This window comes from Streptoverticillium olivoreticuli subsp. olivoreticuli (genome assembly GCF_003391135.1).
GTDB classification, from domain to species: Bacteria; Actinomycetota; Actinomycetes; order Streptomycetales; family Streptomycetaceae; genus Streptomyces; species Streptomyces blastmyceticus.
Genome location: NZ_CP031455.1, coordinates 3,229,591 through 3,285,523, shown reverse-complemented (window position 1 = coordinate 3,285,523; position 55,933 = coordinate 3,229,591). Strand labels below are relative to the sequence as shown.

At 72.0% G+C, this 55,933-nt stretch carries 56 protein-coding genes and 1 riboswitch (2 of these 57 running past the window's edge); of the genes, 35 read left to right on the top strand and 21 right to left on the bottom strand.

From position 1 onward, the window contains the following. Both DXZ73_RS13940 and DXZ73_RS13935 read right to left on the bottom strand, forming a co-directional pair. A protein-coding gene (locus DXZ73_RS13940) for a class I SAM-dependent methyltransferase (RefSeq protein ID WP_116211317.1) crosses the window boundary here: on the bottom strand, positions 1–30 show its beginning. The gene continues 678 nt to the left of window position 1, outside the view; only the first 30 of its 708 coding nucleotides appear in the window; it begins with the start codon at positions 28–30; its stop codon lies beyond the left edge, outside the window. A gap of 92 nt (positions 31–122) precedes the next feature. Beyond that, positions 123–725 (bottom strand): DUF3043 domain-containing protein, encoded by a 603-nt coding sequence (locus DXZ73_RS13935; protein WP_116215607.1) that lies wholly within the window; start codon positions 723–725, stop codon positions 123–125. Positions 726–1,006: 281 nt separating this feature from the next. Here DXZ73_RS13935 and DXZ73_RS13930 point away from each other — a divergent pair, with 281 nt between their 5' ends. The 4 genes from DXZ73_RS13930 (at position 1,007) to DXZ73_RS13915 (ending at position 4,300) form a co-directional block, all read left to right on the top strand. Further along, on the top strand, positions 1,007–1,804 hold the full coding sequence (locus DXZ73_RS13930) for a PspA/IM30 family protein (protein WP_116211316.1): 798 nt from the start codon (positions 1,007–1,009) through the stop codon (positions 1,802–1,804). A gap of 52 nt (positions 1,805–1,856) precedes the next feature. Further along, positions 1,857–2,135 (top strand): PspA-associated protein PspAA, encoded by a 279-nt coding sequence (pspAA, locus tag DXZ73_RS13925; protein WP_116211315.1) that lies wholly within the window; start codon positions 1,857–1,859, stop codon positions 2,133–2,135. A gap of 162 nt (positions 2,136–2,297) precedes the next feature. Next, complete coding sequence (locus DXZ73_RS13920; RefSeq protein ID WP_116211314.1) at positions 2,298–3,593, top strand: sensor histidine kinase; 1,296 nt, start codon at positions 2,298–2,300, stop codon at positions 3,591–3,593. Between the two features lie 5 nt (positions 3,594–3,598). Continuing rightward, positions 3,599–4,300, top strand: coding sequence for a response regulator (locus tag DXZ73_RS13915; protein ID WP_116211313.1), 702 nt, complete (start codon positions 3,599–3,601; stop codon positions 4,298–4,300). 153 nt (positions 4,301–4,453) lie between these two features. On the opposite strand, the gene nadA is transcribed toward DXZ73_RS13915, so the two are convergent. Next, positions 4,454–5,632, bottom strand: coding sequence for a quinolinate synthase NadA (gene nadA / locus DXZ73_RS13910; RefSeq protein WP_116211312.1), 1,179 nt, complete (start codon positions 5,630–5,632; stop codon positions 4,454–4,456). 245 nt (positions 5,633–5,877) lie between these two features. Between nadA and erpA the strand changes: the two genes are divergently transcribed. Beyond that, a complete protein-coding gene (erpA, locus tag DXZ73_RS13905) occupies positions 5,878–6,234 on the top strand; it encodes an iron-sulfur cluster insertion protein ErpA (RefSeq protein WP_116215606.1) in 357 nt (118 codons plus the stop codon). 91 nt (positions 6,235–6,325) lie between these two features. Here erpA and DXZ73_RS13900 read toward each other — a convergent pair whose 3' ends face one another. Then, positions 6,326–7,864 carry a hypothetical protein gene (locus DXZ73_RS13900; protein WP_116211311.1) on the bottom strand — a complete coding sequence of 513 codons (1,539 nt, stop codon included), beginning with the start codon at positions 7,862–7,864 and terminating at the stop codon, positions 6,326–6,328. A 100-nt stretch (positions 7,865–7,964) separates the two neighbouring features. Then, positions 7,965–8,183, bottom strand: a complete 219-nt coding sequence (locus DXZ73_RS13895; RefSeq protein WP_116211310.1) for a hypothetical protein — start codon at positions 8,181–8,183, stop codon at positions 7,965–7,967. Between the two features lie 185 nt (positions 8,184–8,368). Here DXZ73_RS13895 and DXZ73_RS13890 point away from each other — a divergent pair, with 185 nt between their 5' ends. After that, the gene (locus tag DXZ73_RS13890; protein ID WP_116211309.1) at positions 8,369–9,343 is read left to right on the top strand and encodes a carbohydrate kinase family protein; all 975 of its coding nucleotides are present in this window, start codon (positions 8,369–8,371) and stop codon (positions 9,341–9,343) included. A 108-nt stretch (positions 9,344–9,451) separates the two neighbouring features. Here DXZ73_RS13890 and DXZ73_RS13885 read toward each other — a convergent pair whose 3' ends face one another. Beyond that, positions 9,452–10,834 (bottom strand): cysteine desulfurase/sulfurtransferase TusA family protein, encoded by a 1,383-nt coding sequence (locus tag DXZ73_RS13885; RefSeq protein ID WP_116215605.1) that lies wholly within the window; start codon positions 10,832–10,834, stop codon positions 9,452–9,454. 348 nt (positions 10,835–11,182) lie between these two features. Between DXZ73_RS13885 and coxB the strand changes: the two genes are divergently transcribed. From coxB to DXZ73_RS13865, 4 genes are all read left to right on the top strand, one after another. Then, positions 11,183–12,154: a cytochrome c oxidase subunit II gene (coxB, locus tag DXZ73_RS13880; RefSeq protein ID WP_116211308.1), complete on the top strand. Its 972-nt coding sequence runs from the start codon at positions 11,183–11,185 to the stop codon at positions 12,152–12,154. Then, a complete protein-coding gene (ctaD, locus tag DXZ73_RS13875) occupies positions 12,151–13,878 on the top strand; it encodes a cytochrome c oxidase subunit I (protein WP_116211307.1) in 1,728 nt (575 codons plus the stop codon). The genes coxB and ctaD overlap by 4 nt, the downstream gene beginning before the upstream one ends. Beyond that, positions 13,875–14,273: a cytochrome c oxidase subunit 4 gene (locus DXZ73_RS13870; RefSeq protein WP_116211306.1), complete on the top strand. Its 399-nt coding sequence runs from the start codon at positions 13,875–13,877 to the stop codon at positions 14,271–14,273. Before ctaD ends, DXZ73_RS13870 begins: the two co-directional genes overlap by 4 nt. A gap of 180 nt (positions 14,274–14,453) precedes the next feature. Next, positions 14,454–15,701, top strand: coding sequence for a L,D-transpeptidase (locus DXZ73_RS13865; RefSeq protein WP_116211305.1), 1,248 nt, complete (start codon positions 14,454–14,456; stop codon positions 15,699–15,701). Between the two features lie 25 nt (positions 15,702–15,726). Here DXZ73_RS13865 and DXZ73_RS13860 read toward each other — a convergent pair whose 3' ends face one another. Further along, positions 15,727–16,155 (bottom strand): hypothetical protein, encoded by a 429-nt coding sequence (locus tag DXZ73_RS13860; protein WP_116211304.1) that lies wholly within the window; start codon positions 16,153–16,155, stop codon positions 15,727–15,729. A 295-nt stretch (positions 16,156–16,450) separates the two neighbouring features. On the opposite strand from DXZ73_RS13860, the gene DXZ73_RS13855 reads away from it, so the two are divergent. The 6 genes from DXZ73_RS13855 to DXZ73_RS13830 all read left to right on the top strand — a co-directional run bounded on the left by DXZ73_RS13855 (position 16,451) and on the right by DXZ73_RS13830 (position 23,722). Then, positions 16,451–17,071, top strand: coding sequence for a cytochrome c oxidase subunit 3 (locus DXZ73_RS13855; protein ID WP_116211303.1), 621 nt, complete (start codon positions 16,451–16,453; stop codon positions 17,069–17,071). A gap of 77 nt (positions 17,072–17,148) precedes the next feature. Then, a complete protein-coding gene (locus DXZ73_RS13850) occupies positions 17,149–17,961 on the top strand; it encodes a c-type cytochrome (protein WP_116211302.1) in 813 nt (270 codons plus the stop codon). Continuing rightward, positions 17,958–19,016, top strand: coding sequence for a ubiquinol-cytochrome c reductase iron-sulfur subunit (locus tag DXZ73_RS13845; protein WP_116211301.1), 1,059 nt, complete (start codon positions 17,958–17,960; stop codon positions 19,014–19,016). Before DXZ73_RS13850 ends, DXZ73_RS13845 begins: the two co-directional genes overlap by 4 nt. Continuing rightward, complete coding sequence (locus tag DXZ73_RS13840; protein WP_116211300.1) at positions 19,013–20,662, top strand: cytochrome b; 1,650 nt, start codon at positions 19,013–19,015, stop codon at positions 20,660–20,662. Before DXZ73_RS13845 ends, DXZ73_RS13840 begins: the two co-directional genes overlap by 4 nt. 165 nt (positions 20,663–20,827) lie before the next feature. Next, a complete protein-coding gene (gene trpD, locus DXZ73_RS13835) occupies positions 20,828–21,892 on the top strand; it encodes an anthranilate phosphoribosyltransferase (protein WP_116211299.1) in 1,065 nt (354 codons plus the stop codon). A gap of 159 nt (positions 21,893–22,051) precedes the next feature. Continuing rightward, positions 22,052–22,168: riboswitch (SAM riboswitch) on the top strand. 195 nt (positions 22,169–22,363) lie between these two features. Continuing rightward, positions 22,364–23,722, top strand: coding sequence for an aminotransferase class V-fold PLP-dependent enzyme (locus DXZ73_RS13830; protein WP_116211298.1), 1,359 nt, complete (start codon positions 22,364–22,366; stop codon positions 23,720–23,722). A gap of 31 nt (positions 23,723–23,753) precedes the next feature. On the opposite strand, the gene DXZ73_RS13825 is transcribed toward DXZ73_RS13830, so the two are convergent. Then, positions 23,754–24,035, bottom strand: a complete 282-nt coding sequence (locus tag DXZ73_RS13825) for an Lrp/AsnC family transcriptional regulator (RefSeq protein WP_116211297.1) — start codon at positions 24,033–24,035, stop codon at positions 23,754–23,756. A 10-nt stretch (positions 24,036–24,045) separates the two neighbouring features. Continuing rightward, entirely contained in the window at positions 24,046–24,810 is a 765-nt protein-coding gene (locus DXZ73_RS13820) for a rhomboid family intramembrane serine protease (RefSeq protein WP_116211296.1), read from the bottom strand. 200 nt (positions 24,811–25,010) lie between these two features. On the opposite strand from DXZ73_RS13820, the gene DXZ73_RS13815 reads away from it, so the two are divergent. From DXZ73_RS13815 to DXZ73_RS13795, 5 genes are all read left to right on the top strand, one after another. Beyond that, entirely contained in the window at positions 25,011–25,250 is a 240-nt protein-coding gene (locus tag DXZ73_RS13815) for a hypothetical protein (RefSeq protein ID WP_116215604.1), read from the top strand. 19 nt (positions 25,251–25,269) lie between these two features. Further along, on the top strand, positions 25,270–26,649 hold the full coding sequence (locus DXZ73_RS13810; RefSeq protein ID WP_116211295.1) for an NYN domain-containing protein: 1,380 nt from the start codon (positions 25,270–25,272) through the stop codon (positions 26,647–26,649). A 261-nt stretch (positions 26,650–26,910) separates the two neighbouring features. Beyond that, complete coding sequence (locus DXZ73_RS13805) at positions 26,911–27,984, top strand: NlpC/P60 family protein (RefSeq protein WP_116215603.1); 1,074 nt, start codon at positions 26,911–26,913, stop codon at positions 27,982–27,984. 249 nt (positions 27,985–28,233) lie between these two features. After that, positions 28,234–29,289, top strand: coding sequence for an NlpC/P60 family protein (locus DXZ73_RS13800; RefSeq protein WP_116211294.1), 1,056 nt, complete (start codon positions 28,234–28,236; stop codon positions 29,287–29,289). A gap of 134 nt (positions 29,290–29,423) precedes the next feature. Then, positions 29,424–30,746, top strand: coding sequence for a hypothetical protein (locus tag DXZ73_RS13795; RefSeq protein WP_116211293.1), 1,323 nt, complete (start codon positions 29,424–29,426; stop codon positions 30,744–30,746). Between the two features lie 12 nt (positions 30,747–30,758). Here DXZ73_RS13795 and DXZ73_RS13790 read toward each other — a convergent pair whose 3' ends face one another. After that, positions 30,759–31,997, bottom strand: a complete 1,239-nt coding sequence (locus tag DXZ73_RS13790; RefSeq protein ID WP_425315833.1) for a glycosyltransferase 87 family protein — start codon at positions 31,995–31,997, stop codon at positions 30,759–30,761. Between the two features lie 153 nt (positions 31,998–32,150). On the opposite strand from DXZ73_RS13790, the gene DXZ73_RS13785 reads away from it, so the two are divergent. Continuing rightward, a complete protein-coding gene (locus DXZ73_RS13785) occupies positions 32,151–33,293 on the top strand; it encodes a glycosyltransferase family 4 protein (RefSeq protein WP_116211291.1) in 1,143 nt (380 codons plus the stop codon). A 276-nt stretch (positions 33,294–33,569) separates the two neighbouring features. On the opposite strand, the gene DXZ73_RS13780 is transcribed toward DXZ73_RS13785, so the two are convergent. Next, entirely contained in the window at positions 33,570–35,366 is a 1,797-nt protein-coding gene (locus DXZ73_RS13780) for an AMP-dependent synthetase/ligase (RefSeq protein ID WP_116211290.1), read from the bottom strand. A 268-nt stretch (positions 35,367–35,634) separates the two neighbouring features. On the opposite strand from DXZ73_RS13780, the gene DXZ73_RS13775 reads away from it, so the two are divergent. From DXZ73_RS13775 to DXZ73_RS13750, 6 genes are all read left to right on the top strand, one after another. Further along, positions 35,635–36,408 carry a metallophosphoesterase family protein gene (locus DXZ73_RS13775; protein WP_116211289.1) on the top strand — a complete coding sequence of 258 codons (774 nt, stop codon included), beginning with the start codon at positions 35,635–35,637 and terminating at the stop codon, positions 36,406–36,408. 70 nt (positions 36,409–36,478) lie between these two features. Continuing rightward, complete coding sequence (locus DXZ73_RS13770; protein WP_116211288.1) at positions 36,479–36,931, top strand: SRPBCC family protein; 453 nt, start codon at positions 36,479–36,481, stop codon at positions 36,929–36,931. A 69-nt stretch (positions 36,932–37,000) separates the two neighbouring features. Further along, entirely contained in the window at positions 37,001–38,311 is a 1,311-nt protein-coding gene (locus DXZ73_RS13765) for an ArsA family ATPase (RefSeq protein ID WP_116211287.1), read from the top strand. A gap of 56 nt (positions 38,312–38,367) precedes the next feature. Then, the gene (locus tag DXZ73_RS13760) at positions 38,368–38,829 is read left to right on the top strand and encodes a DUF5304 domain-containing protein (RefSeq protein WP_116211286.1); all 462 of its coding nucleotides are present in this window, start codon (positions 38,368–38,370) and stop codon (positions 38,827–38,829) included. A 57-nt stretch (positions 38,830–38,886) separates the two neighbouring features. Next, positions 38,887–39,828 carry an ROK family glucokinase gene (locus tag DXZ73_RS13755; protein ID WP_116211285.1) on the top strand — a complete coding sequence of 314 codons (942 nt, stop codon included), beginning with the start codon at positions 38,887–38,889 and terminating at the stop codon, positions 39,826–39,828. A gap of 52 nt (positions 39,829–39,880) precedes the next feature. Next, positions 39,881–40,630, top strand: a complete 750-nt coding sequence (locus DXZ73_RS13750) for an endonuclease/exonuclease/phosphatase family protein (RefSeq protein ID WP_205519344.1) — start codon at positions 39,881–39,883, stop codon at positions 40,628–40,630. A 54-nt stretch (positions 40,631–40,684) separates the two neighbouring features. On the opposite strand, the gene DXZ73_RS13745 is transcribed toward DXZ73_RS13750, so the two are convergent. Together DXZ73_RS13745 and DXZ73_RS13740 are read right to left on the bottom strand one after the other, a co-directional pair. After that, positions 40,685–41,287, bottom strand: coding sequence for a hypothetical protein (locus DXZ73_RS13745; protein WP_116211283.1), 603 nt, complete (start codon positions 41,285–41,287; stop codon positions 40,685–40,687). Further along, positions 41,280–42,059 carry an alpha/beta hydrolase gene (locus tag DXZ73_RS13740; protein WP_116211282.1) on the bottom strand — a complete coding sequence of 260 codons (780 nt, stop codon included), beginning with the start codon at positions 42,057–42,059 and terminating at the stop codon, positions 41,280–41,282. Before DXZ73_RS13740 ends, DXZ73_RS13745 begins: the two co-directional genes overlap by 8 nt. A 127-nt stretch (positions 42,060–42,186) precedes the next feature. Between DXZ73_RS13740 and DXZ73_RS13735 the strand changes: the two genes are divergently transcribed. Genes DXZ73_RS13735 through DXZ73_RS13720 form a run of 4 tightly spaced genes read left to right on the top strand, consistent with a single transcriptional unit; the run spans position 42,187 to position 45,927 of the window. Beyond that, complete coding sequence (locus DXZ73_RS13735; RefSeq protein WP_205519343.1) at positions 42,187–42,933, top strand: lysophospholipid acyltransferase family protein; 747 nt, start codon at positions 42,187–42,189, stop codon at positions 42,931–42,933. Between the two features lie 27 nt (positions 42,934–42,960). Continuing rightward, entirely contained in the window at positions 42,961–44,184 is a 1,224-nt protein-coding gene (macS, locus tag DXZ73_RS13730; protein WP_240351331.1) for a MacS family sensor histidine kinase, read from the top strand. Continuing rightward, positions 44,181–44,852 (top strand): response regulator, encoded by a 672-nt coding sequence (locus DXZ73_RS13725; RefSeq protein ID WP_116211279.1) that lies wholly within the window; start codon positions 44,181–44,183, stop codon positions 44,850–44,852. The genes macS and DXZ73_RS13725 overlap by 4 nt, the downstream gene beginning before the upstream one ends. A 43-nt stretch (positions 44,853–44,895) precedes the next feature. Continuing rightward, entirely contained in the window at positions 44,896–45,927 is a 1,032-nt protein-coding gene (locus DXZ73_RS13720) for a 6-phosphofructokinase (protein WP_116211278.1), read from the top strand. A 55-nt stretch (positions 45,928–45,982) separates the two neighbouring features. On the opposite strand, the gene DXZ73_RS13715 is transcribed toward DXZ73_RS13720, so the two are convergent. Beyond that, entirely contained in the window at positions 45,983–47,908 is a 1,926-nt protein-coding gene (locus tag DXZ73_RS13715) for an anthranilate synthase family protein (RefSeq protein WP_116211277.1), read from the bottom strand. A 96-nt stretch (positions 47,909–48,004) separates the two neighbouring features. Continuing rightward, entirely contained in the window at positions 48,005–48,061 is a 57-nt protein-coding gene (locus DXZ73_RS40590; protein ID WP_205382378.1) for a trp operon leader peptide, read from the bottom strand. Positions 48,062–48,262: 201 nt separating this feature from the next. On the opposite strand from DXZ73_RS40590, the gene DXZ73_RS13705 reads away from it, so the two are divergent. Together DXZ73_RS13705 and DXZ73_RS13700 are read left to right on the top strand one after the other, a co-directional pair. Then, a complete protein-coding gene (locus DXZ73_RS13705; RefSeq protein WP_116211275.1) occupies positions 48,263–49,612 on the top strand; it encodes a class II 3-deoxy-7-phosphoheptulonate synthase in 1,350 nt (449 codons plus the stop codon). A 128-nt stretch (positions 49,613–49,740) separates the two neighbouring features. Continuing rightward, positions 49,741–50,004 (top strand): (2Fe-2S)-binding protein, encoded by a 264-nt coding sequence (locus tag DXZ73_RS13700; RefSeq protein WP_162890508.1) that lies wholly within the window; start codon positions 49,741–49,743, stop codon positions 50,002–50,004. Between the two features lie 14 nt (positions 50,005–50,018). Here DXZ73_RS13700 and bfr read toward each other — a convergent pair whose 3' ends face one another. Further along, positions 50,019–50,507 (bottom strand): bacterioferritin, encoded by a 489-nt coding sequence (gene bfr / locus DXZ73_RS13695; protein WP_116211273.1) that lies wholly within the window; start codon positions 50,505–50,507, stop codon positions 50,019–50,021. A gap of 153 nt (positions 50,508–50,660) precedes the next feature. Here bfr and DXZ73_RS13690 point away from each other — a divergent pair, with 153 nt between their 5' ends. Continuing rightward, a complete protein-coding gene (locus tag DXZ73_RS13690) occupies positions 50,661–51,284 on the top strand; it encodes a sulfite oxidase-like oxidoreductase (protein ID WP_116211272.1) in 624 nt (207 codons plus the stop codon). 46 nt (positions 51,285–51,330) lie between these two features. Here DXZ73_RS13690 and DXZ73_RS13685 read toward each other — a convergent pair whose 3' ends face one another. From DXZ73_RS13685 to thiO, 5 genes are all read right to left on the bottom strand, one after another. Then, positions 51,331–52,194 carry a deoxyribonuclease IV gene (locus DXZ73_RS13685; protein ID WP_116215602.1) on the bottom strand — a complete coding sequence of 288 codons (864 nt, stop codon included), beginning with the start codon at positions 52,192–52,194 and terminating at the stop codon, positions 51,331–51,333. Between the two features lie 43 nt (positions 52,195–52,237). Next, positions 52,238–54,193, bottom strand: coding sequence for a Stk1 family PASTA domain-containing Ser/Thr kinase (gene pknB / locus DXZ73_RS13680; RefSeq protein WP_116211271.1), 1,956 nt, complete (start codon positions 54,191–54,193; stop codon positions 52,238–52,240). 172 nt (positions 54,194–54,365) lie between these two features. Further along, positions 54,366–55,169 (bottom strand): thiazole synthase, encoded by an 804-nt coding sequence (locus DXZ73_RS13675; protein ID WP_116211270.1) that lies wholly within the window; start codon positions 55,167–55,169, stop codon positions 54,366–54,368. Between the two features lie 9 nt (positions 55,170–55,178). After that, complete coding sequence (thiS, locus tag DXZ73_RS13670; RefSeq protein WP_116211269.1) at positions 55,179–55,418, bottom strand: sulfur carrier protein ThiS; 240 nt, start codon at positions 55,416–55,418, stop codon at positions 55,179–55,181. Further along, on the bottom strand, positions 55,415–55,933 hold the 3' portion of the coding sequence (gene thiO / locus DXZ73_RS13665) for a glycine oxidase ThiO (protein WP_116211268.1). Its footprint extends 660 nt past the window's final position; only the last 519 of its 1,179 coding nucleotides appear in the window; its start codon lies beyond the right edge, outside the window — the gene reads right to left on this strand; it ends in the stop codon at positions 55,415–55,417. The genes thiS and thiO overlap by 4 nt, the downstream gene beginning before the upstream one ends.

Below are 55,933 nucleotides of genomic sequence, written 5' to 3'. Positions count from 1 at the left end.
CGCTATCTGCTCGTCGAGCTGGCGCGCCACCAGCTCCTGGCGGACGGTGTTCCGTACCCCCCCGAGCCCTCGTAGCCAGGCGTCGGCGCCACCGCCGAAACCGGCCGCGAGGGCGGCACCGGTCAGGGCTTTTCCCCGCGCTTGACCATGGGCTTGGGCAGTCGCAGCCGGCGGATCTGGAGCGTGCGCATCAGGCCGTAGGGCACCGCGCCGCGCAGGTTCTCGCTCGGGAAGCGCTGCTTGAGGGCGCGCTTGAGGGTGATGCCCGTGATCACGGAGTTGATGACGATCAGGGCGATGACGACCATCCACGCGAGCAGCACGTACGCCTGGAAGGAGCCGCGGTTGATCATGCTCAGGACGAGGATGACCACGGCGAGGGGGAGGAAGAACTCCGCCACCGAATACCGCGCGTCCACGAAGTCGCGCGCGAAGCGGCGGATCGGGCCCTTGTCGCGGGCCGGCAGGTATCGCTCGTCCCCGTTGGCGAGGGCCTCGCGCTGCTTGGCCAGGTCCACGCGACGGGCCTCGCGGGCGCGCTTGGAGGCGTCCTTGCGGTTGGTCGGCGTGCTGGCCAGACTGCGGCGCTGCGAGGAGGCCTCGCTGCGCTTGGGGGTCGGGCGGCCCTTCGGGGCCTGCGGGTCACGGGGCTGCTGAGACCGGTCCGCGGTCGCCTTGGCGGCTGCGGCCTGCTCATCCTTGGAAGTGGAACGGCTTCGGAACACGAAACCCAAGGGTACGGGGTGCGGGCGGCGGGCCCCCAGCCGCACGGGGGAACGATCCGGCAACGGCGGCGCGTTCACCGTACGGGAGCGGGGTGCGGCGCACCCCCCGGTTCCCCGGTGTCCCCGTACTCCTTGCGCCGGAGAAGGGTGATCTGCTGATCGTCCTGGAGGAGGAGCGCATCGGGGCCCGAACAGTGCGGTAATGGAAGCAGGCCCCGTACTGTGGGTTCTGAAAGATGTGCTGGAGTTCGTAGTCCGTCAGAAGGGGGCGCCCGAGGCCCATGAGCGGTGTCATGAAGCGTATGGGAATGATTTTCCGCGCGAAGGCCAACAAGGCCCTGGACCGGGCCGAGGACCCGCGCGAGACCCTCGACTACTCGTACCAGAAGCAGCTCGAGCTGCTGCAGAAGGTGCGCCGCGGAGTGGCCGACGTCGCCACCTCCCGCAAGCGCCTGGAGCTCCAGCTCAACCAGCTCCAGGGCCAGTCCACGAAGCTGGAGGACCAGGGCCGCAAGGCGCTCGCCCTCGGCCGCGAGGACCTGGCGCGTGAGGCGCTCTCCCGCCGTGCCGCGCTGCAGCAGCAGGTCAGCGACCTGGAGACGCAGCACACCACGCTCCAGGGCGAGGAGGAGAAGCTGACGCTCGCCGCGCAGCGACTCCAGGCCAAGGTCGACGCCTTCCGCACCAAGAAGGAGACCATCAAGGCCACCTACACCGCCGCCCAGGCCCAGACCCGCATCGGCGAGGCCTTCTCCGGCATCTCCGAGGAGATGGGCGACGTCGGCATGGCCATCCAGCGGGCCGAGGACAAGACGCAGCAGATGCAGGCCCGCGCCGGCGCCATCGACGAGCTGCTCGCCTCCGGAGCCCTCGACGACCCCACCGGCACCGCCAAGGACGACATCACCGCCGAGCTGGACCGCCTCTCCGGCGGCTCGGACGTGGAGCTGGAGCTCCAGCGGATGAAGGCCGAGCTCGCGGGTGGCACCAGCGGCACGCAGCAGGCCATCGAGGGCGGCACGGGCGGGCAGGCGCACCAGGCGCAGCCGCAGGACCGGCCGCGCTTCGACAAGCAGTGACCGGGTAGTGATCGGCAGTGAGCCAGCAGGCACCGGACCGAGGGAGACCGTCATGATCGTGCGGATCATGGGGGAAGGACAGGTGAAGCTGGCCGACAGCCACTTCACCGAGCTGAACAGGCTTGACGACGAGCTGCTCGCGGAGATGGAGAGCGGTGACGAGGAAGGCTTCCGCCGCACCCTCGGCTCGCTGCTCGACGCCGTGCGCAGCCTCGGCACCCCCCTGCCCGACGACGCGCTGGAGCCCTCCGAGCTCATCCTCCCCTCGCCCGACGCCTCTCTCGAGGAGGTCAGGGAGATGCTGAGCGACGACGGCCTCATCCCCGGCTGACACCGCGGACCGACCGCCGGCCGCGCCCCGGCCGGCCCCCGCACACTCCAGCACCCGCGGCGCCCCCGCCCCCTGTGGGGCGGGGGCGCGGCTGCCTCCGCCGCCTCCCCGGCGCGCCCCGGTGGCGCGGTGGTGCCGCGAGGCCCCTCCCGATGGGACCCGATGACCTCTCTCGCCGTCACCGGTCTGGCCCGCCCCCGCGGCTGGCTGCGGGCCCACCCGCTCGCCGCCGACTCGCTGCTGGCCGCCGCCACCTTCGCGACCGTCCTCATCGGCTCGGTCGTCAACCGCCGCTCCGGCACCCTGCCCCCGCCGGGTCTCGGCTTCGTCCTGCTGAGCGCCCTGGCCTGCGCCTGCCTCGTGGCGCGCCGTGTGGTCCCGCGGACGGTGCTCTGCGCCACCTCCGCGCTGACGCTCGTCGAGGTCGTCGCGGGCCGTGACGACCTCCCGCGCACCCAGATCGCGATGGCCGTCGTCGTGGCCCTCTACACCGTCGCGTCGCGCACCGAGCGCCCCGCCGCCTGGCGTATCGCCGCGCTCACCGTCGCCCTGCTCGCGGGCATCGTCATGCTCTCCGGGGTGCCGCCCTGGTATTCGCAGGAGAACCTCGGCCTCCTCGCCTGGACCGGCCTGGCCGCCGCCGCGGGCGACGCCGTCCGCAGCCGCCGCGCCTATATCGCGGCGATCGAGGAGCGGGCCGTACGGGCCGAGCGCACCCGCGAGGAGGAGGCCCGCCGCCGCGTCGCCGAGGAACGGCTGCGGATCGCCCGCGAGCTCCACGACGTCGTCGCCCACCACATCGCCCTCGTCAACGTCCAGGCGGGGGTGGCCTCGCACATCATGGACAGCCGCCCCGACCAGGCGAAGGAGGCCCTCGCGCACGTCCGCGAGGCCAGCCGCTCGGCCCTCGCGGAGCTGCGCGCCACGGTCGGCCTGCTGCGGCAGTACGGCGACCCCGAGGCCCCCACGGAACCGGCCCCCGGCCTCGCCTCGCTCGGCCACCTCGTCGACGGCTTCGCCCGCGCGGGCCTGCGCGTCGACGTCGGCACGGCCTCGGAGCTCCCCGGCGGCCCCGGCCCCGGGACGGACGCGGCGGGGGCGGCCGCCGTCGTCGGCAAGCTGCCCGCCGCCGTCGACCTGGCCGCGTACCGCGTGCTCCAGGAGGCCCTGACCAACGTCCAGAAGCACGCGGGACCCGCCGCCCACGCCGCGGTCACCCTCGTACGCGGCCCGGACGCCCTCCTCGTCACTGTCCTTGACGATGGCGGCGACCCGCCCCCGGAACCGGGCCGGCCCGACGGCGCCCCCGGCGGTCACGGTCTGATCGGCATGAACGAACGCGCCTGCGCCCTGGGCGGCACCTGCGAGGCGGGCCCCCGCGACGGCACCCCCGGATTCCGGGTCCGGGTCGTACTGCCGCTCGGCGGCGGTACGGCGGGGGAACCGCGCCTAGGCTGAGGGCCATGCCTGACGAGCCGCCCGCAGAACGCATACGAGTCCTCCTCGCCGACGACCAGGCGCTGTTGCGCAGCGCCTTCCGGGTGCTGGTGAACTCCGAGCCCGACATGACCGTGGTGGGGGAGGCCGCCGACGGCACGGAGGCCGTCGAGCTCGCCCGCCGCCACCTCCCGGACGTCGTCCTGATGGACATCCGGATGCCCGGCACGGACGGCCTCGCGGCCACGCGCGCGATCTGCTCCGATCCCGCCCTCTCGGAGGTGCGGGTGGTGATGCTGACGACCTTCGAGGTCGACGAGTACGTGGTGCAGTCGCTGCGCGCGGGCGCCTCCGGCTTCCTCGGCAAGGGCGCGGAGCCGGAGGAACTGCTGTCCGCGATCCGGATCACCAGGGCGGGGGAGTCGCTGCTGTCACCGGCCGCGACGAAGGGGCTCATCGCGAAGTTCCTGGCGCAGGGCGACCCCGCGCCGCACGACGAGGACCGGGCCGCGACCCGGCTGGGCGCTCTCACGGGGCGTGAGCGCGAGGTCCTGGTGCAGGTTGCCGGAGGCTTGTCGAACGACGAGATAGGCGAGCGGCTCGCTGTCAGCCCGCTGACGGTGAAGACGCATGTGAACCGGGCGATGGCGAAGTTGAGCGCGCGCGACCGGGCCCAACTGGTGGTCATCGCCTACGAGTCGGGCTTGGTGCGCCCGAGGGCGGAGTAGTTCCCAGACCTTCGGGGTACGCAAATTCAGCCCGTGGGGGCACCTCTGGGGGAGGTGGCTGGGGGAGTTTGAGGACAGCGCGCGAAGCGTGCTTCGGGGTCCGGGGCGGAGCCCCGTGCAACGGACCCGCATCCGGACCCCGAAAACCGCTCCCTACGGCAGCGCGAGCATCCGCTCGAGCGCCAGCTTCGAGAAGGCCGCGACCTCCGCGTCGACCTCGATGCGGTTCACGACCTTGCCGTCCGCCAGGGACTCCAGCGCCCAGACCAGATGCGGCAGGTCGATCCGGTTCATCGTGGAGCAGAAGCAGACCGTCTTGTCGAGGAAGACGATCTCCTTGCCCTCATCGGCGAAACGGTTCGCCAGGCGCCGTACGAGGTTGAGCTCCGTGCCGATGGCCCACTTGGAGCCGGCCGGGGCGGCCTCCAGCGTCTTGATGATGTACTCCGTCGAGCCGACGTAGTCCGCCGCCGCCACGACCTCGTGCTTGCACTCGGGGTGCACCAGCACATTGACGCCCGGTATGCGCTCGCGCACGTCGCGCACGGAGTCCAGCGAGAAGCGGCCGTGCACGGAGCAGTGCCCGCGCCACAGGATCATCTTCGCGGCCCGCAGCTGCTCGGCGGTCAGCCCGCCGTTCGGCCGGTGCGGGTTGTAGACGACGCAGTCGTCCAGGGACATGCCGAGGTCACGGACGGCCGTGTTGCGGCCGAGGTGCTGGTCGGGGAGGAAGAGGACCTTCTCGCCCTGCTCGAAGGCCCAGGTCAGGGCGCGTTCGGCGTTGGAGGAGGTGCAGATCGTGCCGCCGTGCTTGCCGGTGAAGGCCTTGATGTCGGCGGAGGAGTTCATATACGAGACGGGGACGGTGGCCTCGGCGACGCCCGCCTCGGTCAGCACGTCCCAGCACTCCGCGACCTGCTCGGCGGTGGCCATGTCGGCCATCGAGCAGCCGGCGGCCAGGTCCGGCAGGACGACCTGCTGGGCGTCGGTGGTGAGGATGTCCGCGGACTCGGCCATGAAGTGCACGCCGCAGAAGACGATGTACTCGGCGTCGGGCCGGGCGGCCGCGTCGCGCGCGAGCTTGAAGGAGTCCCCGGTGACGTCCGCGAACTCGATGACCTCGTCGCGCTGGTAGTGGTGCCCCAGCACGAAGACCTTGTCGCCGAGCCTGGCCTTGGCCGCACGGGCGCGCTCGACGAGGTCCGGGTCGGACGGCGCCGGCAGGTCGCCCGGGCACTCCACGCCGCGTTCGCTCTTGGGGTCGGCGTCGCGGCCGAGCAGCAGGAGCGCGAGGGGGGTGGGCTGGACATCCAAGGGTTGGGCGGTGGTCACGACACGCACCCTTTCTGTTCTGCGGACGGCCCTGACGGCCTTGTCGTCAATTTGACGCTATCTATCATAACCGCTTCACGTCAGTTTGACGATGCCCATTGTGTCGATGTGACGCATTCCCGATCCGGCGTGTGGTGTGCGAGCATGAAAGGCGAGAAGTGACATGGCAGACCCGGAATGAATCCGGGAGGCCGGCGGTTGCAGCCGAGGGCAAGCAGTCCGCACGAAACCCGGGAGTGAAGCAGATGTCCGTTCAGGACGAGAAGACCACTGTGAGCGACGGCATCCTCCTGTCCGACGCCGCGGCCGCCAAGGTCAAGACCCTGCTGGAGCAGGAAGGCCGTGAGGACCTCGCCCTGCGCGTGGCCGTCCAGCCCGGTGGCTGCTCCGGTCTGCGCTACCAGCTCTTCTTCGACGAGCGCTCGCTCGACGGCGATGTCGTCAAGGACTTCGACGGTGTCAAGGTCGTCACCGACCGCATGAGCGCCCCGTACCTGGGCGGCGCCTCCATCGACTTCGTCGACACCATCGAGAAGCAGGGCTTCACGATCGACAACCCCAACGCCACGGGCTCCTGCGCCTGCGGCGACTCCTTCAGCTAAGCGGACCGGCCGCTCGGCACGGCCCGGAACGACGCGCGAAGGCGGCGCCCCCTCCAAGGGGGCGCCGCCTTCGGCGTTCTCCCGCCCGCCACTACCCCTGGGCGGCCGGTACCGGGTCACCCGTGACCGCGTCCACGACCTTCCGGCCGTCCAGCGGCCGGTCCAGTGTCACGGTCTTGTCGAAGCGCTCCGCCATCATCACGCACATCCGGCCGGGCTGCTTCTCCGTGCCGACGACCTTCACCGTCACCGCCGCCGAGGACTGCTCGGCGGAGGCCGCATAGGTGTCGCACATCCCGCCCCAGAAGTGCAGCACGAGCTTCCTGCCGTCCTGGTCGTACGAGTACACCCGCGCGGGCGTCGACTTGGGGCTGCCCGTCGCCGGTGCGCCGGACGGCGCCGAGGGCGCGGCGGACGGCGCCGCGAGGAACTTCGGGTCCACCGCGGGCTGGACGACCGGCACCGTGGCCTCCTGATCCGTCGCCCCCGTCATCCGCACCTGGAAGACCCACGACGGCACCAGCGTCTCCCGCCCCCGCACATACAGCTGGGCGAGCGCGAACGACGCGCTGCGCACCACCGCCGGCTCCCCGCCCGCCTTGACGGACTCCGGGGGGCAGGGCGCGGACGCGTCCGGGGCGGCGGGCACGGCACTCGCGCAGCCGCCGATGGCGACCGGCTGCCCGGGGCCGCTGTGCCTGTTGAGCTCCTTCAGCGCGTCGGTCGCGTTGACCAGCGGATACTCGGCACCCTTCACCGGAGCCTGCAACTGACCGGCGCCCTTGACCAGTTGGGCGTCCGAGGCGACCTCCAGCGTCGTCTGCCGCCCGTACGTCGGCGTGCCGTCCACCACCGGGTCGGCACGGACGGCCCGCACCGCCCCGAAGGTCTGGTGCGCGTCGAGCTTCGCGTCGGACTGGCCGAGGGCCTTCAGCACGGGCGCGGCCGCGTTCTTCGCCTTCTCCTGCGTCACCGCCCGCGCGTCACCCGGCGCGATGCCCCGGTACTGCGGGCAGTTCATGGCGGGGGAGACGAGACCCTTGTCCAGGCCCTTGTCGGGGCCCTTCTCCGGGCCCGAGCCCGGCGGGTGCACACAGCCGCCGCCCGGCGCGCCGTACCGCGAGAACGACCAGTCGCCCGGCCCCTGTTGCTTCACCTGGAGCACCGGCTCGTCGGAACCCGGCGCGCCGCCCACCCGCCAGACGCCCTGCTCGAGCCGGGGCGCGCCCTGCACCGACAGGGCCTTGGCCAGCGACGCCACCTCGTCCGCGCCCACCTGGCCGCCGGGCGCGTAGACCGCCGCCTTCCGTGGCCCGTCCGGCAGTTGGCCCTCCGCCCGGTAGCGCACGCCGTGGGGATCCGGCTCACCCACCGCGATGCCCTGCGAGGAACCGCCGCCCGCGCGATAGCCGTCCAGCACCAGAGGCGGGGGAGGGCCGTCACCGCCCGGCCCGCCGGACGCCTTGGAGTCCCCGTCCGCCGCGGTCGAGGCCCAGTACGCGCCTCCGCCACCGGCCAGCAGCACCGCCGCCGCGACCGACGCCACCGCCAGCCGCGGATGCTTCCGCCGCCCCTTGGGGTCCGGGGTGCGATCGGCGTTGCTGTCCGGCGTGCCGCCCTCGGTGCTCACCACATCGCTCCTTCACTCCGCTCAAAGTCTGTACTGCCCCGTCCCCCGAGAAGGGGACGCCGCTTGGACGGAGCGGAGGAGCGAGCGGTTCCACCCGTGCTCAGTCGCCGTACTCCGACATCGCGTCGAGCAGCCGCGCCGACCGCACGGGCACCGACACCCCGTGGATGCGCGACGGCGGTACGGGGGTGACGGCGGCGACCGCGGGGGCGGCCGACCAGTGCGGCGCCATCCGGGCACAGAGCCCGCGCAGCTCCTCCAGCGACTCGGGGTCGCGTTCGACGACAGGGAGAGTGACGTGCTTCACAGGGTTCGCCATACCGGCACCGTACGCACCACGGAGCACACCGAGAAAGGGCTACTATTAGGTAATTTTGTCCCTTCGGTGGCTGGATCCGGACCCTGGCACAAGGCCCGGACCCGGTAGCGTGGTGTGGCTTTTCCCGTTCTCGTTCTTCCAGCCTTGCCGCCATGTTCACCTCGCCCCGCAGGAGCAGACCCGCCGTGCGTATCGCTGTCACCGGCTCCATCGCCACCGACCACCTGATGACCTTCCCCGGCCGTTTCGCCGATCAGCTCGTGGCGGACCAGCTGCACACCGTCTCGCTCTCCTTCCTCGTCGACGAACTCGACGTGCGTCGCGGCGGCGTCGGCCCCAACATCTGCTTCGGCATGGGCCTCCTCGGCCTGCACCCCGTCCTCGTCGGCGCCGCCGGCCAGGACTTCGGCGAGTACCGTGCCTGGCTCGACCGGCACGGCGTCGACACCGCGTCCGTGCGCATCTCCGAGGTGCTGCACACCGCGCGCTTCGTCTGCACGACGGACACCGACCACAACCAGATCGCGTCCTTCTACACCGGCGCGATGAGCGAGGCCCGCCAGATCGAGCTGCAGCCGGTGGCCGACCGCGTCGGCGGCCTCGACCTCGTCCTGATCGGCGCGGACGACCCCGAGGCGATGCTCCGCCACACCCAGGAGTGCCGCACCCGCGCCATCCCCTTCGCCGCCGACCCCTCCCAGCAGCTCGCCCGGCTGGACGGCGACGACATCCGCCAGCTGATCGAAGGCGCGACGTACCTCTTCACCAACGAGTACGAGAAGGCCCTCATCGAGTCCAAGACCGGCTGGTCGGCGGACGAGATCATGGCCAAGGTCGGCACCCGCGTCACCACGCTGGGCGCGCGGGGCGTGCGCATCGAGCGCGCCGGCGAGCCGGTCATCGAGGTCGGCTGCGCCCAGGAGGAGGCCAAGGTCGACCCGACCGGCGTCGGCGACGCCTTCCGCGCGGGCTTCCTCGCGGGCGTCACCTGGGAGCTGTCCCTGGAGCGCTCGGCCCAGCTGGGCTGCATGCTGGCCACGCTCGTCATCGAGACGCTGGGCACGCAGGAGTACGAGCTGCGCCGCGGCCACTTCATGGAGCGCTTCACGAAGGCGTACGGCGAGGACGCCGCCGCCGAGGTGAAGGCCCGCCTGGGCTGAGGTCGGCCGCACGGGGCTCCGCCCCGGACCCCGAACCGCGCTTCGCGCGGTGTCCTCAAACGCCGGACGGGCTGGTTTTTCCAGCGCGTCCGGCGTTCGACGTCCGCCTCAGACGAGGCGACGCACCGTATACGCGACCCCGCCCTCCACCGGCCGCTCGCCCACGTACTCCTGCCCCCGCATCTCGCACCAGGCCGGCACGTCCAGCCGCGCCGCCTCGTCGTCGGACAGCACCGTGACGAGCCCGCCCACCGGCACCCCAGGGAACGCCTTCGCCAGCTCGATCACCGGGATCGGGCACCGCTTGCCGAGCGCGTCGACGACCAGCTCCGCCGCCTCCCCGGCCGGAGCGGCCGCCTCCGTCGGAGCGCCCAGCTGCTCCCGCACCGACGCCACCACCCCCGGCAGCACCTCCAGGAACCGTTCGACGTCCTCCTCGGCGGTGCCCACCGGCAGCGACACCCGGACGTTGCCCTCCGACAGCACCCCCATCGCCCGCAGCACATGGCTGGGCGTCAGCGTGCTGGACGTGCACGAGGAACCGGACGACACGGAGAACCCGGCCCGGTCCAGGGCGTGCAGCAGGCTCTCGCCGTCGACGTAGAGGCACGAGAACGTCACCAGGTGCGGCAGCCGCCGCTCCGGGTCGCCGACGACCTCCACATCCCGTACGAGCTCCGGCACCCGCGCCCGGACGCGGTCCACCAGCGCCCGCAGCCGCGCCCCTTCGGCCGCCGCCTCCGCCCGTACGGCCCGGAGCGAGGCGGCCGCGGCCACGATCGCCGGCAGGTCGGGGAAGCCGGGGGCCCGCCCCGACTCCCGCTCGTCCGCCGGTCCCTGGGCCGCGAACCGCACCCCCTTGCGCACGGCCAGCAGCCCCACGCCCGACGGCCCGCCCCACTTGTGCGCGCTGGCCGTCAGCAGGGACCAGCCGCCTTCGACGCGCCCCCAGCCGAGCGACTGCGCCGCGTCCACGAGCAGCGGCACGCCCGCCGCCCGGCACTCCTCGGCCACCTCGGCGACCGGCTGCTCCGTGCCCACCTCGTGGTTGGCGGACTGGAGGGCGGCGAGAGCGGTGTCCGGGCGCAGGGCCGCCGCGTACGAGCCCGGCGCCACCCGGCCCGTACGATCCACCGGGACCTCGGTGAAGCTGCCGCCGGCCGCTTCGAGCGCCGCGGCCGACTGCAGGACGGCGGAGTGCTCCACGGCGGACACCGCCATATGGCGGCCGACGCGCCGACGGCCGGCGAGGGCGCCGGCGATGCCGTCGTGCAGCGCGCGGGTACCCGAAGGGGTGAACACCAGCTCGTCCGGCCGACAGCCCACGGCGTCCGCCGCGGCCTCGCGCGCGGCGTCCAGCAGCAGGCGGGCCCGCCGCCCCTCGCGGTAGAGCCGGGCGGGGTCCGCCCACCCCTCGTCGAGCGAGGCCAGCAGGGCCTGGCGGGCGACGGGGTGCAACGGGGCGGCGGAGGCGGCGTCGAAGTAGGGCACGGTCAACGCTAACGCGGCCCGCCGCGGCGCGGCCCGTCGCACCCGCGACGGGCGTCCCCGGATGCCGGGCGGGCTGGAACAAGCGGCCCGCGTGCCACCCCATCGCGTGACCTCACCGCGCGTCGGCCGCGTTCGCTGACGGTCCTCCAGATAGCCTCCGGATGCCGAGATTCCATCCCTTCGGGGAGTGACCCGGCGCGTTGGGCACCCTCCCCGCGCGACCCCAAATAGCGTCCAGTAGGGTTTGGTCCGCATAAACATCCAAACCCCTGCCCGCAGCGGGCCGGCGACCGACCAGCGAGACGGCCGCAGCCGGCCGCACGGGCGAGACTCTCGGGAAGGCGCTACGTGAGTCCCAACGGCTCCGACCGCTCGTCGCGGCGCCCGGTGCGGCGGAAGCTGCTGCAGGCGCTGGCCGCGGGCGCTGTCCTGGCGACCGCCTCCGGTTGCACATATAAGGACTTCCCCCGCCTCGGAATGCCCACTCCCGTCACGGAAGAGGCCCCGAGGATCCTCTCCCTGTGGCAGGGCTCTTGGGCCGCCGCCCTCGTGGTCGGCGTTCTGGTGTGGGGCCTGATCATCTGGAGCGTCATCTTCCACCGGCGCAGCCGGACGAAGGTGCAGATCCCCACGCAAACCCGGTACAACATGCCCATCGAGGCGCTGTACACCGCGGTTCCGATCATCATCGTGTCGGTGTTCTTCTACTTCACCGCGCGTGATGAGAACAAGCTCCTGACCAACCCTGAGAAGCCGAAGCACCTCATCAACGTGGTGGGCTTCCAGTGGAGCTGGGCGTTCAACTACATGGAGAACGTCGACGGCAACACGGCCACCCCGGCGCAGCCGCTCCGTGCCAACAAGGAGCTGGACGCGATTCCCGACCGGTTCCTGAAGAAGGCACCGCAGGGCGCGGAGGGTGTGTACGAGGTCGGTACCCCCGGTGAGCGGAACCCGCAGAACGGCAACCCGGGCCCGACCCTGTGGCTGCCCAAGGGCGAGACGGTGGAGTTCATCCTGACCTCGCGGGATGTCATCCACTCCTTCTGGGTGGTGCCGTTCCTGATGAAGCAGGACGTCATCCCGGGGCACACCAACAGCTTCACGGTGACCCCGAACAAGGAGGGCACCTTCTTCGGCAAGTGTGCCGAGCTCTGCGGTCAGGACCACTCCCGCATGCTCTTCAATGTCAAGGTCGTCTCTCCTGAGCGCTACCAGCAGCATCTGAAGGACCTTGCGAAGAAGGGCCAGACCGGCTATCAGCCGGCGGGCATCGCGCAGACGGATCACGCGAAGAACGCGGAGACCAAGAACAAGTGAGCATCCTCAACGAACCCCAGGGTGCCGCCGCCGCGACAGCCACGGCAGCACCACCCGTACGCCAGAAGCAGCCCGGTAATCAGGTGATCAAGTGGCTCACCACCACTGACCACAAGACCATCGGCACGATGTATCTGGTCACGTCGTTCGCGTTCTTCTGCATCGGCGGCCTGATGGCGCTCCTCATGCGCGCCGAGCTCGCCCGTCCCGGCACGCAGATCATGTCGAACGAGCAGTTCAACCAGGCGTTCACGATGCACGGCACGATCATGCTGCTGATGTTCGCGACGCCCCTGTTCGCCGGTTTCGCGAACTGGATCATGCCGCTCCAGATCGGTGCGCCCGATGTGGCGTTCCCGCGGCTGAACATGTTCGCCTACTGGCTGTACCTCTTCGGCTCGCTGATCGCGGTGGCCGGCTTCCTCACCCCGCAGGGTGCGGCCGACTTCGGCTGGTTCGCCTACTCCCCGCTGTCGGACGCCGTCCGCTCGCCGGGTGTCGGCGCCGACATGTGGATCATGGGTCTGGCCTTCTCCGGCTTCGGCACGATCCTCGGCTCGGTCAACTTCATCACCACGATCATCTGCATGCGCGCGCCCGGCATGACGATGTTCCGCATGCCGATCTTCACCTGGAACGTCCTGCTGACCGGTGTCCTGGTCCTGCTGGCCTTCCCGGTGCTCGCCGCTGCGCTGTTCGCCCTGGAGGCGGACCGTAAATTCGGTGCGCAGATCTTCAACGCGGCCAACGGCGGCTCACTGCTGTGGCAGCACCTCTTCTGGTTCTTCGGCCATCCAGAGGTGTACATCATCGCCCTGCCGTTCTTCGGCATCATCTCCGAGGTCATTCCGGTCTTCAGCCGGAAGCCGATGTTCGGTTACGGCAGCCTCATCGCCGCCACGATCGCCATCGCCGGTCTCTCGGTGACGGTGTGGGCGCACCACATGTACGTGACGGGCGGCGTGCTCCTGCCGTTCTTCTCCTTCATGACCTTCCTGATCGCGGTCCCGACCGGTGTGAAGTTCTTCAACTGGATCGGCACCATGTGGAAGGGCTCGCTCTCCTTCGAGACGCCCATGCTGTGGGCCATCGGCTTCCTGATCACCTTCACCTTCGGTGGTCTGACCGGTGTCATCCTGGCCTCGCCGCCGCTGGACTTCCACGTCTCCGACTCGTACTTCGTGGTGGCGCACTTCCACTACGTGATCTTCGGTACGGTCGTCTTCGCGATGTTCGCCGGCTTCCACTTCTGGTGGCCGAAGTTCACCGGCAAGATGCTGGACGAGCGCCTGGGCAAGATCACCTTCTGGACGCTGTTCGTGGGCTTCCACGGCACGTTCCTGGTGCAGCACTGGCTGGGCGTCGAGGGCATGCCGCGCCGCTACGCCGACTACCTGGCCGCGGACGGCTTCACGACGCTGAACACGATCTCGACGATCAGCTCGTTCCTCCTCGGTCTGTCGATACTGCCGTTCTTCTACAACGTGTGGAAGACCGCCAAGTACGGCAAGAAGGTCGAGGTCGACGACCCGTGGGGCTACGGCCGTTCGCTGGAGTGGGCGACCTCCTGCCCGCCGCCGCGGCACAACTTCCTCACCCTGCCGCGCATCCGCTCCGAGGCCCCGGCCTTCGACCTCCACCACCCGGAGATCGCGGCGCTGGAGCTCGAGGAGAACCTCGCGCACGACAAGGCCCTCGCGGGTGGCAAGGAGGCCGGCAAGTGAAGGTCCAAGGCCGGATGTTCATCTGGCTCTCCGTCTTCGTCCTTGCCATGGCGATCGTCTATGGCGTGTGGTCGAAGGAGCCGGCCGGTACCACCGCGCTCTTCCTGGCCTTCGGCCTGTGCATCATGGTCGGCTACTACCTGGCGTTCACCGCGCGCCGGGTGGACGTCGGCGCCCAGGACAACGTGGACGCCGATGTCGCGGACGACGCCGGTGAGCTGGGCTTCTTCGCCCCGCACAGCTGGCAGCCGCTGTCCCTGGCCCTCGGTGGCGCGCTCGCCTTCATGGGCGTCGTCTTCGGCTGGTGGCTGATGTACTTCTCCGCCCCGATGATCCTGGTCGGCCTCTTCGGCTGGGTGTTCGAGTTCTACCGCGGCGAGAACGCGAACCAGTAGGTTCCGCCGGACCGCGCACGCCGGGCCCCGCACACCGCAAGGTGTGCGGGGCCCGGCCGTTTTCCCCGTGGATCCCGGGGCGCCGCCACGGGTGGAGCAACGGCGGGCCCCCGTTCCCAAGTGCACCCGTTTGCAGTCACCCCACGGGCCGTGGCCCCCGTTCCTTCCTACGGTGTGACCATGAGTCACTCACCTCGATGCCGCACGGTGTTCCGGGGGGCCCTGCTGCTGGTGTCCCTGGCCCTGGGGGTCTCCGCGTGCGGCGGCTCGTCCAACCCGCTGGCGGACAAGCCCTACGACGCCACCGGGCAGGTCATGCTCACCAGCGCCGGCGACGGGGAGAAGGCCGACCCCAGCAAGCCGCTGGAGGTGCGGGCGAGCGGCTCCGACCGGATCACCGACGTCACCGCGACGGACGCGGCCGGGCGCTATGTGCAGGGTGAGCTCGCCGCCGACGGCGGCAACTGGCACAGCACCGGCGCCCTGGCCGCCGGCGCCCACTACACGGTGCGGGTGAGCACCGAGGACGAGAACGGCGCTCAGGGGCGCCGGACGATCGGTTTCGACACCAGTGCGGCAGATCGCCTGCTGAGGGTGAATTTCGGCCCGCAGAGCGGCACGTACGGCGTGGGACAGCCCATCACCGCCGAACTCAGCGCCCCCGTCCAGGACCCCGGCGCCCGGTCCACCATCGAGCGGGCCCTCAAGGTCGACTCCGAGCCCTCCGTGGAGGGCGCCTGGCACTGGGTGGACAACCGCACCCTGCACTACCGCCCCAAGGAGTACTGGCCCGCCCACGCCACCGTCGACGTACGCTCCGGCCTGGACGGCATCAAGGTGGGCGGCGGGCTCTACGGAGGCGGCTCCAAGCCCGTGAAGCTGACCATCGGCGACCGGATCGAGGCCGTCACCGACGCGGCCGGCCACAGCATGAGCGTGTTCCGCAACGGCCAGGAGATCCGGTCCATCCCGGTGACCACCGGCAAGCCCGGCTACGCCACCCGCAACGGGGTCAAGGTGGTCCTCGGCCGCGAATCCTTCGTACGGATGCGCGGCACCAGCATCGGCATCGCCGAGGGCAGCGAGGACTCGTACGACCTGCCCGTCTACTGGGCGACCCGCGTCACCTGGAGCGGCGAGTACGTGCACGCCGCCCCCTGGTCCGAGGGGTCGCAGGGCGCCGAGAACGTCAGCCACGGCTGCACCGGCATGAGCACCGAGAACGCCAAGTGGTTTTTCGACACCGTCCACCTGGGCGACGTCGTCAAGGTCGTGGGCAGCGCGGGGGCGACCATGACACCCTTCGACAACGGCTTCGGCGACTGGAACATGTCGTGGCAGCAGTGGCGCGAGGGCAGCGCCCTGGCGGCCGGGAAGCGCGACGGGAGCAGTCCCGCCGATGCGGCCCGCCTGCGCCCGCAGCTCTAGCCGCCACGCGGGCCGTGACCGGCCCTCAGGCGCCCACCACGTGCTTCCCCGGGCCGTCGGGCTGCCGGGCGGCACCGCGCAGCAGCCCGGCCAGGGCGTCGGCGAACACGGCCGGGTCCAGCGGATGGGTCACCGCCGCGTCCGCGCGGCTCCAGGTGGCCAGCCAGGCGTCCTGCGGGCGGCCCATGAGCAGCAGCACCGGCGGGCAGCGGAACACCTCGTCCTTGAGCTGCCTGCAGACGCCCATGCCGCCCGCGGGCGCCGTCTCGCCGTCCAGCACGCACACGTCGATCCGGCGCTCCTCCAGGGCCTTGAGGACCGCCGGAAGCGTCGCGCACTCCAGATACTGCACCGGCGGCACATCGGCGGCGGGGCGGCGCCCGGCGGCCAGCCGCACCTGCTCGCGGGTGCCGGCGTCGTCGCTGTAGACCAGCACCGTGGCGGTCGGCTGCATCGTTCCTCCAGGCTTGTGGACAGAGGGCACGGCTGTGGCTCGGATGCGGAACGCACCAATGCGCGGATGCTACTCCGCGAGCGCCGCGCCCGAGGAGGGGCGGGAAAACCCGGACGCGGCGCCGCGCGGGCCGACGGGCCGTCACCAGTGCCGCCCACCGGGGCCGCACGGGCCCGCGGAGGCCGCGCTTCCCCCCTTTGGGGGATCGCCGCCCTGGGCCGTACGAGCAGCGCATACGGTCTTGACACACCGAACGGCACCCCCCGGAGTGAGCGCGAGATAAGCGACCGACATAATGTCGGTCGTGGCGACAGCAACAGCAGTAGATACCGGGCACGCGCACCCGTCGGTCAACCGGCCGAACCTCACCAGCGTCGGAACCATCATCTGGCTGAGTTCCGAGCTGATGTTCTTCGCGGCCCTCTTCGCGATGTACTTCACCCTCCGATCGGTGACCGGCACGGACCACTGGAAGGAGATGGCGTCGTCGCTGAACGTTCCGTTCTCAGCGACGAACACCACGATCCTGGTGCTCTCCTCCCTCACGTGCCAGCTCGGCGTCTTCGCCGCCGAGCGCGGCGACGTGAAGAAGCTGCGCACCTGGTTCTCGATCACCTTTGTGATGGGTGCCATCTTCATCGGCGGTCAGATCTTCGAGTACACGGACCTGGTCAAGAAGGACGGGCTCTCCCTGTCCTCCGACCCGTACGGCTCGGCGTTCTACCTGACGACCGGCTTCCACGGACTGCATGTGACGGGCGGCCTGATCGCCTTCCTGCTGGTCCTGGGCAGGACGTACGCGGCCAAGAGGTTCACTCACCACCAGGCGACGGCGGCCATTGTCGTGTCCTACTACTGGCACTTCGTCGACGTGGTCTGGATCGGCCTCTTCGCCACGATCTACTTGATCAAGTAATCGAAGATTTCGGTTCGGTCCGCACCGGACCAAACAGTCCAGCATCGACGCAGAAGATCCTGACACCGGGGTAATCCGTGAAAAAGCTCTCCGCACGACGACGCCATCCGCTGGCGGCGGTCGTCGTCCTACTCTTCGCGCTGGCGGTAACTGGGGGGCTGTACGCCGCGTTCGCGCCGGCGGACACGGCCAAGGCCGATGACACCGCCGCCCAGTCCCTTGCCATCGAGGAGGGCAAGAAGCTCTATTCCGTAGGCTGCGCAAGCTGCCACGGCACCGGCGGTCAGGGCACCACCGACGGCCCGAGCCTCGTCGGCGTGGGCGCCTCGGCCGTCGACTTCCAGGTCGGCACCGGCCGCATGCCGCTCCAGCAGCAGGGTGCCCAGGCGCCGAAGAAGAAGGCGATCTACGACCAGGCCGAGATCGACCAGCTCGCCGCCTACATCGCCTCGCTCGGCGCCGGTCCCTCGGTTCCGTCCAAGGACCAGTACAGCCCCGACGGCGCGGACATCGCCAAGGGCGGGGAGCTCTTCCGGACGAACTGCGCCCAGTGCCACAACTTCACCGGCAAGGGCGGCGCCCTCTCCAACGGCAAGTTCGCCCCGTCGCTCGAGGACGTCAACCCCAAGCACATCTACGAGGCCATGCAGACCGGCCCGCAGAACATGCCTTCCTTCCCCGACACCACGATGTCGGAGAAGAACAAGAAGGACATCATCGCGTACCTCGACACGGTCAACAGCAGCAAGTCGCAGAGCCCGGGCGGTCTCGAACTGGGTGGCCTCGGCCCCGTCAGTGAGGGTCTGTTCGCGTGGATCTTCGGCCTGGGCGCGCTGATCGTCGTCGCCATCTGGGTCGCCGCCCGGACCGCAAAGGCCAAGAAGTCATGAGTAGCCAAGACATTCCAGAAGAGCACCTGCCGAGCGCGCAGGGCGACACGCACACCAGTGCCGTGACCAAGCCGGCCGGTGACCCGTTCGCCGACCCGGGCCTGCCGCCGCACGAGCACCGCGTCCAGGACATCGACGAGCGGGCCGCGAAGCGCTCCGAGCGCGCGGTCGCCTTCCTGTTCCTGCTGTCGATGGTGGCCACGGTCGGGTTCATCGCCTCGTACGTGTCCATCCCGGTCGACAAGAACATCTACGTCTTCCCGATCGGCCACATCAGCGCGCTGAACTTCTCGCTGGGGCTCACCCTCGGCGTGGCGCTGTTCTGCATCGGCGCGGGCGCGGTCCACTGGGCCCGCACCCTGATGTCCGACGTGGAGGTCGCCGACGAGCGGCACGCGATCGCCGCCGAGCCCGAGGTCAAGGCCAAGGTCCTGGCGGACTTCGCGGCCGGTGCCGAGGAGTCGGCGTTCGGCCGTCGCAAGCTGATCCGCAACACCATGTTCGGCGCGCTGGCCCTGGTGCCGCTCTCCGGTGTGGTGCTGCTCCGCGACCTCGGTCCGCTGCCGGGCACCAAGCTCCGCAAGACCGCCTGGTCCGAGGGCAAGATGCTGATCAACCAGAACACGAATCAGCCGCTGCGCCCCGAGGACATCCAGGTCGGGTCCCTCACCTTCGCCATGCCCGAGGGCCTGAAGGAAGAGGACCACGATTTCCAGAAGGAGATCGCCAAGGCGGCCCTGATGATCGTCCGGCTCCGTCCGGAGAACATCAAGGACAAGAAGGAACTCGACTGGTCGGCGGACGGTATCGTCGCCTTCTCCAAGATCTGCACGCACGTCGGCTGCCCCATCAGCCTCTACGAGCAGCAGACGCACCACGTGCTCTGCCCGTGCCACCAGTCCACCTTCGACCTGTCCGACGGCGGACGGGTGATCTTCGGCCCGGCCGGACACGCTCTGCCGCAGCTGCGGATCAAGGTCAATGACAAGGGCTACCTCGAGGCGATGGGCGACTTCGCCGAGCCCGTCGGTCCTGCCTTCTGGGAGCGCGGATGAGTACTGCAACGACTGATGCCTATAGCGCTGACGCGCAGGGCAGGCGCAAGGCGCCCGCGGGCGAGCGGGTAGCCGACTGGGCCGACGGCCGGCTGGGCATCTACAGCCTGGCCAAGGCCAACATGCGCAAGATCTTCCCGGACCACTGGTCCTTCATGCTGGGCGAGGTCTGCCTCTACAGCTTCCTGATCATCATCCTCACGGGTGTGTATCTGACGCTGTTCTTCCACCCGAGCATGGAAGAGACCGTCTACCACGGTCCCTACGTCCCCATGCAGGGCATGCGGATGTCGGAGGCCTTCGCCTCCACGCTGAACATCAGCTTCGACGTCCGTGGCGGTCTGCTGGTCCGGCAGATCCACCACTGGGCCGCGCTGATCTTCCTCGCGGGCATGTTCGTCCACATGATGCGCGTCTTCTTCACGGGCGCGTTCCGCAAGCCGCGTGAGATCAACTGGCTGTTCGGCTTCCTGCTGTTCGTGCTGGGCATGTTCACCGGCTTCACCGGTTACTCCCTGCCGGACGACCTGCTGTCCGGCACCGGTGTGCGGTTCATGGAGGGTGCGATCCTCTCCATCCCGATCATCGGTACGTACATCTCGATGTTCCTCTTCGGTGGCGAGTTCCCGGGCTCGGACTTCGTGCCGCGCTTCTTCTCGATCCACGTCCTGCTGCTGCCGGGCATCATGCTCGGCCTGGTCGTGGCCCACATGATCCTCGTGATCTACCACAAGCACACGCAGTTCCCCGGCCCCGGCCGGACGAACAAGAACGTCGTCGGCATGCCGCTGATGCCGGTCTACATGGCCAAGGCCGGAGGCTTCTTCTTCCTGGTCTTCGGTGTGATCGCGGCCATCTCCGCGCTCGCCACGATCAACCCGATCTGGGCCATCGGCCCGTACCGGCCGGACCAGGTGTCCACCGGCGCCCAGCCCGACTGGTACATGGGCTTCTCCGAGGGCCTGATCCGTGTCATGCCGGGCTGGGAGATCAACTTCTGGGGTCACACGCTCGTCCTGGGCGTGCTCATCCCGCTGATCATCTTCCCGACGGTGCTGGCCGCCATCGCCGTCTACCCGTTCATCGAGTCCTGGGTGACCGGCGACAAGCGGGAGCACCACCTGCTGGACCGCCCGCGCAACGCCCCGACGCGCACCGCGTTCGGCGCCGCGTGGATCAGCTGGTACTTCGTGCTGCTGGTCGGTGGTGGAAACGACCTGTGGGCCACCCACTTCCACCTCTCGATCAACGCCATCACCTGGTTCGTCCGGATCGGCTTCTTCGTCGTCCCGGTCCTGGTCTTCGTGGCCACCCGACGGATCTGCATGGGCCTCCAGCGCCGCGACAGGGACAAGGTGCTGCACGGCCGCGAGTCGGGCATCATCAAGCGCCTGCCGCACGGTGAGTTCGTCGAGGTCCACGAGCCGCTCTCGCAGGAGCAGCTGCACACCCTCACCGCGCACGAGCAGCCCGAGCCGCTCGAGCTCGTTCCCGAGGTCGACGAGAACGGTGTCGAGCGCAAGGTCGGCGCCACGCAGAAGCTCCGCGTGAAGCTCTCCAAGGGCTTCTACGGCGAGGGGACGCAGATCCCCAAGGCCACCGCGGAGGAGTTCCAGGAGATCACCAGCGGCCACGGCCACCACTGATCCCGGTCAGGCCGGCCCCGGCCGGTCAGTGATCGCTGATCGCCACAGCAAGAGCCCCGTCCAGCGCGTGGACGGGGCTCTTCGCGGTCTGTGGGCCTGGATAGGCTGGACCGGCAGAGCCCCGGACGGCCGCGGCTCTCCGACCGACCACCAGGAGCGTGGACCATGAACGTTGTGACCCCGGCAGGCGGCGACAGCGCGGTGGCACCCTCCTGGCCGGGTCTGCTGAACGCCCTGCTGAGCGGAGTCGACCTCGGCGCGGACGACACCGCCTGGGCCATGGACCGGATCATGCGCGGTGAGGCCACCGACGCCCAGATCGCCGGATTCGCGGTCGCGCTGCGGGCCAAGGGCGAGACGGTCGCCGAGATCTCCGGCCTCGTCCGGGCGATGTACTCGCACGCCAACCTCATCGAGGTGCCCGGCCGGAGCGTCGACATCGTGGGCACCGGCGGCGACGGCGCCAAGACCGTCAACATCTCCACCATGGCCTCGATCGTCGTCGCCGGCACCGGCGCCAAGGTCGTCAAGCACGGCAACCGCGCCGCGTCGTCCTCCAGCGGCGCCTCGGACGTCCTGGAGAAGCTGGGCGTCAATCTGGACCTGACGCCGCGCCGGGTGGTGGAGGTCGCCGAGGAGGCGGGCATCACCTTCTGCTTCGCGGTGAAGTTCCACCCCTCGCTGCGCTATGTCGCGGCCGCACGGCGCGAGCTGGGCATCCGCACGACCTTCAACGTGCTCGGCCCGCTGACCAACCCCGCGCGGGTGCGCGCCCAGGCGACCGGCGTCGCCGACGCCCGGATGGCCCCGATCCTCGCCGGGGTGCTCGCCGAGCGCGGCTCCTCGGCGCTGGTCTTCCGCGGGGACGACGGGCTGGACGAACTGACCACCACCGCGACCTCACGGGTCTGGCTCGTCCGCGACGGCCGGGTCGAGGAACAGCCCTTCGACCCGCGGGACGTGGGCATCCCGCTGGTCCCGGTCGAGGCGCTCAAGGGCGCCGACGCGTCGTACAACGCCGACGTCGCCCGCCGCCTGCTGGCCGGGGAGACCGGGCCCGCGCGGGACGCGGTGCTGCTGAACGCGGCCGCCGCGCTGGTGGCGCTGGACCCCACGGACGCGCCCCTGACCGAGCAGATCGCCGCGGGCATCGCCCGCGCCGCCGAGTCGGTCGACTCCGGCGCGGCGAAGCGGGCACTGGACCGCTGGGTGGCCGCGAGCAACGCGTAGCCGTACGCCAACGCACCGGTGTCCGGGCGCTCCCCGGACACCGGTGCGTGGCGCCGCTGTCGCGGAACGCCGGGCGGCGGCCGTGGTGGCGGCCGTGACGGCGTCCGTGATGCGGACGCCCTTTCCGCCCGACGATCAGCTGTGCCATACTCTCCGCCAGGTCACGAGTGACAGCGACACGGCCCCGGCCCGCTGTCCGGCAACCCTCCTTCCGTGGCGGGGTGCCCCGGGTGATGACCAGGTCGCAGGCAAAGAGGTCTGCGGCAAGCGCGGATCCCTCGCCAGGGATCCTGGTTGTCGAGGGAGATCCTCCATGATTCAGCGAATGCGATAGGGCCTTCCAGGCCCGTTTCCCCCTGCGCTCCGCGCGGCGACAGCCGTGCGCCGAGTCGCTCTTTCCGCACACCGCAGAGGTCTCTCTCGCGGGTGCGTGTACACAGCCTTTCCGCCTTGTACCCGGGAGAATTCGCCATGTCCGCATGCCCTGTTGCCGCCGCGCCCGCCGTCGACCGCGCCCCCCTGCCCGTCCTCGGCCACGACGTCCGCGTCCCGCTCGTCACCGGGGGAGAGGTGACCTACGCGGCCCTCGACTACGCGGCCAGCGCGCCCGCGCTCCGCCGGGTGTGGGACGACGTGGCGGCGTACGCCCCGTACTACGGCAGCGTGCACCGCGGGGCGGGCTACCTCTCGCAGCTGTCGACCGACCTCTTCGAGAACAGCCGGGCGGAGATCGCCGAGTTCCTCGGCTGCCGCGCCGACGACCAGGTCGTCCTCACCCGCTCGACCACCGACTCGCTCAACCTCCTCGCGGCCGTACTCCCGCCGGGCACCCGGGTGTTCGTCTTCGAGTCCGAGCACCATGCCGCGCTGCTGCCGTGGGAGCGGCGCGCGGACGTCGCGGTCACCTACCTCGACGCGCCCCGGTCGCCGCGCCAGGCGGTCGAGATCCTGGAGCACGCCCTCGCGGACCGCGAGCCCTACGGCCCCGCCCTGGTCTGTGTGACGGGCGCCTCCAACGTGACCGGCGAGCTGTGGCCCGTAAGGGAGTTGACGGCCGCCGCCCACGCGCACGGCGCCCGGATCGTCGTCGACGCGGCCCAGCTGGCGCCGCACCACCCGGTGGACCTCGCGGACCTGGACGCCGACTGGATCGCCTTCTCCGGGCACAAGCTGTACGCGCCGTTCGGCGCCGGGGTGCTGGCCGGGCGGCCCGACTGGCTGCGGGACGCGCAGCCGTACCTCGCGGGCGGCGGTGCCAGCCGCGCGGTGACGCGGGGCGCCGGGGGCGGGGTGGACGTCGAGTGGCACGACAGCGCCGCCCGGCACGAGGCGGGCTCGCCCAACGTCATCGGCGCCTACGCCATCGCCTCGGCCTGCAAGGCGCTGCGCGAGGCGGGGTTCGACCGGCTCGTCGAGCGGGAGCGGCAGTTGATCGCGACGGTCCGGGAGGGCCTCGCCGCGGTGCCGGGGGTGCGGGTGCTCTCGCTCTTCGGCGACGACGCCCCGCGGGTCGGCGTGCTGTCGTTCGTCGTGGACGGCTGGAACAGCTCGCACTTCGCGGCGGCGCTGTCCGCGGAGTACGGCATCGGGGTGCGCGACGGGCTGTTCTGCGCGCATCCCCTGGTGCGGACCCTGCTGGGCGGCGACCAGGACGCCTCCGGCGAGTGCGGGGCCCCTGACGGGGGGTCGCTGAACGCGGTACGGGTCAGCTTCGGGGCGGGGACGCCGGACGAGCACGTCGAGCGTTTCGTGCGGGCGGTCGGCGAGCTCGTGCGCGACGGCGCGCGGTGGACCTACCGGACGGAGAACGGCCGCTGCGTGCCGGTGTAACGGCGCGCTCTTCCCGGGTCCCGCCGGATCGCTACGCCTCCAGGCCGATCGCGAACGCCGCCTCCAAGTCGTGCTGCGAATAGGTGCGGAAGGCGATGTGCGTCTCCGTGGCGGCGACTCCGGGGACCTTGCTGATGCGGCCCGGGATGACGTCGGCCAGGTCGTCGTGCCGGGCCACCCGCACCATGGCGATCAGATCCTGCGCCCCGGTCACCGAATAGACCTCGCTGACCCCCTCCAGCGCGGCGATCTGCTCGGCGATCTCGGGGATCCGGTCGACGTCGGTCTTGATGAGCACGATCGAGGTGATCACGGCTGGGCTCCTATCGGGGGCCGGGGGGTGGGTCCCCGGGAGGTCGCGGCCCGTCGCCGGACGCGGCCGTGCTCTTCACTCTAGCCGCACACCTGTACCGCGCCCACGCGTACAGGAAGCCCAGCGAGAAGCCCAGCACATGGGCCAGGTAGGCCACCCCGGGCCGGTCGCCCGCGGCACGGGCGGCCAGCCACTGGAGGACGAACCAGAAGAGCAGCACCGCCCACGCGGGGAACCGCAGCGGCAGGAAGAAGAGGAACGGGAAGAGACTGGTGACCCGGGCCCTGGGGAAGAGACAGAGGAAGGCTCCGAGCACCCCGGAGATCGCCCCGGACGCCCCGACCAGCGTCTGGAGGGAGTCGGCGTGCGCCGCCGCGTAGCCGAGCAGGGCCAGCACCCCGGCGGCGAGGTAGAAGAGGGCGAAGGAGGCCCGGCCCATCCGCTCCTCGGCCATGGCGCCGAAGACATAGAGGAAGAGCATGTTCCCCAGCAGATGCAGCCAGTTGCCGTGCACGAAGAGAGCGGTGAGCGGGGTGAGCAGCCGCTCCGGCGAGCCGTGCCAGAGCTCCTCGGGCACCACGCCCCAGCGCTCGAAGTAGGCGGTCTGCGCGACCAGCAGGTCGCCGGCGCTCCCGTGCGGGCCCCGGGGACCGGTCAGGCCCGACGCGGGGCCGAGCAGGAAGACGGCGCAGCAGATGCCGATGAGGGCGTAGGTGACCAGGGGTGTGGCCCGGCGGTGGGACGGTGGGCTCCGGCGCGCTGCCTTTCCGAGCATGGCCAGATCATGGCGTACGGGCAGCAAAGCGCACAGAGTGCCTCGCCGGGCCGCTGCCGGACGGCCTGTGCGCGACTGTGCCCCGCGCCGCATGACCATCAGGCCGTAGGGTTACGGGAAGCACTCCCGCGGTGACGGCACCACGCGGTCCGACGGCGTTGTCGCGGACGGAACAGTTGACGAGGACGGACGACGACATCATGGGCGTTCCCCAGCCGACGGACGCGACGCGCTGGCGCTGCACGCTGTGCGGCAACCTGACCCGGTTCGACGTCACGCGTACCACCAAGGCCGTGGAATACGTGCACCTCGACCTGGCCGGAGAGCCTCGGGTGGAGGAGCGGGACGTGGTCAGTGAGACGATCGAGTCCGTACGTTGCCGGTGGTGCAACGCGGTCGACCAGATCGAGCTGGTGGACAGGCCGGGCGCGAGCGCCTGAAGAACGGGAGCGGTGAGCGGTGGTTGAGCACACAGGCGGCGCGGACGCGGCCGGTGAACCGGATGACACCGGTGGGGCCGACGGCGTCGCCGAGGTGCTCGACCGACCCCTGCCCGAGGGCGTCAGGCGGCGGGTCATCGGCCTGGTCGCGGAGGCGTTCGGCGGTCTGACGGTCACCGAACTGCCGCCCGCGCTGCGGCAGTACGCCCGCTTCACCCCGAGCCGCCGGGCCAAGTTCGCGGGCAACGCCATGGCCGCCGCCGTGGAGAACGACGCCGCCTTCCGGCAGCGGATCTCCGCCCGGCTGCGGGAGACCGGCTCCGAGCTGGCCGAGGCGCTCGACGCCGGCGCGCCGCCCGCGGCCGCGGACCCCGAGGACGTCGCGGCCATGGCCTTCGTGCTGCGGCCCACGGGCTGGGTCAAGCTGGTCACCGCGGCCGGCGAGGAGGCCCAGCGGGCGAGCGCCGAGCGGGCCGGCGAGGAGGCCCAGCGCGAGCTGCGGCGGCTGCGCGAGGAGCTGGCCGAGGCCCGCGCCGACGCCCGCACGGAGACCGACCGGATCCGCGTCGAGCTCGAAGCCGCCCGCAAGGAGAACGACGCGTTGCAGCGCAAGCTGCGCAGCGCCATGAGCGATGTGCGGCGCGGCGAGGCGGCGTTGCGCAAGGCGGAGGCCGAGCTGGAGTCCGTACGGTCCGCCGGTGCCGCCGACAAGACGGCCGCCCTGGGCGAGGCGCGACGGCTCAAGGCGCGGCTCGCGGAGGCCGAGTCGGGGCTGGAGGCGAGCCGCCGGGCGGTGCGCGAGGGCCGCAGCGTGGAGGACATGCGGCTGCGGCTGCTGCTGGACACCGTCCTGGACGCGGCGCAGGGACTGCGCCGCGAACTGGCCCTGCCGCCCGCCTCCACACGCCCCGCGGACACCGTGGACGCCGTGGAACCGGGCAGGATGACGCCCAAGGACATCGCCACGCGGGCCCTGTCGGAGACCGACCCGGCGCTCCTGGACCAGCTGCTGGCCCTGCCGCAGGCCCATCTGGTGGTCGACGGCTACAACGTCACCAAGACCGGCTATCCGACGATGCCGCTCGACAAGCAGCGGCTGCGGCTGCTGGGCGGCCTCGCGATGCTGGCCGCGCAGACGGGCGCGGAGATGACCTGTGTCTTCGACGGCGCCGAGCTGGCCGCGCCCGTGCTGCTGGCGCCGCCGCGCGGGGTGCGGGTGCTCTTCAGCAAGCCCGGCGTGACGGCGGACGAGCTGATCCGCCAGCTCGTACGGGCCGAGCCGCCGGGCCGGCCGGTCGTGGTGGTCTCCACCGACCGCGAGGTCGCCGACGGGGTGGCGAAGGCGGGCGCCCGCCCGGTGGCCTCGGCGCTGCTGCTCAAGCGGCTGGCCCGCACCTGACCGTCGCGCGCCCCGGGCGCACTCCGGCCGGCTCCCGGTGCCTGAGTGTCCATCAGGGGTGACCCACTGTGTCGCGCGGGTAAAGGATGCGCTTGTGGGGCGAGATTTTTCGCCCGGGGATTTGAACGGATCATGGGGAGGTCACTAAGGTCGGGCCTCGAACCTTCGCGCGGTGATCATCCATTCGGGGTGACGGTGAAGGTCCCGCCGGAACCGCGGACTTCGCGCGCCGGGCGGCTGAGGAAGAAGGAGCCCGTCTCCGTGGCGTCCCACCGTCGACCCAAGCAGCCGGGCCGCACCCGCGTGACCGTGCTGACCGCGACCGCCGCAGCGGCCGTCGCTCTCTCCTCCCAGGCCGCGCACGCGGACTCGCCGTCCAAGTCGGACGCCAAGGCGAAGGTCGACAAGCTCTACGAAGAGGCGGAGCAGGCCACCGAGAAGTACAACGGGGCCAAGGAGAAGCAGGACAAGCTCGACAAGCAGGTCGGCGATCTCCAGGACAAGGTCGCCCGCGGCCAGGAAGAGCTCAACAAGCTCCGCGACAGCCTCGGTTCCGTGGCCACCGCGCAGTACCGCAGCGGCGCCATCGACCCCTCCCTCCAGCTGCTCCTCTCCTCCGACCCGGACACCTTCCTGGAGAAGGCCTCCACGCTCGACCAGCTGAGCGCCAAGCAGGCCGACACCCTCAAGCAGATATCCGAGAAGCAGCGCACCCTCAAGCAGCAGCGCGAGGAGGCGACCGGCAAGCTCAAGGACCTCGCCGACACCCGCAAGGCGCTGGGTGAGAAGAAGGAGGAGGTCCAGGGCAAGCTCGCCGATGCCAAGGACGTCCTCAACTCCCTCAGCGCCAAGGAGCGCGCCGAGATCACCGGCAGCGACGGCAAGGACGGCGGCAAGGACGCAGGCAAGGGCGGCGGCGCCGGTGGCGGTGACCGCGCCAGCCGCGGCGGGAGCCGCCCGGATATCAACATCCCCGCCGGCTCGGGCCGCGGCGGCGCCGCGCTCGCCGCCGCGCAGTCCGTCATCGGCTCCCCGTACGTGTGGGGCGCGACCGGGCCCGACTCCTTCGACTGCTCGGGCCTGACCTCCTGGGCGTACGCGCAGGCGGGCGTCACCCTGGACCGCGTCTCGCAGGACCAGGCCAACGACGGCACCCGCATCTACGACCAGAGCCAGCTCAAGCCCGGCGACCTGGTGCTCTTCTACGGCGACCTGCACCACATCGGCCTCTACGCGGGCAACGGCATGACGCTGCACGCCCCCAAGCCGGGCGCCAACGTGCGCTACGAGTCCATGGGCAACATGCCCTTCCAGTTCGGCGTGCGCATAGGCTGACGCGCTTGGGCCGAATGGCTGACGTGCCGCTCTTTCGGGCGAACCGCGACAGCACCTGCTGACTCCACGCCCCGCCGGTGACCTGCGTCTCCGGCGGGGCGTCAATAATCCCGTCCCACAGGGTCTTTGAACCGGGGGTGACCGCGCCGCTACTGTCTGGCGCGCGGCACCCGGCACAGCGCTCCGCCCGTTCGCGGGCGGCGAGGGCACCGCGCACCCAGTGGAAGAACGGAAGGAGTGCGGCAGCCCGTGGCGTCACACCGTCGTCCCGCGCAGCCCGGTCTCACCCAGAGCGTCCGGGTCACCGTCCTGTCCGCCGCCGTGGCCACCGCGGCCGCCGGCCTGGCGGCACCCGCCGGGGCCGCGCCCGGCGACCCCTCCGGCACGGCCAAGGGGACCGGCACGGTGAAGTCGCAGGTGGACCGGCTCTACGAGCAGGCGGAGCAGGCCACCGAGAAGTTCAACGCGGCCGGTGAGCGCACCGACACCCTGCGGCGGAAGGTCGCCCGGACCACCGACCGCGTCGTCCGCGGCCAGGAGCAGGTCAACCGGATGCGCAGGGCGCTGGGCATGATCGCCACCGCGCAGTACCGCAACGGCGCCGTCGACCCGGCGATCCAGCTGCTCCTGTCCTCGGACCCCGACGCCTATCTGGAGCGGGCCGCCACCCTCGACCGGGTCACCGGCCGCCAGGCCGAGCAGCTCAAGGCGCTCCTGGAGGCGCAGCGCACCCTGCGCCAGGAGCGCTCGGAGGCCGTCCGCGTCCTGGCGCAGCTGGAGGACAGCAGGCAGGCCGTGGAGCACCACAAGCGCGAGGTCGAGGGCAAGCTCGCCACGGCCCGCCGGCTGCTGAACTCGCTGCCCGAGCGGGACCGGGAGGCGTACGCGCGGGCGTCGCGCTCCGGCGCGGACCGCTCGGAGGGCTCGCTCGCCGGGCTGCCGAGCCTCGCCGGCCTCTCCTCGCGGGGCGCCGCCGCCGCGATGGCCGCCCGGTCGGCCGTCGGCACCCCCTACGCCTGGGGCGCGACCGGGCCGGGCGCCTTCGACTGCTCCGGCCTGATGCAGTGGGCGTACGGGCGCGCCGGGGTGGGCCTGCCGCGCACCTCGCAGGCACAGCGCAACGCGGGCCGCCACGTGTCCCTGTCCGAGGCCCAGCCGGGGGACCTGGTGATCTATCGCAACGACGCCAGCCACGTGGGCATGTACGTCGGCAACGGGCAGGTCGTGCACGCCCCCTACCCGGGCGCCCGGGTCCGCTACGACCCGGCCAACATGATGCCGATTTCGTCCGTCACCCGGCCATGAACGCCGGCTGAACGCACGGCGCGGGTCACGTGGCTCGTACGATGCGGGGCGTGACGGGCCGGTGGAGGTGGAGGAGACGCGGCGGCGCCGCCTGGGGTGACCCGGGCGCCGGCCGTCGGCTGAGGGACCGGCCCGTGAGGCGCCCCGGCGCCGGGAGACGGGCGGCCCGCCCGCTGGTGGCGGGCCTGCTCGCGTTCCAGGTGCTGTGCGGCTGCGGGGCCGTGGGCCTGCCCGGCGACGGCCCCGACGCCGAGCACAGGTCCGTCACGGCCCTGCTGGACCGGTGGGCCAAGGCGCTCCGGGACCGCGACGAACGCGCCTTCCTGTCCGTCGTGGACCCCGACGCCGAGGGCTTCCGCACCGAGCAGCGCGCCCTCTTCGCCAACCTCGCCGCCGTGCCCCTCGCCTCCTGGGACTACCGCCTGGTGCGCACCGGCGGCTTCGTCCCCTCCGGCGGCGACGGCCACCGCGTCGCCGCCGAGGCCGAACTGCGCTACCGGCTGGCGGACTACGACACCGTCCCGGTCACCACCACCGCGCGGTTCACGGTCGTGCGGAAGGACGACCAGTGGTACGTGGCGGCCGAGGACACCCGGCACGGCCCCCGGCAGCTCTGGCAGCAGGGCCCGGTCACGGCCGTACGGGGCGCGCACAGCCTGGTGCTCGGCGTCGGCCAGGACCAGGCGCGGCTCAAGGCCCTCGCGGACCTCGCCGACGGCGCGGTGCCCGCGGTGAGCACCGCCTGGGGGAGCGGGCGGACCGCGCCCGGCACGGCCCCGCCGAAGTCCGGCGGGACGACCGGCACCGCGGCCCGCCGCGGCGGCGACTGGCCGGGCAGGGTCGTCGTCGAGATGCCCGCCTCGGTCGACCGGATGGCCGAGCTCCTGGACTCACCGGTGGCGAACTACCGGGGCATCGCCGCCGTCACCACCGGCGAGGTCGGCGGCTCCGGCAACGCCCCCGCCGACCGGATCATCGTCAACCCCGAGGCGTACGGCACGCTCGGCGACTTCGGCCGCCGGGTCGTCCTCACCCACGAGACCGCCCATGTCGCGACCCGGAGCCTGACCTCGGCCGCGACCCCGCTGTGGCTCTCCGAGGGCTTCGCGGACTGGACCGCCTACCGCGGCACCGGGCGCACCGCGGCCCAGGCCGCCCCCGAGCTCGCGCGCGCCGTCGGCGAGGGCAAGCCGCCCAAGGACCTGCCCGCGGACGCCGACTTCGGCTTCGCGGGGGAGCAGGGGCGCCTCGCCCGCGCGTACGAGGAGGGCTGGCTGGCCTGCCGCATGATCGCCGAGCGCTGGGGCGAGGCGAAGCTCGTCGCGTTCTACCGCGCGGTGGGCGGCCACCAGCGGCGGCCCGGGGCGGTGGCGGCGGCGCTGCGCCAGGTGCTGGGCGTCTCGGAGGACGGGTTCACCCAGCGGTGGCGGGCCTATGTGGCGAGCCGGTTCGGCTGAGGGGACACCGGGTCAGCCGGCGGTCAGCACCGGTTCCTTCTCCGCCGGCGGGTCCGTCGCACCGGAGGGCCCCGCCTTGGTCACCGTCTCCCGCCACAGCCGGGCACAGGAGACGACCGTCGCCACCACCAGCAGGGTGTTGCGCAGGGCCAGCGTCGCGACGCCCAGCTTGTCACTGGCCACCACATGGGAGAACCAGATGGGGAATTCGAGCTGGGTCAGCGGGACCGCCAGCAGCACCAGCGCGATGGGCAGGCCCTGACGCGTTGTCCGCATCGTCATGCAGACCGCGGCGAGGCCGATCAGCCAGACCACGTACTGCGGGCTGATCACCCGGCTCGTCGTGGTGAACAGCAGCACGGCCGCGAAGGCCGCGTCGGACGGGGTGCACGCCGTGAACCTCCGCGCGCGCAGCCGCCACACCAGCAGCCAGCCGAAGGCCAGCACGGTCAGGGCGAGCGCGAGCCTGCTGACCGTGTGGACGTACCGCCCGAGGAACTCCACCGAGCCGTAGTTCAGCCGGGCGTGACCGTGCCAGCCCACGTGCCGGCCCAGATGGAAGACCAGCGACCCCAGCGACTCCACCTCCGTGCCACGGGCCCGCTGGAACGTCAGGAACGCCAGCGCCCCCGGCATCGTCACCGCGAACAGCAGCCCGATGGCCGCCGCGCCCAGCGCCGCGGCGGTCCAGGCCGCGCGGGTGCGCGGGCCGCGCGGCGTCCCGACGAGCAGCAGCACGGGCCAGACCTTCAGCAGCGCGCCGAACCCCATGAGCACCCCCGCCAGCCGGGTCCGGCGGCCCGCCGCCAGCAGGGCCGCGACCGCGACGGCCGTCACCATCACGTCATAGCGCGCGTAGACGATCGGACCCAGCAGCGGCACCCCCACCACCCACACCCAGACCCCCTTCGCGCTGCGCCTGCCGCCCCGCACCGCGTACAGCAGCAGCGCGAGGACCGCGGCGTCCGCGAGGAAGCACACCAGGAAGAACGCCGGGGCGTAGTCGAGGAACGGCAGCAGCCCCGGGGCGAGCACGGCGAGCGCGGCGGCCGGCGGGTACTGCCAGGTCACGTCGTCGTACGGGAACATGCCGGTGCGCAGCACCCCGTACCAGCCCTGGTAGATCACCTCGATGTCGACGGAGACGTCGGAACCCGGCATCACCCACACCCGGAACACGCACAACAGCAGCACGGCCCGGGTGACGGCCCACACCGCGATCGAGAGCCGCAATCCAGCGCCCGCCATCATCCACCTCGTTCTTCACGGTCCTCACCTGCCGTGAGCACCCCGCCGCTGGAAGGCATGATGCCCGCCCGGACCGCCCGTGGCCGGTGACGTGCCGGTACACGGCGCCGTTGCCGCCCGATCGCCGCCCCCGGACACCCGGTACTGTCGGGCCCGATGGACAAGACCCTGATCGTCACCAACGACTTCCCGCCCCGGCCCGGCGGCATCCAGGCGTTCCTGCACAACATGGCGCTGCGCCTGGACCCGTCGGAGATCGTCATCTACGCCTCCACCTGGAAGCGCGGCCAGGAGGGCGCGGAGGCCACCGCCCGCTTCGACGCCGAGCAGCCCTTCCCGGTCGTCCGCGACCGCACGACCATGCTGCTGCCCACCCCCCGGGTCACCCGGCGCGCGGCCGGGCTGCTGCGCGAACACGGCTGCTCCTCCGTGTGGTTCGGGGCCGCCGCGCCGCTCGGGCTGATGGCGCCCGCGCTGCGCCGGGCCGGAGCCCGGCGGCTCGTCGCCACGACCCACGGTCACGAGGCGGGCTGGGCGCAGCTGCCCGCCTCCCGGCAGCTGCTGCGGCGGATCGGGGAGGGCACGGACACCCTCACCTACCTGGGGGAGTACACCCGGTCCCGGATCGCCGGCGCGCTGACCGCCGAAGCGGCCGCGCGGATGGTCCAACTGCCGCCCGGCGTCGACGAGAAGACCTTCCACCCGGGCTCCGGCGGCGACGCCGTACGGGCCCGCCTCGGGCTCGCCGACCGCCCCGTCGTCGTCTGCGTCTCCCGGCTCGTCCCCCGCAAGGGCCAGGACACGCTGATCCGGGCCATGCCGAGGATCCTGGCGGCCGTGCCGGACGCGGTCCTGCTGATCGTCGGCGGCGGCCCCTACGCGAAGGACCTGCGCAAGCTGGCCGAAGAGACCGGCGTCGCCGCCGCCGTCCGCTTCACCGGCCCCGTCCCGTGGGAGGAGCTGCCCGCGCACTACGGGGCGGGCGACGTCTTCGCGATGCCGTGCCGCACGCGGCGGGGCGGGCTGGACGTCGAGGGGCTCGGCATCGTCTACCTGGAGGCGTCGGCGACGGGCCTTCCGGTGGTGGCGGGTGATTCGGGTGGGGCGCCGGATGCGGTGCTGGACGGTGAGACGGGGTTTGTGGTGCGGGGCGGTTCTGCCGAGCAGTCGGCCGACCGCATCGTGACGCTGCTGCGCGATCCCGCGCTGCGCGCGCGCATGGGGGCGCGGGGGCGGGCGTGGGTGGAGGAGCGGTGGCGCTGGGACCTGCTGGCGGAGCGGTTGCGGGAGCTGCTGTAACTTTCCCCAGCCCTGCCCCTTCCTGCAGCGTCCGATGCTCGGCTCCGCCGCGGCTGGGGCTCCGCCCCGGACCCGTGCTCGGGTGCGGCCCGGTGGGCGCTTGTTCCCCAGCCCCGCCCCTTCCCGAACTGGGGCTTCGCCCCAGACCCCGGAGCACGCTTCGCGCGCTGTCCTCAATCGCCGGACGGGCTGGAAAATCCAGCCCGTCCGGCGATTGAGGACGCGCCCGCAGGGCGCTCCGCCGCAGGCGCAACGCACCCGCACCCAGAGCCGCCGCTACCCGCGGTAAATCGCCTCGATCTCGTCCGCGAAGTCCTTCGCCACAACATTCCGCTTCAGCTTCAGCGACGGCGTCACATGCCCCGACTCCTCCGTGAACTGCGCCGGCAGGATGCGGAACTTCCGTACCGACTCCGCCTTGGAGACCGCCGCGTTCCCGTCGTCGACAGCCTTCTGCACGGCCGCCAGCAGGTCCGGGTCGTCCGCCAGTTCCGCGGGCGTCGTGCCGGCCGGCTTGCCGTTGTCGGCGAGCCAGCGCGGCAGGAAGTCCTCGTCGAGGGTGATCAGCGCGCCGACGAACGGGCGGGCGTCGCCGACGACCATGCACTCGGCGATCAGGGCGTGCGCGCGGATGCGGTCCTCGATGACCGCGGGGGCGACGTTCTTGCCGCCCGCGGTGACGATGATCTCCTTCTTCCGGCCGGTGATCGTGAGGTAGCCGTCCTCGTCGAGCGTGCCCAGGTCACCGGTGTGGAACCAGCCGTCGGAGAGCGCGTCCGCGGTGGCGGCCTCGTTGTTCCAGTAGCCCTGGAAGAGGTGCTCGCCGTGCAGCAGCACCTCGCCGTCGTCGGCGATCCGGACGACCGAGCCGGGCAGCGGCTGCCCGACCGTGCCGATCTTCTGCCGGTCCCAGGGGTTGAAGGCGGTCGCCGCGCAGGACTCCGTGAGGCCGTAGCCCTCCAGGACGGTGAAGCCGATGCCCCGGTAGAAGTGACCGAGGCGCTCGCCCAGCGGCGCGCCCCCGGAGATCGCGTGGGTCGCCCGGCCGCCGAGCACCGCGCGCAGCTTGCCGTAGACGAGCCGGTCGAAGATCGCGTGCTTGACGCGGAGCCCGAACGACGGCCCGCCGGGGTTGTCCATGGCCCGGCTGTAGGCGATGGCCGTGTCCGCGGCCCGGTCGAAGATCTTGCCCTTGCCGTCGGCCTGCGCCTTGGCGCGCGCCGAGTTGTAGACCTTCTCGAAGACGCGCGGAACGCCGAGGATCAGCGTCGGCCGGAAGGCGGCGAGCTCCTCCGTGAGATTCCGGATGTCCGGGACGCAGCCCAGCTTGATGGGCGCGAGCACCGCCGAGATCTCGACCAGCCGCCCGAAGACATGGGCGGTGGGCAGGAAGAGCAGCACCGAGGAGTCGCCCGTGCGGAACAGCGGCTTGAGCCGCTCCACCGCGTTGCCGCACTCGACGAAGAAGCTGCGGTGGGTCAGCACGCAGCCCTTGGGGCGCCCGGTGGTGCCGGAGGTGTAGACGATGGTCGCGGGCGAGTCGGCGGACGCGAGCGCGCTGCGCTCGTCCACCTCCTCGTCGGTCAGTCCTTCCCCGGCCGTGCCCAGCCGGCCCACGGCGTCGTCCTCGATCCGCCAGACGTGCCGCAGCTCCGGCAGCCGGTCCCTGACGGACGCGACGGCGCTCTCGTGCGCCTCGGTCTCCACCAGGCAGGCGACGGCGCCGGAGTCGCCGAGGATCCACTGGATCTGCTCGGCCGAGCTCGTCTCGTACACCGGCACGGTCACCGCGCCCGCGCTCCAGATGGCGAAGTCCAGCAGCGTCCACTCGTAACGGGTGCGGGACATCAGCCCCACGCGGTCGCCCGGCCGGACACCGGAAGCCATGAGTCCCTTGGCCGCGGCGCGGACCTCGGCGAGGAAGGCGGCGGCGGTGACGTCCTCCCAGCGGCCGTCGACCTTGCGGCCTATGACGGCGACGTCGGGGCGCTGCGCGGCGTTGCGGCGGATCAGATCCGTCAGGTTTCCGTCCGCAGGGACCTCGTAGAGGGCCGGAAGGCTGAACTCGCGCAAGACTGCTGCTCCTCGTCGGGCGCCGGCGCCGCCGCGTCTTTGAGGGGCGCTGCGTCGGCTGCGGTCCATGATCAGGCAAGGGGGGTATTGGACTGCCCGGACGTTACCCACCAGTACGGCTTTCGAATAGGGGTGGCGCCCAGATGTTCTGTGCGTCACACGCCACCGGACCGCCTTCCGCACCCTAGCCCCTCCGCTTGGTGACCGGGAAGTAACCGCAGGTCGGGGACCTTCCGGACGGCTGCCCGCAGACCCTAGGGTGATCGGTATGCGAGGTGGCTTCAGAGTTCACGTGGTCAGCGATGTACACGGCAACAGCGAGGGTCTCGCACGGGCGGGCGACGGCGCCGACGCCGTGGTCTGCCTCGGCGACCTCATCCTCTTCCTCGACTACGCGGACCACTCGCGCGGCATCTTCCCCGAGCTCTTCGGCGTGGAGAACGCCGACCGGATCGTGGAGCTGCGCACCGCCCGCCGCTTCGAGGAGGCCCGCGAGCTGGGCCGGAGCCTGTGGGCCGGCATCGACCGCGACGCCGCGATCGAGTCCGCGGTCCGCAAGCAGTACGCCGAACTCTTCGCCGCCTTCCCCACCCCCACCTACGCCACCTACGGCAACGTCGACATCCCCCGGCTCTGGCCGGAGTACGCCGCCCCCGGCACCACCGTCCTCGACGGCGAGCGCGTCGAGATCGGCGGCCGCGTCTTCGGCTTCGTCGGCGGTGGCCTGCGGACGCCCATGCGCACGCCCTTCGAGATCGACGCCGAGGAGTACGCCGCCAAGATCGAGGCGCTCGGCCACGTCGACGTCCTCTGCTCGCACATCCCGCCCGACGTGCCCGAACTCTGCTACGACACCGTCGCCCGCCGCTTCGAGACCGGCAGCGCCGCCCTGCTGGAGGCGATCCGCGCGACCCGCCCCCGCTACGCGCTCTTCGGCCATGTCCACCAGCCGCTCGCGCGCCGGATGCGCATCGGCGCGACCGAGTGCGTCAACGTCGGCCACTTCGCCTCCAGCGGTACACCCTGGGTGCTGGAGTGGTGACGCACGCCGGGATGTAGCCTTCACCGGCAGGCATACGAGGCGGCGGGACCGGTACGGAGGAGCCACGGAGATGGCGGAACACACCAGCTCGAGCATCACGATCGAGGCGACCCCTGCCGAGGTCATGGCGGTGATCGCAGACTTCGACCGCTACGCGGAGTGGACCGGGGAGGTCAAGCAGGCGGAGGTGCTCGAAAAGGACGAGCAGGGCCGCGCCGCACAGGTGCGCCTCGTCCTCGACGCGGGCGCGATCAAGGACGACCACACCCTGGCCTACAGCTGGCCCGCGGAGAACGTCGTCAGCTGGTCCCTGGTCAAGTCCCAGATGCTGCGGCAGCTCGACGGCTCGTACAGCCTGGAGCCGGAGGCCGGCGGCAGCCACACCAAGGTGACCTACCAGCTCACCGTCGACGTCAAGATCCCCATGCTCGGCATGATCAAGCGCAAGGCCGAGAAGGTCATCATCGACCGGGCCCTCGACGGCCTGAAGCAGCGCGTGGAGAGCGGCGCGGCGAAGTCCTGACCCGGGCCCGGGGCGGAGCCCCGGCAAACGGCGCCGCACCACACCAGGTCACATCAGGAGGCACCCCCCTTGCGTACGGTCCTCGTCACCGGCACCGGCGGCGCGGGCCGCACCACCGCCGCCGCGGCCACGGCGCTCGCCGCGGCCCGGCGGGGCCGCCGCGTCCTGCTGCTCACCACCGACCGCGGCCCCGCGCCCGACGCGGTGCTCGGCACCGCCCTGCCGCTGCCGCCCGCGGACGGCACGGCCGACGCGCCCTGGGCCCGGCCCGTCGAGGCGGCCCCCGGCCTGTGGGCCGCCCGCGTCGCCACCGGCGAGCACTTCCAGGACCGCGCCCGCGACCTCCAGGAGCGCGGCGCCTCCCTCTTCGACCTCCTCGGCGCCACCCCCCTCGACCCCGAGGAGCTCACCGAACTCCCCGGCGCCGAGCCGCTCGCCGTCCTCGCCGCCCTGCGCGCCGCCCACACCGCCGCCGCGTGGGACCTGCTCGTCGTCGACATGCCGCCCGCGCACGAGACCGTGCGCCTCCTCGCCCTGCCCGAGCAGCTGCGCCGCTACCTGCGGCGGCTGCTGCCCGCCGAGCGGCAGGCGGCCCGCGCCCTGCGCCCGATGCTCGCCCAGCTGGCCGGGGTGCCGATGCCCGCGCAGCGCCTGTACGAGACCGCGGAGCGCTGGGAGGCCGAACTCGCCGCCGTCCAGGACGTCATCGAGGCGGGCGGCACGACCGTACGCCTCGTCGCCGACCCCGGGCCGCTCGCCGTCGAGGCGCTGCGCCTCGCCCGCGCCGGGCTCGCCCTCCAGGGCTGCCGCCTCGACGCCCTCGTCGCCAACCGCGTGCTCCCCGTCGGCGACGGCGCCGCGGGAGACTCCTGGCTGGCCGGGCTCGTCGCGGAGCAGCAGACCGCCCTCAAGGCGCTCTACGAGGAGTACCTGATCGACGGCGTCACCCTCTGTGAACTGCCGCACCTCGGCCGTGACCCCCGCGGCCACGAGGACCTCGCCGCGCTCGTCGCCGCCGCCGCGTCGACGACCATCGGCGGCGCGGGCGGCACCGTCGGGATCGTCGAGGGCGAGGGCCTGGCCGACGAGCTCGACGGCTGGCCCGCCACCGGCCCCGAGCCCGACGCCTGGACCGTGGAGGACCGGCTGGCCGCCGACGGGGTGCTGCTCTGGCGGCTGCCGCTGCCCGGCGCCGACCGGGACGCCCTCGACCTCATACGCCGGGGCGACGAACTCATCGTCGGCGTCGGCCCGTTCCGCCGCGTCCTGCCCCTGCCGTCGGCGCTGCGCCGCTGCACCGTCTCGGGCGCGGGCCTGCGCGACGGGGCGCTGTGCGTGCGCTTCACGCCCGACCCCGCCCTCTGGCCGCGGACCGTCTGAACGCCGTTCCACCGTTCAGGTAACGTCGGAGGAAATTCCAGTCGCAGGAGTCCGCCATGAGCGATGCCACCGAGCGCCCCGCACCCGACGCGGCGGCCGATCCCGATGCCTGGGAGCAGGCGTGCGCCGAGGATCTCGCCGCGGAGCGGGCCCGCCGCAGAGGCCGGGACCAGCAGCCCGGCAGTGCCGCCGAGGAGCTGCGCAAGCTCGTCGACGCCGTGACCGAGAAGGTCTCCGCCCTCCAGCTGCCGCTCGCGGGAGCGGCCGCCCAGGAGGTCGTCCAGCAGGTCATCGCCCAGGCGAAGGCCGCCGTCGAACCGGTCATCGAGCGCAACCCCGATGTCTTCGACCACCTCGCCTCCGCGGGCTCCGAGCTCCTCGCCGCCTACCGCGCGGCCGTCCAGGGCCAGGAGGCCCGCTGGACGCGCGGCGAGAGCGCGAAGCCCGCCGAGCGGCCCGAAGGGCCCGGCCGGGGCGATGCGGGAGCGGGCGGTACCGAGCGCATCGACCTCGACTGACCTGGGCCTCCGGTACGGTGGGTCGCGGCGGGGTTCGAGCGAATAACTGAGGGACACATGGGACTCACCATCGGCGTCGACATCGGCGGCACGAAGATCGCGGCCGGCGTGGTCGACGAGGAGGGCAAGATCCTCGCGACGTGCAAGGTACCGACCCCGTCGACACCCGAAGGCGTCGTCGACGCCATCGCGGACGCGGTGCGCACGGTCAGCGCCGACCACGAGGTCGAGGCCGTCGGCATCGGCGCCGCAGGCTATGTGGACGACAAGCGGGCCACGGTCCTCTTCGCCCCGAACATCAACTGGCGCCACGAGGCGCTGAAGGACAAGGTCGAGCAGCGCGTCGGCCTCCCGGTCGTCGTGGAGAACGACGCCAACGCCGCAGCCTGGGGCGAGTACCGCTTCGGCGCCGGCCAGGGCCACGACGACGTCATCTGCATCACGCTGGGCACCGGCCTCGGCGGCGGCATCATCATCGGCAACAAGCTGCGCCGCGGACGCTTCGGCGTGGCCGCCGAGTTCGGCCACATCCGGGTCGTGCCGGACGGCCTGCTGTGCGGCTGCGGCAGCCAGGGCTGCTGGGAGCAGTACGCCTCCGGGCGGGCCCTCGTCCGCTACGCCCGGCAGCGCGCCCAGGCCACCCCGGAGAACGCCGAGATCCTCCTCGGCCTCGGTGACGGCACCCCCGAGGGTATCGAGGGCAAGCACATCAGCGACGCGGCCCGCCAGGGCGACCCGGTGGCCATCGACTCCTTCCGGGAGCTGGCCCGTTGGGCCGGTGCCGGCCTCGCCGACCTCGCCTCGCTCTTCGACCCGTCGGCGTTCATCGTCGGCGGCGGCGTCTCCGACGAGGGCGACCTCGTCCTCGACCCGATCCGCAAGTCCTTCCGCCGCTGGCTGGTCGGCGGCCAGTGGCGCCCGCACGCACAGGTGCTGGCCGCGCAACTGGGCGGCAAGGCGGGCCTCGTGGGCGCGGCGGACCTGGCCCGCCAGGGCTGATACAAGGGGCCCGTGAGGGCTTTTCCGGACGTTGTAGCACCGAGGAGTGATGATGCTCGCGGATCTGCCCCCGTCGCGCACGGAGTCCGACGGTTCGGCCGTCGTCCGCGTGCTCAGCTACAACGTCCGCTCCATGCGTGACGATGTGGGGGCGCTGGCCCGGGTGATCCGGGCCTGCGCCCCCGACGTCGTCTGCGTCCAGGAAGCGCCGCGCTTCTTCCGCTGGCGCAAGGCCGCGGCCCGGCTGGCCCGTACGTCCGAGCTCGTATACGTCACCGGCGGGGCCACCGCCTCCGGGCCCATGGTCCTGTCCTCGCTGCGGGCCACCGTGGAGCGCACGGAGGACATCCTGCTGCCCCGCACACCGGGACTGCACCAACGCGGCTTCGCCACCGCCGTGCTGCGCTTCGGCCGGGCCCGGCTCGGCGTCCTCAGCTGCCACTTGAGCATCAAGGACCAGGAGCGGTACGGGCAGGGGAAGCTGTTGCTCGACACGCTGGCCGCCCTGGACGTCCCGCACGCCGTCGCCGCCGGTGACCTCAACGACCGCCCCGACGGCCGGACGTTCGGCCTCCTCGCGGACGCGCTCCAGGACGGCTGGGCCACGAAGCCGTGGGGGCGCGAGCACACGACCCGGCTCGGCGACCCGCTCCAGCGCATCGACGCGGTCTTCGCGACGGAGGGGGTCGAGGTGCTGGGGTGCGGCGTGCCCATGGGATTGCCGGGGGTGGCTGAGGTCGACTTGCGGGTGGCGACGGACCACTTGCCGGTGCTGGCGGCTCTGCGGGTGCCGGCTTCGTAGCGCGGGGCTCCGACCCGGACCCCGGACCTCAGCCTCCGGATGGGCCAGGTCGGGTCAGACCACCGCGCCGCGGCCCGGGTCGTCGTCCTCCTCGTCGCTGTCCTTCATGCGGAGCACCAGCGTCGCGAAGCCGCCGAGGAAGCCGCCCACACCGAGCGTGGTGATCCACCAGGTCAGCTCCTGGCGCAGCAGCACCATGATCAGCAGGAGCAGCGGGCCGCCCAGCACCGCGATCCACGCGAAGCGGGCGGTGACGTCGCCGGTGGGGACCGGCGGCGGCTCCGGGGGCACGAAGTGGCCCTCGTCCGGCTCGTCGAAGTCGTCGTCGCCCGTGGCGCCCGGGGTGTCCCAGTCGCGGGGGCCCACCCCCGGGGCGTAGACGACGAAGCTGCCCACCGGCCGGTCCGGGCCCTCCGGCGGTGCCGTCGGGGCCTTCGCGGCGGCCTCCGGGTCCTCCGGGGCCGCCTCGGGGGAGTCCTTGCCCCCGGCGGGGCCGGACGGGGGGTCGGCGACGTCGCCGGAGGCGGGCCAGCGGCCCGCCTCGGGGTCGGGCTGCTCGCCGTACGCGGCGACGAGCTCCGCCCACGCGGCGTCCTCGTCCAGGGGGTCGCGGCTCTCGTCGCGGTCGCGGTCGTGGTCCGCGTCGCGCTCAGCCACGGGAGGCCGTCCCCACTTCGCCGACGCCCGCGGAGAGCCGGCTGATGAACGCGAACGTCTCGTCGAAGATCAGCTCGGCGTCGTGGTCCAGGGTCGCCACGTGATAGCTGTGCTCCAGCAGCCGCTCGGTGACGTCGCGCGAGGAGACCCGGGCCAGGATGCGCGCCGAGTCCACGGGCGGCACCACATGGTCCTCGGGGCTGTGCAGCAGCAGCAACGGCTGGGTCACCTGGGGCAGTTCGGAGTCCAGCGCCCGCAGGCCCCGGCGGAAGGAGTGCGCCGCGTGCAGCGGCACCCGGTCGTAGCCGACCTCCTCGTTGCCCGGCTTGGCGATGTCGCTGGCGATGCCCTTGGACGAGGGCAGCAGGTGACGCACCACCGGCAGCGCCTTCGCGGCGAGGCCGTGCACCTTGTTGGCCGGGTTGACCAGGACGATGCCCTTGACCGCGTCGCCGTGCCGGGCCGCCAGCCGCAGGGTCAGCGCCCCGCCCATGGACAGGCCGCAGACGAAGATCTCGGAACAGCGCTCCCGCAGCTCGCCCAGCGCGCGGTCGACCTCCGCGTACCAGTCCTGCCAGCCGGTGAGCTGCATGTCCTGCCAGCGGGTGCCGTGCCCGGGCAGCAGCGGCAGCGAGACGGTCAGTCCGCGCTCCGCGAGATGCTCGGCCCAGGGCCGAACGGACTGCGGGGAACCGGTGAAGCCGTGGCACACGAGGACGCCGACCTCTCCGCCGTCGTGGCGGAACGGCTCGGCGCCGGGGAGGAGCGGCACCGGAATCTCCGATCGATGGAACGGGAAAAGGGGTCTGGCCCTCAGCGTACGCGGAGCGCCGCACGGCGGGTAGGCAGGTTAAGGTCTCCTCGTCACTACAGGAGGTTCTCGGTTGTTCTACGGCGCTATGAAGCTGTCCATCGGCGGGTCGCTGAAGCTTGCCTTCCGGCCGTGGGTGGAGGGCTTGGAGAACATCCCGGCCGAGGGGCCCGCGATCCTGGCGAGCAACCACCTGTCGTTCTCGGACTCCTTCTTCCTCCCCGCGGTGCTGGATCGCAAGATCACCTTTATCGCGAAGCAGGAATACTTCACCTCCCCGGGTGTCAAGGGAAAGCTGACGGCCGCGTTCTTCAAGGGCGTGGGCCAGCTGCCCGTCGACCGTTCGGGCGGCCGCGGGGCCGGCGAAGCGGCGATCAAGAGCGGTCTCGAGGTGCTGGAGCGCGGTGAGCTGTTCGGCATCTACCCGGAGGGCACCCGCTCCCCGGACGGTCGCCTCTACCGCGGCAAGCCCGGCGGCCTGGCCCGGGTGGCGCTGCTGTCCGGCGCCCCCGTCATCCCCGTCGCCATGATCGACACCGAGAAGGTGCAGCCCCCGGGCAAGGTCCTGCCGAAGATGATCAGGCCGGGCATCCGGATCGGCGAACCGCTGGACTTCAGCCGCTACCACGGCATGGACGGCGACCGCTTCATCCTGCGCTCGGTGACCGACGAGGTCATGTACAAGATCATGGAGCTGTCCGGCCAGGAGTACGTCGACATCTACGCGACCGCCGCCAAGCGGCAGATCGCGGACGAGGCGAAGCGCAAGGCCGAGGAGGAGAAGGCGGCGAAGGCCGCCGGACTCGACAAGGCGGACAAGCGGCCCGAGGCGTAGCCGCGCCCGGACCGGGGGGTTGGGTCGATGACACCGCGCAGCGGGAAGCCGCGCGTCGTACGGATGTCGGTGGAGCTGCCGCTGTGGCGCGCGCTGACCGGCTACCGCATTCTGACGCTCGGCTACGCACTCGCACTGTTCTTCCTGAACTACCGCGAGTACGCCCATCCGCTCGGCGCCGCGCTCTACATGGGCGCACTCACGCTCTGGATGCTGCTGACCTGGAACCGGGTCACCTCTCCCGAGCGCTGCACCAAACGGTTCCTCGTCGCCGACCTGGCCATCGCGCTGGGCGGGATCCTGCTCACCTCCGTCGTCGACTCCGCCGAGCGCATCGACGGCGGCGCGGCCACCCTCCCGTCCATCTGGGCGGGCGGCGCCGTACTGGGCTGCGCCATCAAGGGCGGCTGGCGCTGGGCGATCGTCGGCTCCACCCTGGTGGCCGCCGCCAACCTCGCCGAGCGCGGCGGCCCGGCCCGCGACACCGTCCACAACGTGCTGCTGGTGTGGGTCTCCAGCGTCGCCATCGGCTACATCGTGGAGGTCGCCCGGGCCAGCGAGCGCACGCTCGCCCGCGCCCTGCAGATCGAGGCGGCCACCCGCGAGCGCGAACGGCTCGCCCGCGACATCCACGACGGCGTCCTCCAGGTGCTCGCCATGGTGCAGCGCCGCGGCGCCGCGCTGGGCGGCGAGGCCGCCGAGCTCGGCCGGATGGCGGGCGAGCAGGAGATCGCCCTGCGCACCCTGGTCGCCGGGGGCCTGCTGCCCCCGCAGGGCTCACCGGAGCAGCTCGCCGACGACGTGGAGCTGCTGCGGTCAGTGGGGGCCCCGCCGCGGCCCCCCGAGGGGCCCTGCGACGTGGGGGCGCTGCTCGCACCGCGCGCGGGAGCCGCCGTCTCCTTCGCCGGGCCCGGCACGCCCGTCCTGCTGGAAGCGGCCGCGGCGGCGGAGCTGGCGGCGGCCGTCGGGGCCGCCCTGGACAATGTCCGCAAGCACGCCGGGGACGGCGCGCGGGCCTGGATCCTGCTGGAGGACGAGCCGGACGCGGTGATCGTCACCGTGCGGGACGACGGCCCGGGCATCGCCGAGGGCAGGCTGGCGGCCGCGGAGCGGGAGGGGCGCATGGGCGTCGCCCTGTCGATCCGCGGCCGGCTGCGGGACCTGGGCGGCAGCGCCGAGCTGCTGTCCGTGCCCGGCCAGGGCACAGAAGTCGAATTGAAAGTTCCACGGGGGAGCGGGAGCGGGAAATGAGCGACGAGCTGACCGTGAAGGTCATGGTGGTCGACGACCACCCCATGTGGCGCGACGCCGTCGCCCGCGACCTGGCCGCCGCCGGGTTCGACGTGGTGGCGACCGCCGGCGACGGCCCCCAGGCGGTGCGCCGGGCCCGCGCCGCTGCCCCCGACGTGCTGGTCCTGGACCTCAACCTGCCCGGCCTGCCCGGCGTCGCCGTCTGCAAGGAGCTCGTCGGCGAGAACCCCGCGCTGCGCGTCCTGGTGCTCTCCGCGAGCGGCGAGCACGCGGACGTCCTGGAGGCTGTGAAGTCCGGCGCGACCGGCTACCTCCTGAAGTCCGCCAGCACCGAGGAACTGCTGGACGCCGTCCGCCGGACGGCCGCGGGCGACCCGGTGTTCACCCCCGGCCTGGCCGGACTGGTCCTCGGGGAGTACCGCAGGCTGGCCGCCGACCCGGCCCCCGCCGCCCCCGACGAGCCGAAGGTGCCCCGGCTGACCGACCGCGAGACCGAGGTGCTGCGGCTCGTCGCCAAGGGCCTCTCGTACAAGCAAATCGCCGAACGGCTGGTTATTTCGCACCGGACGGTGCAGAACCATGTTCAGAACACCTTGGGCAAGCTCCAGTTGCACAACCGCGTGGAGCTCGTGCGCTACGCGATAGAGCGAGGTCTCGACGGCGCCTGACCGTTCCCGGCCGGGCGGTGTCCCCGGCTGAAGGGAGATTGTCATGCGGGTCGGAATGCTGACCGGCGGCGGTGACTGCCCCGGGCTCAACGCGGTCATCCGCGCCGCCGTCCGCAAGGGCGTCCAGGACTACGGTCACGAATTCATCGGCTACCGCGACGGCTGGCGCGGGCTGGTCCAGGGCAGCACCGTGCCGCTCGGCATCCCCGCCGTGCGCGGCATCCTGCCCCGGGGCGGCACGGTGCTCGGCTCCTCGCGCACCAACCCCTTCAAGGATCCGGACGGCGTCCACCGGATCCGGGAGAACCTCGCCAAGGACGACGTCGACGCCCTCATCGCCATCGGCGGCGAGGACACCCTCGGCGTCGCCGCCCGGCTCCACGAGGAACACGGCATCCGCTGCGTCGGCGTCCCCAAGACCATCGACAACGACCTCTCCGCCACGGACTACACCTTCGGCTTCGACACCGCCGTCAACATCGCCACCGAGGCCATCGACCGGCTGCACACCACCGCCGAGTCCCACATGCGGGTCCTCGTCGTCGAGGTCATGGGCCGGCACGCGGGCTGGATCGCCCTCCACTCCGGCCTCGCCGGGGGCGCCAACGTCATCCTCATCCCCGAGCAGCGCTTCGACCTCGACGAGGTCTGCGGCTGGGTCACCTCCCGGTTCCGCGCCAGCTACGCCCCGATCGTCGTCGTCGCGGAGGGAGCCATGCCGCAGGACGGCGACCTCGTGCTCAAGGGCGCCGCCGCGCACGACTCCTTCGGCCACGTCCGGCTGTCCGGGGTGGGCGAGTGGCTGGCGAAGGAGATCGAACAGCGCACGGGCAAGGAGGCCCGCACGATCGTGCTGGGGCATGTGCAGCGCGGGGGGACGCCGAGCGCGTTCGACCGGTGGCTGGCCACGCGCTTCGGTCTGCACGCGATCGCCGCGGTGCGCGACGGGGACTTCGGGCGGATGGTCGCGCTGCGCGGCACGGACATCGTCCGGGTCCCGCTGCGCGATGCGACGGCCCGCTTGAAGACGGTCCCGCCGGGCCTGTACGAGGAGGCCCGCACCTTCTTCGGCTGACGCCGTTCCTCAAGCGCCGGACGGGCCGAAACCAGCCCGTCCGGCGCTTGAGGAATCAGACCAGCACCCTCGCCAGCAGCTCGGCCACCAGCGACGCCCCCGACAGCGTCAGGATTGACTCCGGGTGGAACTGGACGCCGGCGAAGCCGGGCCCGCGCAGCGCGTGTACGTCACCGGTCGCCGCATCCCGGCTCAGTTCCACCCGATGCATCGCCAGTTCCGCCTCCGCGGAATCCGCGCAGCGCGCGGTGAACGTGTTGTAGAAGCCCACCGTCTCCGCCCGCCCGAAGAAGTCGATCCGCTCCTGCGCCCCCTGACACGGCACCGCCTTCCGCACGATCTCCAGCCCCAGCTCCGCCGCGATCAGCTCGTGCCCCAGGCACACGCCGAGCAGGCCGTGCCGGTGCCCGCGCAGCAGCTCCGCCGCCAGGTCGCGGAGCAGCCGCATCTTGGGGTCGGCGGTGTCGGAGGGGTTGCCGGGGCCGGGCCCCAGCACCACCGGGCCCGGGTGCGCCAGCGCGGCGTCCCGCAGCCCCGGCTCGTCGTAGCGCCGCACGGTGACCGTCAGCCCCGAGGTCCGCAGCAGGTGCGCGAGCATCGCGGTGAACGTGTCCTCGCCGTCGACGACGAGCGCGTGCCCGGTGAGCCGCGCCGTGGACGTCGGGCCCTGCATCCGCAGCCAGAAGGGGGCCAGGTCCTCGCGGCGCGCGTCGAGCGCGGCCCGCACCTCGGGGTCGTCCGCGAGCCGCACGGCGGGGGCCGGCCCGCCGCGGCGCGCGGTGCGCACCCCGAGCGCCGCCAGCACGCCCGCCGCCTTCGCGTGCGTCTCGGCGACCTCGCCGCGGGGGTCGGAGTGGCGGACGAGCGTGGCCCCGACCGCGAGCCGCAGCCGCCCGCGCCGGTCGATGTCGGCGGTGCGGATCAGGATCGGCGAGTCCAGCGTCCGGCCGCCGCCCGCGTCCCGGCCGATGAGCGCGAGGGCGCCCGCGTAGTAGCCGCGCCCGCCGCCCGGCCCCTGCGGCTCGTACCGCTCGATGACGCGGCACGCGTTCTGCACCGGCGACCCGGTCACGGTCGCCGCGAACATCGTCTCCCGCAGCACGTCCCGCACGTCCAGCGAGGAGCGCCCCCGCAGCTCGTACTCGGTGTGCGCGAGGTGGGCCATCTCCTTCAGCCGCGGCCCGACGACGACCCCGCCCATGTCGCCGACCGTGCACATCATCTTCAGCTCCTCGTCCACGACCATGGACAGCTCCTCCACCTCCTTGCGGTCGTGCAGGAAGGCCAGCAGCCCCGCCCGGTCCGGGCCCCCGGCGGGGTAGCGGTAGGTGCCGCTGATCGGGTTCATCACGACCGTGCCCCCGGCCATCCGGACGTGCACCTCGGGGCTGGCGCCGACCAGCGTCCGGTCGCCGGTGTGCACGACGTACGTCCAGTACGCGCCGCGCTCGCCCGCCAGCAGCCGCCGGAACAGCGCCAGGGCGTCAGCGGCGGAAAACCCGTGGATCTCGCCCTCGAAGGTCCGCCGGATGACGAAGTTGGCGCCCTCGCCGGACCCGATCTCGTCCTCGATCACCCGCTCGACGATCCGCGCGTACGCCTCGTCGTCCACGTCGAAGGCCCCGCCCTCCACCCGCACCTCGTGCGCGGGCAGCGCCTCCAGGACGTCGGACAGCGGCAGCTCGTACGCCTCCTCGGGCCGCAGCACCGCCAGCGGGGTGCCGTCGTCGCGGACGTCGAAGCCGCGCTCGCGGATCTGCCGGAACGGGATGAGAGCGAGCGCGTCGAGGGCCGGGCCGGCACCGGTGGGCGGGCCGTCCGGCAGGGGAATGTCGGCCAATCGCCCGACCTCCACCACGGGGCCGGTCAGCAGCTCGACGGTGTCGCCCGCCCGGCCGGGGGTGCGGCGGTGCAGCAGGGCGAAGGGCGGGCAGGCGGGGTCGGTCAGCCGTGCGAGGAGGGTGTGGGTGTCGCCGGTCATCTGGGTTCCTTCCGGTGAGGAGAGGAACGGCCCCGGGAAACGCCGAAGGCCGCCCCTCCGGGCGGCCTTCGCGGTGTGTCTTCGGTGTACGCGCGATCAGTGGGCCGCCGGATGAGCGGTCCACCACCAGTTCTGGTTGGTCGGTGCGTACATGCTGCGCACCCTACCGGACGGGCCGGGCAGCGGTGGCGCTCCGTGGAGGTGGCGGGGAAGCGTGCACCGGAGCGCGGGGCGCCCGGCACGCCGGTCCGCGCCCGACGGACGGCGTTTTTTCGCCACTCCCCGCGGTCCATGACCCGTCTCACACTGCGGTCCGGCGGATGGACCGCCGTCGTGACCCCGTAGGGTTGGAGCGTGACCGTGAACGCTGAACTCCACGCCGGTGGCAACACCTGGCGCTCCCTTCCCGCGGCGCAGCAGCCTGACTGGCCGGACCAAGAGGCTCTGCGCGATGTGATCGCCGAGCTCGAGTCCTATCCGCCTCTGGTTTTCGCGGGCGAGTGCGACCAGCTGCGCCAGCGCCTGGGAGCCGTCGCCCGTGGCGAGGCGTTCCTGCTCCAGGGCGGCGACTGCGCCGAGGCGTTCGACGCCGTCGGTGCCGACCAGATCCGCAACAAGCTCAAGACGCTGCTCCAGATGGGCGCCGTGCTGACCTACGCGGGTTCCGTGCCCGTCGTGAAGGTGGGCCGGATCGCCGGTCAGTACAGCAAGCCGCGCTCGAAGCCGACCGAGACCCGCGACGGCGTGACCCTGCCGACCTACCGCGGCGACTCCGTCAACGGCTTCGCCTTCACGCCCGAGGCCCGTACGCCGGACCCGCAGCGGCTGAAGCGGATGTACCAGGCGTCGGCGTCCACTCTGAACCTCGTCCGCGCCTTCACCACCGGTGGCTACGCGGACCTGCGCCAGGTGCACGCCTGGAACCAGGACTTCGTGAAGTCCTCCCCGTCCGGGCAGCGCTACGAGGCCCTCGCCCGCGAGATCGACCGGGCGATGAACTTCATGAACGCCTGCGGGGTGGACCCGGAGGAGTTCAAGACCGTCGAGTTCTACGCCTCCCACGAGGCGCTCGTCCTCGACTACGAGTCCGCGCTGACCCGCGTCGACTCGCGGACCGGCGATCTCTACGACGTCTCCGGCCACATGGTCTGGATCGGTGAGCGGACCCGCCAGCTGGACGGGGCGCACATCGAGTTCGCGTCGAAGATCCGCAACCCGATCGGGGTGAAGCTCGGCCCGACGACGACGCCCGAGGACGCGCTGACGCTGATCGAGCGGCTCGACCCGGAGCGCGAGCCCGGCCGGCTGACCTTCATCACCCGCATGGGCGCCGACAAGGTCCGGGACAAGCTCCCGACCCTGGTCGAGAAGGTCACGGCGTCCGGTGCCCAGGTGGCGTGGATCTGCGACCCGATGCACGGCAACACCTTCGAGGCGGCCTCGGGCCACAAGACCCGCCGCTTCGACGACGTGCTGGACGAGGTCAAGGGCTTCTTCGAGGTCCACAAGGGTCTCGGCACCCACCCGGGCGGCATCCATGTGGAGCTGACCGGCGACGACGTCACCGAGTGCGTGGGCGGCGGCGACGAGATCTTCGTCGACGATCTGCACCAGCGCTACGAGACGGCCTGCGACCCGCGGCTCAACCGCAGCCAGTCGCTGGACCTGGCGTTCCTGGTCGCGGAGATGTACCGCGACCAGTAGAAAACCCTGCTGAACGGCGTGGGGCGCGGATCGGAAGTGATCCGCGCCCCACGCCGTTGTTATTCACCCACCGGGCCGGGTAAGGTAAGGGTTACCTTATTGATCAACCCGGTAGGGCGGTGACCCGCGTGTACGTCTGCTCATGCTTCGGCATCACCGAGCAGCAGGTGCGTGACCACGCGGACAAGGGGGCGTGCACGCCCCGCCAGATAGCCTCCGTGAGCAAGGCCGGCACCGACTGCGGCAGCTGTGTCCGCCGCATCCAGTCCCTGCTCGGCCGTGGCGCGTGCCCGCGCCGCGAGCTGGCCGACCAGGGTGAGCAGGACGTGCTGGGCGCCGAGGTGCCCCACATACGGCAGGCGCCCCGGGTGGTCCAGGTCCAGGCGGCCTGACCTTCAGCCCCGGGTCACTCCGCCCCGCCGTTCGACTGCTCGATGAACTGGGCGAGGTAGAGCGGCTCACCGAGCTTCTCGATCAGATCCAGCTGGGTGTCGAGATAGTCGATGTGCTCCTCCTCGTCCGCGAGGATCGACTCGAAGATATTGGCCGAGGTGATGTCGCCCTTGGCCCGCATGACCTCCACGCCGCGCTTGAGCCGGTCGATCGCCTCGACCTCCACCTGCCGGTCGGCCTGGAACATCTCCACGATCGACTGCCCGATCCGCACATGGAAGAGCCGCTGATAGTTGGGCAGCCCCTCCAGGAAGAGGATGCGGTCGGTGAGCACCTCCGCGTGGCGCATCTCGTCGAACGACTCGGCGCGGGTGTGTGCGGCGATCTTCGTCCAGCCGAGGTGCTCCTGCATTTTCGCGTGCAGGAAGTACTGATTGATGGCGGTCAGCTCGGCAGTCAGCTGTTCATTGAGAAATTCGATGACCTCGGGGTCGCCCTGCATTGCAGAGGCTCCTTCCAAGAGGGTGACTGGCAGGTTGCGCGCATCCTTGCACCGCCCCTCCGAACCGTCCAGTAAGTGCACACTTAGTGGGAGTTGCCCTCATAGCGGAACCCATGGTCATCAGCACTGCCGAAGGTCTGACACCATGGGGACATGGGTCAGTCGGAAAGCCGCAAAGGGGAGCAAGTTCAGCTGCCCCCGGGGCAGCGCTTCCAGCGCGGATGGCCGGTGACGCACTACGGGCCGGTCCCGAAGTTCAGGCCGGACCGCTGGGAGTTCCGTGTCTTCGGGTCGACCGCCGACGGCGACAAGCACTGCTGGACGCATGACGAGTTCTCCGCCCTGCCGTATTCGACGGTGGTCGCGGATCTGCACTGCGTCACGAAGTACAGCATGCTGGGCGCCGAATGGGGAGGCGTTCCCGCGCGGACGATCCTCGAACTCGCCCCGCCCGCGCCCGAGGTCACCCATGTGATGGTGTGGGCCGAATACGGCTTCTGCTCAAATCTCCGGCTCTCGGATTTCGCGTCCGAGCAGAGCATCTTCGCGACCCATAAGGACGGCGAACCGCTCACCGCCGAGCACGGTTTTCCCGTACGGCTGGTGGTCCCGCATCTCTACGCCTGGAAGGGACCCAAATGGGTGCGCGGCGTGGAGTACATGACGGCCGACCGCCGCGGTTTCTGGGAAGAGCGCGGCTACCACAACGTGGGCGACCCCTGGCGCGAACAGCGTTATTCCTACCAGGAAAAGCCGGGCGAGGGCCCGGAGATCTGACCCCGCGGGGCGGAGTGGTTCCACCGGGCCTTACGCGCCTGCGGCGTCAGGCCGCCGCGCCGTCCCGCAGTCCCTTCAGCCGCGCCACATCCGCCGCATGGCCCGCAGGACCGCCCGGCGTCTCGATCGTCAGCGGCACACCCGCCGTCGCCGGGTGCGCGAAGAGCTCCGCGAAAGGCTCCGCCCCGATATGGCCCGAGCCGATGTTCTCGTGCCGGTCCCGGTGCGCGCCGACCCCCTCCTTGGAGTCATTGGCGTGGATCAGCCGCAGCCGCCCCTCGCCCACCACGGAGACCAGCTCGTCGAGCGTCCGCTTCATCCCGCCCGTCTCGGCGAGGTCGTGGCCCGCCGCGAAGACGTGGCAGGTGTCCAGGCACACGCCGAGCTTCGGGTGGCGCTCCAGCGCGTCGAAGTAGGGGCCCAGGTCCTCGACCAGTGAGCAGAGCGACGAGCCCTGCCCGGCCGTAGGCTCCAGCAGCAGCCACGGGTCGTCGTCGTGGGTCAGCTCGTCGAGCAGCGGCAGCAGCCGCTCGTGGACCTGCGCCAGCGCCTCCCGGCGCGGTCGGCCGCCGGTCGCCGAGCCCGTGTGGACGACGACCCCGAGGGCGCCGATCGCCCGCCCTCGGCGCAGCGAGTGCCGCAGCGACTCCCCGGACAGCTCGACCGTCGCCTCGGTGTGCGAGCCGAAGTTGATCAGATACGGGGCGTGGACCCAGACCGGGAGCGACTCCCGCGCACAGGCCGCCCGGAACTCCTCGTCCTGCCGGGGGTTGCCGGCCGGCGTCGCCCAGCCCCGCGGGTTGGCGACGAAGACCTGCACCGTCTCGGCGCCCATCTCCCGCGCGTACGGCAGACCGGTCCGGGCGAGACCCCCGGCGACGGGGATGTGCCCGCCGACGGGGTTGCGCAGACGCGGGGACGAAAGCGGGGACGAATCGGGAGTACGCACGGGTCTAGAAGCCGCCCTTGAGCCTGATGGTGATGGTGTCGCCCTTGGCGGCCTGGTCGCCGCCCTTGACGGACTGGCTGTCGACCGAGTCCCGGGGGAAGAAGAACGGCCGGTCGACCTCGACCTTGAAGCCCGCCGAGGTGAGGGCCTGCTTGGCGTCGGCCTCACTCTTTCCGGTGACGTCCGGGACCGTCACCATCTCCTTGCCCTTGGAGACGGTGAGCGTGACCGTGTCGCCCTTGGCGGCCTGGCCGCCGTCGGCCGGGGACTGCGCCGCGACCGAGCCCTTGGGGGCGTCGGAGTAGACCTGGGTGTCCGAGACCTCGACCTTGAAGCCCTTGTCCTCGAGGGCCGAGGTGGCGGCCGCGACGGACAGGCCCTGCACCTTCGGCACGCTCAGGGCCGCGCCCTTGCTGACGGTCAGCGCGACCGGGGAGTCGGGCCTGCGCTCCACCCCCGGCCTGGGGTCGGTGGCCAGCACCGAGCCCTGCGGGGTCTCACCGCTGAACTGCTTGCCGACCTCGCCGACCGTCAGGCCCGCGCCCTCGATCTTCCGCTTCGCCTCGTCGAAGGGCATGCCGACGACATTGGGCACCTCGGCCTTGGCCGGGCCCTTCGAGAGGGTGACCGTCACCTTGCCGGTGCCCCGGACGCGACCGCCGGGACCGGGGTCCGTCGAGATGACGTGACCCCGCTCGACGGTGTCGCTGAAGTCCTGCTCGGTCTTCATCCCGAGCCCGGCCTTGTGGAGCGTCTGCTCCGCCTTCGCCTCGGTCATGTCCAGGACGGCCGGGACGGTGGTGAACTGGCCGGAGCTGATGTACCAGACGCCCGTGCCCACCACGGCCAGCAGCACGGCCACGAGCACCGCGAGCAGCCCGCGGCTCGGCCGGCGGCGGGGCCGCCCGGTCCGCGGCGCCGCAGCGCCCGGCGGGGCCGGGGGAGCGGGCGGCTGCTCCAGCCGCGTCGTGCGGTTCAGCTGCTCGTCCTCCGCGGGCGGCAGGGGCCGGGCCGCGGCGGGCCGCGGAATCACGCTCGTACGGTCCTCGGAACCGCTCGACGAGCCCTGCTCGGGCGTCCGCGCCTGCGGGGGGAGGGCGTCCAGCTGCGCGTCGGACAGCGCCTCACGGGCCGTACGGACCATGGCCAGCAGGCCGACCGCGTCGGCCGGGCGCCGCTGCGGGTCGCGGGCGGTGGCCGTGGTCACCAGCTCGTCCAACTGCGGCGCCAGCCCCGGGACGGCCGCCGACGGCGGCGGCACGTCCTCGTGGAGGTGCTGGTAGAGAACCTGCGCCGGGGTGCTGCCGGTGTGCGGCTTGGCTCCGGTGAGCATCTCGTAGAGGACGACACCGCACGCGTAGACGTCCACGCGGGTGTCCGCCGTGCCGTGCTCCATCTGTTCGGGGGCCAGATACGACACCGTGCCCAGGACCGAGCCGGTGGACGCCGTGGAGTTGGTGTCCACGGCCCGTACGAGCCCGAAGTCGGCGACCTTCACCCGGCCGTCATCCCCGATCAGCACGTTCTCCGGCTTCATGTCCCGGTGGACCAGCCCCGCGAGGTGGGCCGCGCCGAGCGCCGCGAGCACCGGCTCCGCGATGTCGAGCGCGGCACGCGGCTGCAGCGCGCCGCGCTCGCGCAGTACGTCGCGCAGGGTGCATCCGGCCACGTACTCCATCGCGAGATAGACGTACGTGCCGTCCGTGCCCTGGTCGAAGACGCCCACCACGTTCGGGTGGTCGAGCCGGGCCACGGACTTGGCCTCGCGGATGAAGCGCTCCACGAACACCGCGTCCGCGGCGAGCCCCGGGTGCATCACCTTCAGCGCGAGCACCCGGTCGAGCCGCGTGTCGAGGGCGCGGTAGACCGTGGCCATGCCACCGACGGCGATCCGGGCCTCGACCCGGTAGCGGCCGTCCAGCACATGCCCGACAAGCGGGTCTCCTAGCGTCGTATCCACGCTAGGAGTCTATGAGCCTGCGGGCGGGGCCTGACTCCGCCTGCGGCGGGAGCGCCCTGCGGGCGCGTCCTCAAACGCCGGACGGGCTGATTTCCCGCACCCGGGGGGTCTGGGGGGTTTGCCCCCCAGTTTCGGGAAGGGGCGGGGCTGGGGAAAAGCCCCCGGCACGGGCTTACGCGTCGCCGAACGCCGGACGCTCCGGGTCGAAATCAGCCAAGCCCTCCGCAGGAGACGACGCCTCCGCGAAATGGCGCCGCGGGATGCGCCCCGCCCGGTACGCCAGCCGCCCCGCATCGACCGCGTGCCGCATCGCCTCCGCCATCAGCACCGGCTCCTGCGCGCGCGTGACCGCCGAGGCGAGCATCACCGCCGCGCACCCCAGCTCCATCGCGATGGCCGCGTCCGACGCCGTGCCCGCCCCCGCGTCCAGGATCACCGGCACCCCCGCCCGCTCGGTGATCAGCTGGAAGTTGTGCGGGTTGCGGATGCCGAGGCCGGAGCCGATGGGCGAGCCCAGCGGCATGATCGCGGCGCAGCCGGCGTCCTCCAGGCGGCGGGCGAGCACCGGGTCGTCATTGGTGTAGGGCAGCACCGTGAAGCCGTCGTCCACCAGGATCTCCGCGGCGTCCAGCAGCTCGACCGGGTCGGGCAGCAGCGTGCGCTCGTCGGCGATCACTTCGAGCTTGACCCAGTCGGTGCCGAGCGCCTCCCGGGCCAGGCGCGCGGTGAGCACCGCCTCGCCCGCGGTGAAGCAGCCCGCGGTGTTCGGCAGGACGCGGATGTCGTGCTCGGCGAGCAGCGAGAGCACCGAGCCCCGTACGTTCGTGTCGAGCCGCCGCATCGCGACGGTGGTGAGCTCGGTGCCGGAGGCGAGCAGCGCGCGCTCCAGGACGTCCAGGCTGGGCGCGCCGCCCGTGCCCATGATCAGGCGGGACGTGAAGGTGGTGCCGGCGATGGTGAGCAGATCGTCTGCCATCAGGGCTGATCAGCCTCCCTGCACTGCGGTGAGGACCTCGACGCGGTCGCCCTCGCCGAGAGTGGTCGCGGCCCACTGGCCGCGCGGTACGACGGCCTCGTTGACGGCGGCGGCGACGCCGCTGTGCGCGGTGGTCAGTCCGGCCACCAGGCCGTCGAGGGTCAGGCCCCGGGGAACCGAGCGGCTCTCGCCGTTGACGCTGATGCCGACGTGGGCCTCGGGGCTGTCGGTGGGGTCCGTGGGGTTCATACGGGCAGCTCCTGGAGCGCGTTCGAGAAGCGTAGGGGGGAGAACGGGCGGGCCTCGTCGGGCAGCCGTCCGGTGGTCAGCGCCTCGGCCATCACCTCGCCGGTCAGCGGGGTGAGGAGCACGCCGTTACGGTGGTGGCCGGTGGCGGCGAGCAGGCCGGGCAGGGCCGTGGGGCCCAGCAGGGGGGCGTTGTCGGGGGAGCCGGGGCGCAGCCCTGCGAGGGTCTCCACCAAGGGCAGTTCGGTGATGCCGGGCACCAGCTCGTGGGCGTCGCGCAGCAGCTCGTAGACGCCGCCCGCCGTGACGGTGGTGTCCCAGCCGAGCTCCTCGGTGGTCGCGCCGACGACCAGCTCGCCGTTCTCGCGCGGCACCAGGTAGACGTGGCCGCCGCGCACCACCGCCCGCACGGTCCGGGACAGGAAGGGCGCGTACGCGGGGGGCACGCGCAGCCGCAGGACCTGGCCCTTGACCGGGCGCACGGGCGGCAGGACGTGCTCGGGCACGCCCGCGAGGGT

Excerpts from the sequence above, each read along its gene's own strand:
- trpD (WP_116211299.1), top strand. The coding sequence starts at position 20,828 with ATGAACGTTGTGACCCCGGCAGGCGGCGACAGCGCGGTGGCACCCTCC.
- DXZ73_RS13760 (WP_116211286.1), top strand. The coding sequence starts at position 38,368 with ATGAGCGATGCCACCGAGCGCCCCGCACCCGACGCGGCGGCCGATCCC.
- DXZ73_RS13750 (WP_205519344.1), top strand. The coding sequence starts at position 39,881 with ATGCTCGCGGATCTGCCCCCGTCGCGCACGGAGTCCGACGGTTCGGCC.
- DXZ73_RS13855 (WP_116211303.1), top strand. The coding sequence starts at position 16,451 with ATGTCGGTCGTGGCGACAGCAACAGCAGTAGATACCGGGCACGCGCAC.
- DXZ73_RS13725 (WP_116211279.1), top strand. The coding sequence starts at position 44,181 with ATGAGCGACGAGCTGACCGTGAAGGTCATGGTGGTCGACGACCACCCC.
- DXZ73_RS13920 (WP_116211314.1), top strand. The coding sequence starts at position 2,298 with ATGACCTCTCTCGCCGTCACCGGTCTGGCCCGCCCCCGCGGCTGGCTG.
- DXZ73_RS13785 (WP_116211291.1), top strand. The coding sequence starts at position 32,151 with ATGGACAAGACCCTGATCGTCACCAACGACTTCCCGCCCCGGCCCGGC.
- pspAA (WP_116211315.1), top strand. The coding sequence starts at position 1,857 with ATGATCGTGCGGATCATGGGGGAAGGACAGGTGAAGCTGGCCGACAGC.
- DXZ73_RS13830 (WP_116211298.1), top strand. The coding sequence starts at position 22,364 with ATGTCCGCATGCCCTGTTGCCGCCGCGCCCGCCGTCGACCGCGCCCCC.
- DXZ73_RS13790 (WP_425315833.1), bottom strand. The coding sequence starts at position 31,997 with ATGATGGCGGGCGCTGGATTGCGGCTCTCGATCGCGGTGTGGGCCGTC.
- DXZ73_RS13915 (WP_116211313.1), top strand. The coding sequence starts at position 3,599 with ATGCCTGACGAGCCGCCCGCAGAACGCATACGAGTCCTCCTCGCCGAC.
- erpA (WP_116215606.1), top strand. The coding sequence starts at position 5,878 with ATGTCCGTTCAGGACGAGAAGACCACTGTGAGCGACGGCATCCTCCTG.
- DXZ73_RS13815 (WP_116215604.1), top strand. The coding sequence starts at position 25,011 with ATGGGCGTTCCCCAGCCGACGGACGCGACGCGCTGGCGCTGCACGCTG.
- DXZ73_RS13845 (WP_116211301.1), top strand. The coding sequence starts at position 17,958 with ATGAGTAGCCAAGACATTCCAGAAGAGCACCTGCCGAGCGCGCAGGGC.
- macS (WP_240351331.1), top strand. The coding sequence starts at position 42,961 with ATGACACCGCGCAGCGGGAAGCCGCGCGTCGTACGGATGTCGGTGGAG.
- DXZ73_RS13865 (WP_116211305.1), top strand. The coding sequence starts at position 14,454 with ATGAGTCACTCACCTCGATGCCGCACGGTGTTCCGGGGGGCCCTGCTG.
- DXZ73_RS13755 (WP_116211285.1), top strand. The coding sequence starts at position 38,887 with ATGGGACTCACCATCGGCGTCGACATCGGCGGCACGAAGATCGCGGCC.
- DXZ73_RS13735 (WP_205519343.1), top strand. The coding sequence starts at position 42,187 with ATGAAGCTGTCCATCGGCGGGTCGCTGAAGCTTGCCTTCCGGCCGTGG.
- DXZ73_RS13770 (WP_116211288.1), top strand. The coding sequence starts at position 36,479 with ATGGCGGAACACACCAGCTCGAGCATCACGATCGAGGCGACCCCTGCC.
- DXZ73_RS13690 (WP_116211272.1), top strand. The coding sequence starts at position 50,661 with ATGGGTCAGTCGGAAAGCCGCAAAGGGGAGCAAGTTCAGCTGCCCCCG.
- DXZ73_RS13720 (WP_116211278.1), top strand. The coding sequence starts at position 44,896 with ATGCGGGTCGGAATGCTGACCGGCGGCGGTGACTGCCCCGGGCTCAAC.
- DXZ73_RS13860 (WP_116211304.1), bottom strand. The coding sequence starts at position 16,155 with ATGCAGCCGACCGCCACGGTGCTGGTCTACAGCGACGACGCCGGCACC.
- DXZ73_RS13820 (WP_116211296.1), bottom strand. The coding sequence starts at position 24,810 with ATGCTCGGAAAGGCAGCGCGCCGGAGCCCACCGTCCCACCGCCGGGCC.
- DXZ73_RS13715 (WP_116211277.1), bottom strand. The coding sequence starts at position 47,908 with ATGACCGGCGACACCCACACCCTCCTCGCACGGCTGACCGACCCCGCC.
- DXZ73_RS13930 (WP_116211316.1), top strand. The coding sequence starts at position 1,007 with ATGAGCGGTGTCATGAAGCGTATGGGAATGATTTTCCGCGCGAAGGCC.
- bfr (WP_116211273.1), bottom strand. The coding sequence starts at position 50,507 with ATGCAGGGCGACCCCGAGGTCATCGAATTTCTCAATGAACAGCTGACT.
- DXZ73_RS13895 (WP_116211310.1), bottom strand. The coding sequence starts at position 8,183 with ATGGCGAACCCTGTGAAGCACGTCACTCTCCCTGTCGTCGAACGCGAC.
- DXZ73_RS13775 (WP_116211289.1), top strand. The coding sequence starts at position 35,635 with ATGCGAGGTGGCTTCAGAGTTCACGTGGTCAGCGATGTACACGGCAAC.
- thiS (WP_116211269.1), bottom strand. The coding sequence starts at position 55,418 with ATGAACCCCACGGACCCCACCGACAGCCCCGAGGCCCACGTCGGCATC.
- DXZ73_RS13675 (WP_116211270.1), bottom strand. The coding sequence starts at position 55,169 with ATGGCAGACGATCTGCTCACCATCGCCGGCACCACCTTCACGTCCCGC.
- DXZ73_RS13840 (WP_116211300.1), top strand. The coding sequence starts at position 19,013 with ATGAGTACTGCAACGACTGATGCCTATAGCGCTGACGCGCAGGGCAGG.